Raw genomic sequence first — 54,719 nt, forward strand, 5'->3', positions numbered from 1 at the left:
GATCTGCTCGTCGGTGAAGCGCTTCTTCATGTCCGTCCTCTTCTTGGGAACGGACTCTACTTAAGTCAGGGTGGCCCTGAAAACCGGGGGCAGGTCAGGACGTTTGGCACAAAGGGCTGAATGTGTAATCGGATCACGGCAAGTCGGCGATCGCACCGCATATGCGTTGACAATAGTCGATCGTAGGATTTACCGGCTGCCTTGCGACTGGTTGGAAGGGGCCTGGCTTCCGGCAAAGATAGATGGATCCATTACTCAGGCTATTGGGGTCCTTTTTGCCAGGCGACCCTTTTTCCATATGGAACATGACCGGCCGCTTTGGGTCGGAAGCGGCCCTAGGCAGAAGGGCTGCAGAAGTTTGCAAGGCGTTCCATGACCTTTCCCTAGGCCGAGACCATCATGGCCGACTCCCCGAATCTCCGTCTTACCCTCCAAGCAGCGTGGCCCGGTAGCTCACCGGGTCAAGTGCGCAATGCATGGAAATCGAGCCATTGAGCGTAAACATCCGTGGCTTGCGTCGAAACGAGAACAACCGATACAGGTGATATTGGCCTGACTGCTGCTCCGAGAACCCAACCTCGTTTGGCGTGATGAAGAAAGGCGTTTCGGCTACATAGGCGGTCGTCTTGACCTCAATAAAGCGCTCGCGCCCGTCTCCATCAAACGAAAGAATGTCGTAGCCCAAGCCGTCGCCCTTCACCTTTGAGCTATGTTCAATACGGTCGGCAAGCTTCTTTGCCCCGATCTCATGCAGCCGCCGGGCCTCGTACTCCATCACAAGCGCTTCGCCAGCGAGTCCCAGCGATCGATTTCGGGCCTCTCGCTCAAGATAGTCACGGCGGATTGGCGTGCGACGCAGCCATTCCGCTTGGTCTTCCTTGATGCGCGCGCTGCCTTTTGGTGCCTCAACCAGAAACTCGTCAAAGCTCTCAAGGACAGGTGTCTCTGCCGGCGTCTCCACGCTCTGGATGGCAACCGAATCCAGCACGCGGTCATGTTCAAGCGCGTGGCCTACCGCCGCCACCAGCGATCGTTGGAAGTTCTGTAGCGGCTTGTACCCAGCCAGCGGCTGAGCACCGTAAAGGAGCAGTACCGCACTGATGTTGCGATGTTTGTATTCGATGGACTGGACGGTCCGGGCGGGCAACAGCTGAAGTAGCCTACGGTTGTGCTCGCTCTTGTTCGGGTTTTGCCCCATCTCCTGCATGCGCAGCATCTGGAAATAGGTGGCAACGGTCGCCTCTACTTCGGCGTCCGTCCAGGCTTGACCGGTTACTCCCTCGTCGACGGGCATTGCAGACCTCCCCTAAGGCTGCGCCCAGGATATCGCTGCTACCTTGGCAGTAGTCTTGCCACAGCCGCTTGTTCGAAAAAGTCTCACCGCAGAGCGCGCTTTGTTCGTCGTTCTGCCAAAGCGGCTCAATCACCACGTTTAAACACTCGTCGCCGATCGAAATCGACTGACGCTTTACCCAGCTCGGCTCTCCGTTGAGCCAAGAACACTCACGCATGAGCCAAAACGACTCACCGTTGAGCCAAATCGGCTCACGCATGAGCCACAACTCTTCACTCACCAGCAAAAAAGCCTGACAGACGAGCCGCCCCGGCTCATCCATCAGGCTCCGTGCCTCAATGCCGCCAAAATTCAGCGGCATCAGTCACTTACATCAACCTTGCGCGGCCGGCACCGGCTCCGCCCGGCGTGGGGCCTTGGCAAAGCGGGCCGACAGCGCCTCACGCGCACCCTTCAGCGCCTCATTCTTCCCCGACACCTTTAGCAGCCCGTACCCCTCCAACGCCACGCTGAGGATGTCGCTGCCCAGCGCAGTCTCGGTGTCCTCGGCGCGCTCCACCAACTGCTGCAGCTGCAGCAGGCGGGGGCGCAGGGCGTCCAAGGCGCTGAGGTCAGCCTGCGCCTCGGCCAGACCCAGGTTCGGCGGCACGATCTGCGGGTTGGCGGTCAGCACGGCCAGCGTCTGCCGGCAGAAGGGCTCGGACTTGTCGCCCATCTTGTACAGCTCGCGCCGCTGTTCCGGGGTCAGTGCGACCATGCGCGCGAACAGGCCGCGCAGGGTGGCGAGGGCGCTGTCCATTTGCGCCAGCTCGTCGGGCGTGTAGGTGATCGATACAACGTTCTGCATTGGCTATTCCTTACATCCATTAGCAAGTCCGGGTGTGTCCGGACGGTCCATGCTCCGCCGCGTTCCGTGCGGTCGGTGGGTGTCGCCGTGCCGACGGGGTCGGCGAGGGAGCGGCGGGAGTTTGGCAGAGCGGCGCCTCCGGTGGGGAGTGGCGTAGCCGCATTGCAGCAGTGAGGTAGGATTTTTCCCAACCCGCCGGCGAGGTTGCCGGCGCCGACCCACCCGCCACGAGGCCGCCCCGTGAGCAAGCCCTACTTCCTGATCGACTTCGAGAACGTGCAGCCCAAGGCGCTGGACCGGCTCAAGCCGGGCGAGTCGCGAATCAAGGTGTTCCTGGGGCAGCACCAGAACAAGCTGATGCTGGAGCTTGTGCAGGCGCTGCAGCCGTTCGGCGCGGACGCGCAGTACATCCAGATCACAGGAAGCGGGCCGGACGCGGTGGACTTCCACATCGCGTATTACATCGGCCGGCTCGCCGCGGATGAGCCGGGCGCGACGTTCAACATCATCTCCAAGGACAGGGGCTTCGATCCGTTGGTGCGCCACCTCGCGGGACTGGGCATCACTTGCCGCCGCCTGCCCGAGATCCCGGGCGGGGCGACCGCTGCGACCCCTGCCAAGAAGGCCACCGCTGCAGCGAAGCCGCCCGCCAAGGCCGCGGCCAAGACCGCCGCCAAGGCGCCGGCGAAGAAGGCCGCCAAGAAACTAACGGTGACCGTGCTACCCGAAGCCAACGGTGCTCCGCCTTCCGCCGCCACCAGCGGCCAGCGCGTGCAGGAAGTGGTCGCGCGCCTGAAGAAATCAAGCAAGCCGGCCAAGCTGGCCACGCTGAAGTCGTCCATCAAGTCGTGGTTCAAGCCGCCGATGGACGACAAGGCAGTGGCCGCGATCGTGCAGAGCCTGCAGGACCGGAAGCTGATCACCGTAACCGGGGCCAAGGTGACCTACACGTTGGGCTGAGTGGTCGTGGGCGGCCATCCGGACCGCGACCGCACGTCGGCAGGGACCGGGTTCGCAGAACGGTCGCCCATGCACGCGCTAGCATCGCTGCATCGCTTTTGGTACTCCCCACGTGGTCGCTCGCAATCTCAGCCCCAAACCGCCACCCCGCTGGTCTCACGACCTGCGCGGCCTGGGCCGGCTGGCCATCGACGGCGTCACCGGCATGACCGACGTCGTGGAGGCCATGCACGCCACCATCGGCCAGCGGCCGGGGGTGTTTGGGCGGCCGGCGTCTGGGCGCACGCGCGGGCTGACGCGGCTGGTCTATGGCAGCGTGCGCGGCATCACGCGCATCGCGGGGCAGGGCGTGGACCTGACCCTGGCCGGGCTGGCGCCGGTGCTGGGCGCACGCGGCTTCTCGCCGCAGCGCGAGGCGGCGGTCGCGGCGCTCAACGGCGTGCTGGGCGACCATCTGGAAGCCAGCGGCAATCCGTTGGCCATCCGCATGCAACTGCGGCGCGACGGGGTGGCCTTGCCGCTCGACCGTCGGGCGTTGGCTGCACGCATCCCGCAGGCCGGTGGACGGCTGCTGGTGCAGGTGCACGGGCTGTGCATGAACGACCTGCAGTGGCAGTACGCGGGCCACGACCACGGGCAGGCGCTGGCGCGTGAGCGCGGCTACACGGCGGTGCATCTGCACTACAACACCGGCCGCCATGTCTCCACCAACGGGTGCGAGTTCGCGGGCCTGCTGGCGCGGCTGGTGGCGGAATGGCCGGTGCCGGTGGAGGAGATCACCCTGCTTTGCCACAGCATGGGCGGGCTGGTCGCGCGCAGTGCGCTGGATGTCGCGTTCGGCGAGGGCCTGGCGTGGGCTGGGTTGCCGATCCGCGTGGTGTTCCTGGCGACGCCCCACCATGGCGCGCCGCTGGAGCGTGCGGGCAGTTGGGCCGACCGGCTGATCGGCCTCAGCCCCTACAGTGCGCCCTTGGCGCGATTGGGGCAGGTGCGCAGCGCGGGCATCCAGGACCTGAGGCACGGCAACGTGCGCGACAGTGATTGGCAGGGCCGCGAGGGCGCCGCGCACAGTGACATGCGCACGCCGCTGCCGTTGCCCAAGCCGGTGCGCGCTTATGCCATCGCGGTGACGACGCAGGTGTCGGCGCAGGCAGAAGGGCGACGGCTGCGCGGCGACGGCCTGGTGCCGGTGGCGAGTGCCTTCGGCCAGCACGATGACCCCGCGTTCGACCTGCGCATCCCGGCGTCGCGGCGGTGGGTTGGGCACGGCACCCACCATCTGGGGTTGCTCGGGTGCGCGGCCGTTTACCAGCGACTGACGCGCTGGCTGTAGGCACTCCCGCACCGCGCTGAACCGCCCTCGGCGCACGAAGGCGGCGGACGTCTGATCGCTCAGTACTCCAGGGTGACGGCCATCACCCGCAGGTTGTCGTCGTAGGTGCCCTGGCGGCCGATCTGGAAGTGCCACCACGGTGCAGCGGGGTCCCAGCCTTCGCCAGGTTGCAGCACCACGGATTGCTCCCACAGCTGGTCGCCGTTGGGCGGGATGTCGAGCACATTGGACAGGGTGCCGCCGTAGGTCTCGAACGCGTTGCCATGGCGGAAGCCGATGGCGGTGACCCCGAAGGCGTTGGTGCCGTCGTTGCCGCTGGTGGCCTGGTAGACCACGGTCAGGCGGACCTTGTTGCCCTTGAAGTCCAGCGGGCGCCGGACCGTGAGGCTGAGACTGCCGCCCAGGCCCACCCAGTCGAGGCCCTGAATGTTCAGCGCGAACGCGCTCGCGGGTCCGTAGGGCAACGCATTGGCCGGGAACGTCACGCGATTCCTGTAGACGGTGCAGTCCGCGGCCGGCGTGCATTCCGCTGGTGCTGCGTGCACCGGGGCAATGGTGACGGCAGCGACGGCAAGGGCCAGGGCGGCCCACGCTACGTTCAGTTTCATCCTTGTCACTCCACGCGGCCTTGGGGGATGAGGCCGCCAGTCCATTCAACGCGGCCGCGGGAGTCACGAGGTCAGGCGTGGGAGTGTCAGGGTGTGGTGGCGGCCTTGCGTGCGCGCAGTTCGGTCAATGTGCGGCTGAACCACGTGCGGCTCTCCACCGTGGGCGCGCCGCTGCAGCGCACGCGGTAGGGCGTGCCGGTCATGCTGCTCTTGGTCGCAGCCAGCTCGATGAAGCGCTCGGCGGAGGTCACCGCGCCTTTCTTCTGCAGGTAATCGTACTTGCGTCGCAGGTGCGCGCTGGCGGCGGCCGCGTCGTGCCACGCGCCATTGCGCTGGAACTGGCAGCCGGAGTGCTCCAATGCGGTGAACAGCTGGTTGATTTCGCGCGTGACCTTGGCCGGCGGTGCCTGCGCGGCGGCCTCGGACAGCACGAACAACAGCAGGAAGGGGAGCAGTCGCTTCATGGGACGCGACGATAACACCGGTGTATGAATCCCGGCGCAATGTCTCAGTGCGGTGCGGCGGGTTGCATATCGCCCGCCACCATCGACCTGCGCAGATGCTGAAGGTAGCGATACCACTCACCCTGTATCTGCTCGACGGGGCCAATGAGAGCTTCGAAATCCGTCAGCGAACCGCCGCGGGCAATCAGCTTGCGATAACCGGCGGCATGGCGGCCACCATCGTGGTGGAACAGGAAGTGGGTCAGGCTCCAGAACTGGAGGTAATAGGTGTTAACGTGGCCGCCGATGTCCGGGCCAGTGCCGGCGATCACGTCCCGCAGCGGAATCAAGCGGCCGCTACGCAAGTCCTGCTGCAGGTCACCACTGAGCGCCAGTTGCGGCAGCCACCACAGTGGATACGCGTTTCGGTCGGCTAGACCGGGTCGCAGAGCGCCATGTTCGATGCGGCTGGCACCAAAGTAGGTGGCCAGCCCTTCATCCACCCAGAGCGCCTTGGGGAAACCCGACACTTCGCGGCTGAGCTGGTGCGTGGCCTCGTGCAGCATCCAGTGCACCGGGTTGGGTTTTCCTTCGGCGTAGTAGGCGTGGCAGCTCGGGGCCAGGTAATAGGCCTCCGCCCACGGCTTGCTGCGGTTGTGTGCCTTGAATTCCTGCTGGTCGCGGTACAGCACCAGGCTCAAGCGCGTGGGGCGTCTGACTTGTGCAGAGGCGGAGGGAAAGAAGGCGGCGTAGGCCTGAAATAGCAGTTCAGCAGCCTCCCCGGTGCGGGCGGTCTGCACCGCGGTTGCGGTGGACGTGATGCGGTAATGCGCGGTATCCAACGTTACAGCGTGAGGCAAAGGGTGGTCGGTGCCGTTCGCTTGTTTGCTCGCAGCGTGTGCGGCGGTCATGTGGGATGTGGAAGCGGTGCTTGACCGATACAGGTAGCCGCCGATGCAAGCCCCCGCGACGGCTGCGGCCACCATCAGGGACTTGGCGTGCCTCACGCTTACTCCGCTACCACGGCGATGTGCGGCATGAACCCGCCGCACGCCGAGTCTTTCTTGAATTCGCGGATGCGACCGGCTTCCATCCGCGCCAGCGCGCTGATGACCACGCCCATGCCGGCGTCGCGCACCGCCTTTGAGTCGTCGCCGATCTGGATGAACAGGTGGCAGCCCACCGTGGCACCCGGCTTGGGCAGGGCGATGCCGCCGTTGACACGCACGCCGTTGGGCATGATCAGCGCCTTCGGTTCGCCCAGGTAATAAACGTGCTCGGGGCCCTCGAACACGGCCTGGTAGCGGCCCTTGGCCAGTCCGGCCGACACCTTGTTGGCCACCAGCACGTCTTCGACAAATTCGAAGTGGCTAGGTGTGGTCAGCGGCTGATACGACTTGGGGCCGCGGGTCATGCCGGTCGCCATCGTCAGCGCTGCCAACATCAGCAGCAGTACATGCAGGGGCTGGCGCTTGCCGTTCATGCGGTGGGGCGTGTCGCGCATGGCAGGATTCCGGTCAGGGCTGTGCGCGAACGAGCCGCCCGCGCAGCGCGGCATCGTCATGGCGCGAGGTCGGGAAGTCGAAGCTGCCTTCGCCGGCCTTGATGATGGCGTTGATGATCAGCCCGAGTGACTGGGTCTGCTGCGACGTGCCGCGGACGAAGAAGAACGCGGCGCCCTTGCGTTCGTCCTTGGGCAGGAAGATGCCGCAGTTGAACGTCATGGTGTAAGCATGTTCAGGTTGCTTTGGCGGCACCACGTTCATGTCCGCGCAGCCCTCGCCGCCGAGCAGGTAAGCAGCCTTGCTGTCTTCGAAGTGCTGCACGTATTCGCCCGCGCGCAGCGTGAAGGTGGCGGCCTTTTCCTTGAACACGTACGGCTCGGTCAAGGTGTAGCGTGCGCCGTCGGTGATGCGTGTCAGGTGTTGCGGGTACACATGCTTGGCCAGCGCAGTGGCGGACGCAATGAGCAGCAGGATAATGGCGATCGCGCGCATCGACGTCCTTTCAGCGAGCATTGGTTGGGCAGCGTGGCCCGGATGGGCTCGGCCGGAGGATAGCACCGGTCCTGGCCAACCTTGGTACGCCTGAGACCAGTCCGGATGGCGCGTGTGGGTGCAGCGACACCAACCCGGTAACCGCCAGCTTGCACCCACCCTGTCGGGTCAGTTCGCCAGCGCGCTTGCCAACGCTCGCAACAGCAACGCGCCATCGCCGTGCCACGCACTGCCGTGCATGCACGCCAGGGTGGTCGGTCGAGCCTGCGCCAATTTCTCCAGCAGTGCGCCGGTTTGCGGGCAGTGCGCGAAGTAATCCATTGGCTGGCGGAACGCCTCGCTGGGGCCCAGGATATCGGCCTCGGTCAACGCCAACTCACCGCGGCCGGGTTGGGTGAACAGGTCGCCGCACAGCAGCGTGCCGGTGGTCTCTTCCATCAGGAAGCCGCAATCCCAGCCGTGCGGCAGGTGCGGGGCGTCAAACCAGCGCACGCGGTGACCGCCGAGGCTGAGGGTTTCCCCGTCGGCCAGCGCGCGCGGTGCGCGATCGGCCAGGTCATTGATCGACACCATGGCCGCGACCGTACCGCACAGCGGCGCCGACTGGGGCGCGGCGGTCAGCCACGCGTTCAGCGCGCCGCACTCGTCTGCTTCCACGTGCGAGAACGCGACATGCCGCACGCGTGCGGGAGGGATCACGTTGGCGACGGCCTCGTGCACCAACGGGAACAGCTGGCGCAGGCCGGCATGGAACAGCAGCGGTTCGTCGTCGTCGATCAGGTACTGGTTGAACGAGAACGCGCCGAGGTCGCCTGGCAGCGCCACCGGCGTGTTGATGCGGTAGATGCCCGCTGCGATCTCGTGGATGTTGGTGCCTGACTGCGTGTTGGTTATGCCCATGGCGAAAGTCCTGCGGTCAGTGCAGCGGCGGAGGATCCAGTCGCGCGATCAGCGCACGGAAGCGCGACAGGGGGCGCAGGTTGGCGAGGTCGTCGTCGTGCTCGATCCACTCGGGGAAGCCTTCGCCGGTGTTGATCGCGCGTTCCAGCAGGTCCAGCGCGGTGTCCGTCTCGCCGAGCAGCGCGTAGAAGCACGCGGCGTTGTACAGCGTGCCGTAGTCGTCGGGGCGCATCGCCAGTGCGGTCTCGATGCTGCGACGGCCGGCCTCGGGTTGGCCCAGGTGCAGCTGCATGATCGCGGCGAAGTAGTAGGCGCGCACGTTTTCGGGCTGCAGTTCGATCTGGCGCTGCGTCACGTCGAGCACCCCACGCGCCAGCCGACGCGCGCGCTCGGGCTGGTCCGCGCCGAATGCGGCGCCGACCGCGATCGCCAGCGCCTGGAACTCGTCCGGACGCACGCGGTGCGCGGCTTCCAGCAGGTCGATGGCGCGTTCGCTGTGGCCCGTGGCGAAACAGTGTCGGCCGAAGTAGTAGTAGGCCTCGTACAACTTGGGGTCGAGGGCGATCGCGCGCTCGAAGGCAGCCACTGCGGCGTCATGTTCGCCGGCCAGCGACAGCACGTGGCCGTGGGCCACCTGGCATTCTGCCAGGTCCGGCGCCAGCGCCAACGCGCGGCGGCTGGCGGCAAGCGCTTCGTCCAGCACGTCCTCACGTTTGGCCAGGCGCCACAGCAGCAGTTCGGTCAAGGCATCGGCGAGGCCGGCGTGCGCCTGCGCGTAGTCCGGGTCCAGCGCGATGGCGCGCCGGAACATCTGCGGCGCGAGGTGCCAGGCCACGTTGGTGGTGTGGCTTTCCAGTTGGCGCCCGCGCAGGTAGTAGTCGTACGCGCGCATGTCGTGCGGCGCGTGCCGGGTGAAGTTGATCTCCGCCGGGGTGGTGAGCGAAACCCGCAACGCGGCCACCACGCTGCGCGCGATCTCCTCCTGGATGGCGAAGATGTCTTCAAGCCGGCGGTCGAAGTTCTCTGACCACAGGTGGTAGCCGTTGCCGGCGTCGATCAGTTGTGCGGTCACGCGCACGCGGTCGCCGGCCTTGCGCACGCTGCCTTCCATGATGGCGGCCACGTTGAGCTGGCGGCCGATCTCGCGCGCGTCGGTGTCGCTGTCGCGGTAGCGGAACGACGACGTCCGCGAGGCCACCTGCAGGCCGGGCACGCGCGCCAGCCCGCTGATGATCTCCTCGGCCAGGCCGTCGCAGAAGTAATCCTGGTCGCGGGCCTCGCTGAGGTCGGTGAAGGGCAGGATGGCGACGGAGGCCGGTGGCGCGCCGGCCTGCGCGCGCGCGGGCGGGCAGCAGGCGGCGTCGGCCATGGCCCCGGCGGTGGACGCGACGCCCACCGGGACTCCTGCCGCGGACGCTGGAAGCGCGTCGGCGGGCGTGCCTTCCACGGGCGCGATGAAGCGGTAGCCCAGCGCATGCACGGTCTGGATGTAGCGCGGGTGCTCGGCGTCATCGCCCAGCGCTCGGCGCAGTTGCGCGATGCTGCGGTTGAGCACGCCGGGGGTGACGTGGCGGTGGCCCCAGACGGCATCCAGCAACTCGTCGCGGCTGCGCAATGCGCCCGCGTGCGCGAGCAGTTCGCCCAGCACGTCGAAGGCCTTGGGCTCCAGCGCGACCGGTACCCCGCTGCGGCGCAACTCGTGGCCGATCGGATCGAGGCGGAAGTCGCCGAATGCGTAGGGCGTCTGCGAACCTGGCACGGTGCACTCCTCCAGCACTCTAGCCTCGCCCCGCAGGGGTTTTCGGCCCGTGAAGACGGCGTCAACGGCGCTCAGTGCGAATGGCCGCACCGCGCCCGCGATGGCTAGGCGCCCGAGACGCCCAGCGTGCCGCCACCTTCATCGGCCTCGGTCACCGTGCCCAACCGATGCGAGTCGCGCGCACGTTCGATGGCCTCATCGATGTGGTCGCGGTGCGGGTGGTGCTCCCAATGGGCGACTTTGTAGATGTCGGCGCGTGCGTGCTGGCGCACGACGTCGGCGTCCTGGATCCACTTCCAGTCGCCGGGCATGAAGTCGTTGTGCTCGGCAAAGTTGCGGGCGCTGGCAAAGCTGTGGGCGTAGATCAGGTTCATGCCGAGGTCCTTGCGCGAGGGGCGGGGTGGTGGGCGTCGCGTGATGGGTGACGGCGGCCACGCAGTCGGTGTGATGGACTACCGACAAGATAGTGGCATTCAACTGGCCGCTGAACGGAATTTTCACGGGACGGCCGGAGCCATCACCTGTTCAGCGTCATCGCCCTAGCGTGACTCCCACGCGCCACCACGGGGTGGCCACCACAAGGAGTTCCACGATGAAGCGCACCCTAGGTTCGATCCTGGCCCTGTCGATGCTGATGTCCGGGGTGGCCGCTGCCGGCGCCCATGATGACCGTCGCGGCGATGACCGTTACGACCGTTACGGCCGCTATGACCGTGATGACGATCGCCATGACCGCTATCGCTACGACCGCGACGATGACCGTGACCACCGCCATCACCGCCACGACCGCGGTCGCAAGGTGGGGCACTACAAGCACCGCCGCCACCCGCATTACGTGGCCTACCGCCGCGGTTACCACATGCACCCGGAGTACCGTGGCTACGTGGTGAATGACTACTACCGCTATGGCCTGTATGCGCCGCCGCGCCACCACGAATGGCGCCGCATGGACGACCGCTACGTGCTGGTGTCCGTCGCCACCGGCATCATCTCGGCGGTGATCCTCAACTCGCTGTAAGCCAGCGCGTCAATGCAAGGCAAAGCCCCGGCCCGGTGCCGGGGCTTTTTCATGGGGCGGCGGTTGCAGGGTGGGCGTGATCTGGCACACGCCCGGCAGCAGGGTGTATTCGCACAGGGCCTCGGTGCCGCGGCGGGCGTCGACGCCGAAGATCGACAACAGCAGGTAGAGCAACGCGAGCAGGGTGTTCATGGGGGCACTTCTCACATGTGCTTGAACAGCGCCATGTACGGCGCACTGACGGTCAACGTTTCGGGCCGCGCTTTGAGGCGCACGGTGCCGCGGCCGCTGTCGTCGCGGGTGATGCCGGCGATGGCCGTGAGGTTGACGATGGTGGAACGGTGGATCTGCTTGAAGCGGGTGGCGTCGAGCATGCCGAGCAGGTCCTTGATCGGCGTGCGCAGCAGCGCTTCGCCGTCGGCGGTGACCACGGTGGTGTACTTGTTGTCGGCGCGGAAGTAGGCCACGTCGTCCACCAGGATCAGCTGCGTCTCGCGGCCGTTGCTGGCGGTGAGCCAGGTCAGCGGCGGCGTGCTGGGCGCGCCTTGCGGCGGCGCGGCCCCCAGGCGGGCGAGCAGCGCGGCCAGCGCCGCGGCCTCGTTGTTGCCGGTGCGGGTCTGCAGGCGGCGCACGGTGTGAGCCAGGCGCTCGGCGGTGACGGGCTTGAGCAGGTAGTCGACCGCGCCGCGTTCGAAGGCGTCGATGGCGTACTGGTCGTACGCGGTGGCGAACACGATCTGCGTGCGCGGGCTGGTCTCGGCGGCCGCGGCGGCGACGTCCATGCCGGTCAGGCCGGGCATGCGGATGTCGAGGAAGGCGACGTCGGGGGTGTGCTCGGCGATGGCCTCCAGCGCGCTGGCGCCGTCTTCGCATTCGGCCACGATGCGCAACTGCGGCCAGGTCACGTGCAGCAGCTCGACCAGCGCGTTGCGCAGCAGCGTTTCGTCCTCGGCCACGATGGCGGTGGGGGCGTCATGCATGGCCGTGGGTTCCGTCGGGGCCGGGGTGGCCGGGGAGGGCCGTGGGCGTGGAAGCGGCGTCGTTGGCCGTCGGCGTGTGCAGCGGGGTGCTGCTGACCGCGGGCGGCTCGGCGGCGGGCGGGGTAATGACGGGCGGAGCCGCAGGGGAAGTCTGAGCAGGCGCGGGCGATGCCGTGTTGGCCTCGGCCCACCACGCGGGCGGCGCGGCAGCGGGGGACACGGGCGCGGTGTGGCTGGCGTGCACCGTGCCCGGGGCGGCCGGCACGCTGATCGTGGCCGCCACGCCGGCGGGGAAGTTGGCCACCACCGCCAGCGAGGCGTTGCCGCCGAACATCAGGCGCAGGCGTTCGCGCACGTTCTTGAGGCCGATGCCGGTGCCGCCGGTGGTGGTGTTGAAACCGTTGCCGTCATCGGCCACGGTGATGGCGACGGTGTCGTCGTTGGCGCGCGCGCGGATCCACACGGTGCCGCCGGCGGTGCGCGGCTCCAGGCCGTGCTTGATCGCGTTCTCCACCAGGGTCTGCAGCATCATCGCGGGCATCGGCGTGGCGCGCAGGGACTCGGGCACGTCCACCTGCACGGTGAGGCGGTGGCCCATGCGGATCTTGAGGATTTCCAGGTAGGCCACCGCGCGTTCCAGTTCGTCGCCCAGCGTGGACGGCGTGTCCTGGGTGCGCGGCAGCGAGCGGCGCAGGTACTGGATCAGGTGGCCGAGCATCTGCTCGGCGCGCTCGGGGTCGCTGCGGGTGAGCAGCTGCGCGCTGGCCAGCGTGTTGTAGAGGAAGTGCGGCTCCACCTGCGCATGCAGCAGGCTGAGCTTGGCCTGGGTGAGTTCTTTTTCCACCTGCGTCTGCGCGACGGCGTCCTTCTCGCCGCGACGGTATTCGGCCACGCGGCGGCTGACGGCGCGGGCGATGGCTTCGGCGTTCTCGTAGTTGGTGCCGTCATCGACCAGGAACCAGTCGGTCCACGCCGGCGTTTCCGGTTCGCAGATCAGGGTGACGCTGCCCGTCGCGGGGTTGGGCGTGACCGTGGCCAGGATCTGGTTGCGCGGGATGCCAAACCACAGCAGCGGGTTGTACTTGCCCAGCGGGTGGTGGCCGTAGGTCTGCGGACGGCCGACCTTGGCGGTGACCTGCAGGCTGTCGCGGGCGCTTTCGACGTGTTCGATGCGCGGCAATTCGCGGATCGCGGCTTCCAGCAGGTCGAAGGCCTCGCCGGCTTCCAGCGGGATCTCGATCTGGCGGCGCTGGCGGTTGTCGAGCACGCCATCGTTGATGTGGCCGGCGATCAGCTTGACGCGGCCCAGGTGCGACAGCGCACCGGCCACGACCAGCGCCATGGTCAGCATCGCGGCGATGGCGAACAGCCAGTCGAGGCGGCCGATGACCGGCAGCTGCTCCAGGATGCCCACCGCGATCATGGTGGCAATGAACCAAGCCAGGGCGATGCGCAGGACGAACAGGATGCTCTTGAACACGGGAGCGGCAGCCGGAGTGGGATTGCCGCGGAGCATAGCCCCGGTCGCTGGCGCGAGGGGGCGCCATGCGACGAATCCGGGGAGGGGCCGACGAAACGCGGCGCGCACGGCCCGGGCGGCGGGGCCGGGAGGTGCTGGGCGACCCTGGTGCGTCGGCCCCCGCTCAGGCCGCGATGTGCGTGCCGCCGTTGACGTGGATGACCTGCCCGGTGATGTAGCTGCCGTCGGCGCTCGCGAGGAACACGTAGGCCGGGGCCACTTCGGCCGGCTGGCCGGGGCGTTGCATCAGCGTGTCCGAGCCAAACTCGGCCACGCGCTTGGGGGTGAAGCTGGCGGGGATCAACGGCGTCCAGATCGGGCCCGGCGCGACGGCGTTCACCCGAATGCCCCGCTTGGCCAGCGCCTTGGCCAGCGAGAAGGTCAGGGCCTGGACCGCGCCCTTGCTGGCGGCGTAGTCGATCAGCACGTCGTGCCCGCGCGCAGCGACGACCGAGGCGGTGTTGAGGATGCTGCTGCCCTTCTTGAGGTGCGGCAAGGCGGCGTCCACGAGGTGGAAGAACGAGAACACGTTGGTCTCGAACGTCTTGCGCACGCGGGCCGGGGTGAGTGCTTCCGGTGGGTCGGCCATGTGCTGCTCGGCATGGTTGTTGACCAGCACGTCCAGCCGGCCGAGGGCCTTTACCGTGCGCGCCACCACCGAAGCGCAGTGCGCGGCGCGCCCAAGGTCGCCGCGGTACGCGACGCAACGCCGGCCCTCGGCTTCGACCAGACGCACGGTTTCCTCGGCGTCGGCGTGTTCGTCCAGGTAGGCGATGGCCACGTCTGCGCCTTCGCGGGCGAAGTGAACGGCCACCGCGCGCCCGATGCCACTGTCGCCGCCGGTGATCAGCGCGACCTTGCCCTCCAACTTGCTGCTGCCGGCGTAGTCGTCGCGGATGGTGACGGGCGCCGGGTGCATGGCGCGCTGGCGCCCGGGCTGACGGCGCTGGCGCTGCGGGGGATTCACGCGCTTTCGTTCGGTGGCCATGCGCCGAGGCTAGGCCAGGGCCCGTGACCGGGCGATGAGCGCGGCGATCAGTGCAGCGTTTGCGCGAACACCTCGCTGAAGTACGCGATGGCTGCACGGACCTTGGCCGGGACGTGGCGGGTGTACGGGTGCACGGCGAACACCGGCACCGGGGCCACGGCGTGGTGGCTGAGCACGCGCACCAGGGCGCCCGCTTCGACATCGGCCTGGGTCAGGTAGTCGGACAGCATCGCCAGCCCGCCACCGTTGCGTGCCGCGTGCCACTGCGCCAGCGTGCTGTTGATGGCGAGGCCGCGGCCGATGGGCACCGGCTCGCCGCGCCCGAACGTCCAGGTGCGCGTGTGCTCGTCGTAGCGCAGGCAGGCATGGCGCGCGAGGTCGGCCGGTGTCGTGGGGGTGCCGTGCACCTGCAGGTAGCCGGGAGAGGCGACGACGCTGGCGCGCACGTCGCCCACGTGGCGAGCCACCAGCCCCGAGTCCGGGAGTGGCCCGGCCCGCAGCGCCAAGTCCAACCGGTCGGCCACCAGGTCGCGCACGCCATCGTCGAGCGAAAGCGCCACCTGCAGCCGCGGGTGGCGGGCCAGCAGCGCGGGCAGGGTGGACGCCACTTGCGCAACGCCAAAGCTGAGCGGCGCGGTGATGCGCAACATCCCGGCCGGCTCGTCGTGCAACTGGCCCAGGTGCTGCTCGGCGGCATCGGCCTGTTGGACGATGGCCTGGCAGTACTCGTGGAAGGTGCGGCCCACCTCGGTGGGCTGGACGCGGCGGGTCGTACGCTGCAGCAGGCGCTCGCCGAGGTGGTTCTCCAGGCGCACCACGGCCTTGCTCACGGCCGCCTTCGACAGGCCCAGGTGCCGCGCGGCCGCGGTGAAGCCGCCGTCCTCGACCACCTGCGCGAATATCGCCATGTCGGCCAGTCGTTCGGTGAGTCGCATATGCCGTGATTGGTGCCTGTATGGAAACAATGTTGCCACGTTCAGGTGGATTATCAACGGCGCGGACGGTCCGCAGAATGCGCACACCTTCCAAGCGAGGACCGTCCCATGTCCCACTGCTGTCGTTTCATGGCCCTGTTGGCCGCCACCCTGGCCGGCACCTCGGTCGCGGCCCCGAATGTCCTGCATGCGACGCCGTCGGTCGCTTCCGCGCGGGCGCTGTCCCCCACATCGGCAGGTGCACCGGCGGCGTTGCCGCGCACGGTCGATGACGTCATCGCCGGCCTGTATGCCGGCGTCTCCGGTGCGGCGGATGCGCCCCGCGACTGGACTGCCTTCGCCCGCCTGTTTGTGCCGGACGCCCGGATCGGCGTCACCACCGCACAGGAAGGTAAAGGCGTGGAGGTGCAACTGATGGATGTGGCGGCGTTCGCAGCCCTCAATGAGCGCGTGTTCGCCGGGCGCGGCTTCTTCGAAACCGAACTGCACCGTGAGCAGAGCGGTTACGGCAACGTGCTGCACGTATGGAGTGTGTACGAGGCCCGGCGGGCCCTTGGCGATGCCCCGTATGCCCGCGGTGCGAACTCGCTGCAGCTGGTCCACACGCCCGAGGGCTGGCGCATTGCCGCGTTGACCTGGGACCGCGAGCGCGACGGACAGCCGCTGGCCGCACGTTTCACCCTGCCGGCAGGCGTGCAGGCGGTGGCCCCATGAAGGTGCTGCGCAGCGGCGGGTTCAAGGCCGATAGGGCCTGGGGGTCATGTGAGGTGGCGCGCGTGGACAAGGTGACCGCGTGCCTGCATTGGACGGACAGCACCTACCCCTGGCACGCCAATGACGGCGATGAACTGTTCGTGGTGCTCGACGGGGTGGTCGACATGCACGTGCGCCAAGGCGGCGTGGAGTCGGTGATTACGCTGAACAGCGGAGACATCTTCTTTGGCGAGGATGGCCTGGAGCACAGCGCCCGGCCCCGCGGCGAGGCGCGCGTGCTGGTGGTGGAGCGCGAGTTCAGCCCGTAAGGCGTCGCGTCAGTCTTCCGGGACCTGGCGGTCCGGCTCGGGGGCATGGCCGGGCATCAGGGGCTCCAGTGCTTCCTGTTCCTTTTCCGGGTCGGGCCCCAGTTTTTGCAGGTCGCGGTGCAGTTCCGGGTCGTTCTGGGGGCGGTTGCGGTGGCGGTTCTGTTGGATCTGGCCTGGCATGGTGCGGGTCCTCGAAAGCAGGCGGTCCGGACGCGGTCATACTGCCCGGGGTCGCCGTCCTGACGTGCGCCGTGAGCGCAACGCCGGATCTTGCCATCGTGCTCCGCGTCAGGGGTGTGCGGCGTGAAAAGCAGGACGCCCCCGGAGGGGCATCCCATGGTGATTGACTCAGTCGTCGGTGCTGTCGTCGCCGTCGACGGTCGTGTCGTTCTTGGCCTTGGCTGCGGTGGACTGCGTAGCGCCGAAGGTGCTGCGGGTTTCCACGTCGGCATCCTGCTGCAGCTTGGCGCGGACCGCGGTGTCCTGGCCGAAGGTGGCGTTGGCATTGGCCTTGGTGTCGACCTCGACGGTGGCGTTGGTCTTGGCCTTGGCGTCGATGGCGGTCTGGTTCTGGAGCGCCTGCACCGTCGTCTTCTGCTCGGCACCGAACTGGGTGCGGGTATCGCGGTCGGCGGTGCGCTGCATGGCAGCGCGGCTGGCGGTATCGACGCCGATGGACGCGCGGTCACTGATGCGGGCGCTGGCGGCGCCGCCAATCGCGCCGACGCCAGCCGGCGGGCCGCCCGCGCCACGGCCCTGCGCGAAGGCGAGTGGGGTGGCGAGGCTGGCCGCGATGGCGAAGGCGAGCAGGGTCTTGTTACGCATGGGTGTCTCCTTTCTGGGGGAATGCCGCAACGCGGCGTGTGCGTCGAACCTAGTCACGCCCGACTGCACATCGGCTGAATTTCACACGTAAAATCAATGCGTTAGGATCGCGTGAACGTGCGCCGTGCGGCCGCTGCACACGGTGATAACCGCAGGATGGGCTCAATCGCGCGCGCCCAACGTCTGGCCGCCTGCGTCGCGATCGACCAGGCGCCGATCGGCCAGTGATGCGCCGGTCCACGCGTCCACCGGCACCCGATCGCCCGGCCGGGTCACGCTGGCGTCGTAGGTGCTGTCATCGGCCACCACGACCAGGGTGTTGTCGCGCTCGGTCATCGCGAACAGCCGCTCGGCAAATTCATGCGGCAAGCGGATGCAGCCGTGCGAGGCGGGATAGCCGGGAATGTGCCCGGCGTGCAGGGCAATGCCATCCCAGGTCAGCCGCTGCATGAACGGCATGGGCGCGTCGTTGTAGAGATTGGAGCGGTGCTTGCGCTTCTTTTCCAGGATCGGAAAAACACCGGTCGGCGTTTCCTTCCCCGGCTTGCCGCTGCTGATGCTGGACTGCGCGACGCGGCGCCCGTTGCGATACACGTGCAGGCGCTGCTCGGGCAGGCTGACCACGATCACCGTGGGGCCGTCTTCGGGAATGTCGGCGCTCCACTGGTAAGCGCCGGTTGGCAGCTCGATGTCGGTGTCGGAAGCGCGCACGCCGAGACTGGCGGCCAATCCGAAGACGAGGAGTGCAGTGCCCAGCAACGCCATGCGGGTGCGGGATCGTTCGTGAAAAGAGGTCGTGGTGTCCATGGCCGCGACGCTAGCGCCGCGCGGATGATGCCCGAAATGAACTTCCTCGCTGCCACCTGAACCCAGCAGGGAAAAGCGCGCCGTTTGCGCCACTTTTCGTCACTTGGCGGTGATCTTTTTTTCGCTGGGATGAACGCCCTTATCGATGCCACGCGGGCGGTGGCACCGACCAGGACGCACCATCGGTCCGAAGACCGGCAAGGTCATCGGCAACGAAGAGGACTGAGCGACAGCCATGCAATGACGGCACCGGGCGTCTCGACCGGCGCCGCTGTCGACAGCGTCACTTCACCGGGATCATCAGGTGCTCGTAGGGCGTATCGGGCCACATCACGTAGGGCACCGACGTATCCGGGTCGGCATCGCGCGGGTAGAGCGCATAGAACGCGGGGTCGGCACCCACGATCATCACGTGCGGGCCGGTTTTGACCCAGTGGTTGCCAGCCGTGGGCTGGGTGGCGTACGGGTCGGTGTTGCTGGCGTCGGTGCCGCCCTCGAGCATGTACATGAAGCCGACTTTGCCTCGGACAGGGGGCGTGCGCCCGATCCACGCATGTGCCCACTCCAGTGCGTTGGCATCCATGCACATCGGGTCAGGGCCGGGCGTCGCCGGATTGTCGGGCATGCAGGTGAAGCCGTTGCTGCCGGCGCGCAGCGTGCGCATGCTGCCGTCTGCCTGCATGGCGACCAGGGCGGCGCCCGCGGCCACTTTGGCTGGAGCGGCGCTCATGGCACTGCGCATCAGGGCCGGGTCGTCTGGCTTGGCGTCGGACTTGCCGGCCCACGTGGGCAGGGCGGTCGCCAACAGCGCTGCGCTGGCGAGACTGGCGTGAAGGAGAACGGTGCAATTCATGGTCTTGTCCTGCGCGAAGCTGGACCCCTGTGGCGGGTGACCGGTATCCGTGGCAGCGGCAGTGCCGGTGGACACACGGCCACGCCTATTTTGCGACGGCACGGCAGCGCCTGCGCACGCGCGGCGGGTTAACCTCTCCCCTTCACTGAACAGGCGTGGCCACGGAGGGGAGAAGGTGCGGATGCGATGGACACTGGTGCTCGCGATGTTGCTCGGCTGGCCACTCCTGGCGGGTGCCGCCGACAGCGATCGGCGCATTGCCATCACGATCGACGATTTGCCCTGGCAGCGCATGGCGCAGACCTCGCCGGCGGCGCTGCCCGAACGCCATGCACGACTGATCGCGCAGTTGCGTCGCGCCAATGCGCCGGTGGTGGGCTTCGTGAATGAGGGCAAGCTTGAAGACGAGGGCGCACTCCAGCCCGAGCGCGTGGCCATGCTCCGCGATTGGCTGGACGCGGGCGCGGAACTGGGCAATCACACGCATGGCCATGTGGACCTGCATGCGGTGGGCCTGGAGGCCTACCGCGCCGACATCCTGCGCGGCGAGCGCGTGCTCAAACCGCTGTTGGCGCAACGGGGCACTGCGCCGCGCTGGTTCCGCCATCCCTACCTGCGTGCGGGGCGCACGCCTGAGGACAAGGCCGCCCTGGCCACGTTCCTCGCGGCGCATGGATATCGCATCGCGCCGGTGACCGTGGATAACGGTGAATGGGTGTGGGCCTTCGCGTACGCCAACGTCCTCGACGGCCAAGCCGACACCCCGGCGCGCGCGGCCACGCTGCGGCAGCTGGAGCGGGGGTACGTGCCGTACATGCTCAACAAGGTGGATTACTTCGAGCAGCAATCGCAGAAACTGCTTGGGTACGCCTTGCCCCAGGTGTGGCTGTTGCATGCCAACGAGCTGAATGCCGCCACGTTTGCGGAGTTGGTGGCGGCCGTGCGTCGACGGGGTTATAGCACCATCACGTTGGAAGAAGCGCTGCGCGATCCCGCTTACGCACGCGAAGACGGTTACACCGGGCGTTTTGGCCCGAGTTGGCTGCATCGCTGGGCGATGGCGGAAAGTCGGTCCAAGGACTTCTATGCCGGCGAGCCCGTTGTGCCGAGGTGGGTACTCGCGTTGGCAGGCGTGGCGTCAGAGTGAAGATGCACATCACCTTGCGTACGCACAGGTAAACCATCACACATCGATCGCGTTTGTTTCACCCGTTCTCGACCGGCGCCAGTCCAAGGTGTGTCCACGGCCAACGCGCCGTATTCCCCACACCTCGGAGCAAACGACATGTCTGATATCAAGAAGGATCACAGCATCGGTGAAGGTACTGGCGCGGGCGCTGGCGCCATTGCGGGTGCCGTCGCGGGCACTGCCATCGGTGGTCCGGTGGGCACCGCCGTCGGTGCCGTGGTGGGCGCGATTGCCGGCGCCAAGACTGGTGGTGCCATCGCCGAAGCGGTGAACCCGACCGAGTACACCGACCACTTCCAGAAGAACTACACCACCACTTCGTACTACAACGCCGACCGCAGCTGGAACGATTACGCCCCGGCCTACCAGTACGGCTACCAGAACTACGACAAGTACCGCGGCCAGCGCTTCGAAGATGTCGAAGACAAGCTGGCGCGTGAGTGGGACGAGTCGCGCGCCGAATCGCGCCTGGCCTGGACCGAAGCCAAGGGCGCCGTGCGTGACGGCTGGCACTACATCGAGCGCGCCATGCCGGGTGATGCCGACCGCGACGGCCGCTAAGCGTCCATCGTCGGGGCAGGACGCCCCAACCCTGAAGTGACGCTGGCCCGTTGAGGGCCAGCGTTGTTTCTGCCCGCCACAGGACGTGGCCACGGCCCCTTTCATCCGCCCAATCGAGAGTCCCCCATGGATCCGCAGCCCCAGGGCCTGGCCCGCACCGCGCAGATCGTCGGCTTCCTGTTCAAACACCGCGCCGCAGGCGTGTTCACCGGGTTGGAGTTGCCACCGGATGGCGTGCCCGCAGGTGCCGGCGATGGCGAACTGGGACCAGAGGTCTTCGTGACTGACCTGGAAGCGCTCGGCCCCACCTTCGTGAAGATCGGGCAGGCGCTCTCCACGCGCCCGGACATGGTGCCGCCGGATTACCTGATGGCCCTGCAACGGATGCAGGACGATGTGCAGCCACTGCCGTTCCCCGTGGTGCGCGATGCCGTGGAAGCCTCGCTGGGCGCACGGCTGGGCAAGGTGTTCGCCGAGTTTGAGGAGATGCCGTTGGGCGCCGCCTCCATCGGCCAGGTGCACGCCGCGACGCTGCGCGATGGGCGGCGCGTGGCCGTCAAGGTGCAGCGCCCGGGCATCTCCGCCGGCATCCAGGCCGACCTGCAGGCGCTGGCCGCACTGGCCGGCAAGGCCGACCGATTCACGGACCTCGGACGGCGCGTGCACTTTGCCGACTGGGTGTCGGAGTTCGGCAAAACGCTGCTGCGTGAGCTGGACTACTGCATCGAAGCGGAAAACCTGCAGCGATTCCACGACCACCTGGAGGCGTATCCCACGCTGTTCGTGCCGCGGCCGGTCTGGGACCTGACCCGCAACAACGTGCTCACCATGGAACTGGTGGATGGCATCAAGGTCACCAACGTCGGTGGCCTGCGACGCACGGAGGCCCCACTGGGCGAGCTGGCCGGCGCGCTGATGCGTGGCTACCTGGACCAGATGTTCGTCCATGGCGAGATCCACGCCGATCCCCATCCGGGCAACGTGCTGCTCACAAACGATGGGCGGCTGGCGCTGCTCGACCTGGGCATGGTCGCCCACGTGCCGCCGCGCCGCCGCGACCAGTTGCTCAAGCTGCTGTTCGCCGCGGTTGACGGGCGTGGCGAGGACGTGGCGCAGGACGTGATCGCCATGGGCACCCGCCTGGAAGACTTCGATGCGGAACGCTTCGTCCGCGAGATCGGTCAACGCGTGGCTCGTTATGCCACGGCCAGTGCACGCAGCAGCCAGTCGGAAGGACGCCTGGTGCTGGACGTGACGGTCCTTGCCACGTCGTGCGGATTGCGCGTGCCACCGGAGTTGAGCCTGTTGGGCAAGACGCTGCTGAACCTCGAGGCGGTCAGCCAGGCATTGGACCCGCACCTTGACGTGAAGCGCGTGGTCGAGGAACACCTGGACCACGTGATGCGCGAGCGCATGCGCAAGTCGCTGTCATTGGCGAGCCTGGCGTCGGAGGCCATGGAGGTGCACTCGCTGGTGCGCGGCGCGCCGCGCAAGGTGTCCGACATCCTCGGCCTGCTGGCCGAGAACCGGATGCAGGTGCGCCTGACCGGGCTCGAAGAATCGCGCCTGATGGAAAACCTGCAGAAAATCGCCAACCGCATCAGCGCTGGCATCATCACCGCGTCGCTGATCCTGGGCAGCGTGATGCTGATGCGGGTGGAAACCGACAGCCGCCTGTTTGGCTACCCGGCACTCGCCCTGGTGATGTTCCTGCTGGCGGCCGCGCTCGGCGTGGCGATCGTGGGCAGCGCACTGTTGCGCGACCGGCGTGCGCAGCCGCGCGAAGAGCGTGGCTTGCGTTGAAACCACGTGAAGAGGAGGTCACGCGGCCCCCGTTAAGCTGCCGATCTCCGATGCCAACGCATATCACCATGCCCCGCTGGAGCCGACGCCGCATGTGGACGATTCTCATCACCGTGGTGGTCACCGTACTGGCCGTCGTGCTGGCGATGAACTTCACGACGCCCGAAAAGAAGCTGGAGCGTCGCATCCTGCACCGCTACGGCGTGGCCGATCCGCAGTTCCGACGTGAAATGTCGGTACTGCTGGGCCCTTCGATCCTGCCGGGAAACCGCGTCGTCGACCTGGAGAACGGCGAGCAGATCTTCCCGGCGATGCTGGACGCGATCCGCTCCGCACGCCGCACCATCACCTTTGAAACCTACATCTATTGGTCGGGCGAGGTCGGCAAGCAGTTTGCTGACGCGTTGTCCGAGCGGGCGCGCGCCGGCGTCAAGGTGCACGTGGTGGTGGATTGGGTCGGCAGCATCAAGATGGAAGGCGACCTGCTCACGCAGATGGAGCGCTCCGGCGTCGAGGTGAAGCACTACCGTCCGCTCAAGTGGTACAACCTGGGCCGGCTCAACAACCGTACGCACCGCAAGCTGCTGGTGGTGGACGGCAAGGTGGGTTTCACCGGCGGCGTCGGCATCGCCGACCAGTGGAGTGGCCACGCGCAAGACCCCGATCATTGGCGCGACCTGCACTTCCGTCTGGAAGGGCCCGCAGTGGCGCAGTTCCAGGCCGCCTTCAACGACAACTGGATCAAGACCACCGGCGAGGTGCTCAACGGTGATGCCTATTTTCCGGCGCTGACGCAGGCCGGCGACATGGATGCGCACCTGTTCATCGCGTCGCCCGCGGGCGGCAGCGAAAGCATGCACCTGATGTACCTGATGGCCATTGCCGCGGCCGTGGAAAGCATCGACCTGCAGGCGGCGTACTTCGTGCCCGACGAGTTGATCATGAAGGCGCTCATCGCGGCCCGGCATCGCGGCGTGCGCATCCGCGTGCTGCTGCCGGGCAAGCATATCGACTCCGCCACCGTGCGCCTGGCCTCCAAGGCGCACTGGGGTGAGTTGCTGTTGGCCGGCGTGGAGATCCACGAGTACCAGCCGACGATGATGCACAACAAGCTGCTGATCGTGGACCGCAACATGGTCTCGGTGGGCTCCACCAACTTCGACGTGCGCTCGTTCCGGCTCAACGACGAGGCGAGCCTCAATGTGTACGACCCTGGGTTTGCCGAGCGCATGACCGAGGTGTTCGAGCAGGACCTCAAGCCGTCGGTGCGCTATACCTACGAGCGTTGGCAGCAGCGTCCGTGGAAGGAGAAGTTTGCCGAGCGGTTCATCCTGCCGCTCAAGTCGCAGCTGTAGGCGCGGTACCGCGCCGTTGCTGGGTGGGCCGCCGTGCACCCGGACTACGCGGCAGGGGCCGCGTCGCTCCTGTGAAGGGTGTCGGCCCATCGCGGTGCCGATTTCATCGCCGGATTGCGTGATGGATAGGAGGGCTGGCGCGCGCGTCGTCCAGGCCCACTGATCCCCCGCAAGGAGCCACGGCCATGCAGATCAACCCGTACATGATGTTCACCGGCCAATGCCGCGAGGCCTTTGAGTTCTACGCCAAGGCCCTGGGGGTGCCAGTGGCCTTCGCCATGACCTACGGCGAGTCGCCGATGGCCGAGGAATGCGATGCCAGTCAGAAGGACTGGATCATGCACGCGCAGATCGAAGGCAGCGGCGTGCTGCTGATGGGCGGCGACGGCCCGCAGGTGGACGTGGCGCCCGGTGCCGGCACCGTGATCAATATTTCCGTCGACACCCCCGATGATGCCGAGCGCGTGTTCGCCGCGCTGCTGGAGGGTGGCAATGCCACCATGCCCCTCCAGGAAACCTTCTGGGCGCACCGCTGGGGCATGCTGGTGGACCGCTACGGAAAGCCGTGGATGGTGAACTGCATGAAGCCGATGTGAGCCGCGGGGCTGGATGGCCCCGCGACGGCCGCGAACCTGCGGCCCTGCGGGAACGTGCGGCGGCGCGCAAGGCGCCCACGCACTGAGCCGGTTTCAGTCGGCCGAATCGCGGAAGTACGGCTCGACCTTGCCCTTGATCTTGATGGTCATCGGCTGGCCACGGCGGTCCAGTGCGCGACCCACGGCGCTGCGGATCCAGCCTTCGCTGACGCAGTACTCCTCGACGTTGGTGCGCTCCTGCCCGTTGAAACGGATGCCGATGCCGCGCTCCAGCAGGGCGGCGTCGTGGAACTTGCTGCGCGGGTCGTTGGACAGGCGGTCGGGAGGGGTATCGCTCATGGAAGGCTCCTTTGATGCACCGCGGGCGTCAGGCCCGGGGGCGCACAGCATACCCGCTCGGGTCATCGACCACGCAGCAATCGACAAGGGCAAAAACCGGGGCGGCGCGACGGGCCCAGTCCGCGCGCCGCCCCGGGGGTCTCCCTGACGAGGAGGCGGCCAGTGTCGGCCCACGGCGTCTCATCCGCCGAGATTGGATGGCGCCGGCGGCGGCATGCGTGTCGCCCCAAAACGCAGAAGGGCGGCCCTGGGGCCGCCCTTCGTGTGTGCCGTGCTGGCTGCTCAGTGGTGCAACAGGATGTCGGCAATGATGCCCGTCGCCACGGCTACCAGGATGTAACGCCCATCCGGATGGTGCACCCAGCGGTGGCCCGGCGGCGGCGCCGCGAGGTGGTGAGCGTGGTGATCCACGTAATACCGGCTGGCGAGGTAATCACGCTCGATGTGCCCGCCACGCTTGTATTCCTTGTGGTGGCCCTTGTGCTTGCCCGGCGGGTGGCCGTTGCCATGGCCGTGTCCGTGGCCCTTGGGGCCGCCGGCGAAGGCCGCGGTCGAGCCCGCGATCAGGAAGGCGATCGATGCTGCGATCAATAGGCGTTTCATGGGTCCCCTTGGGTGCGGTCCTGGCGATGGGAAGGTTGATGGTACGGCGTCCGGCGGTCCGATCCAGTACTTGGTGCGCACCGGATCCGAAATTCTTGACGGCGGTCGCCGTTCTGGCTTGAGGGACGCTCCCCGCCTCGGGATGGGAACTTGGGGAACGGCCTGAACCGCGGATGCCGCGTTTCCCAAACCCGGTCTGAACACCGATGCCGCTGATCGCGACATTTCACGTGTTGGCGGCACCGCGCTGTCCAGCATCCCTCACATGACAAACGAGGGACGAACGGGCATGCGCGGATCGGGCAAGGTATTGGGTCGGGTGGTGGCCACGGTGGTGGGCGTGGCGCTGTTGCCGCTGGGGTTGTACGTCATGGCGCAATCCAATCCCACCGCGCGTTCCGAAAAGTCTCAAGCTACGCCGCCCCCGGCTCCAACACCTGTGGTACCGGAGGTTGTTGGTACCGGTCAGGCGGCACCTCCATCGCAATCCCGCCCCGTGCCGCCGGCATCGGGCGATGGCATTGCGATCCCTACGCCGGCAGCACAGCCCACGCGCACGCCGACGCGCGAATCTGCCGATGCCAAGGCCCGCATTGCCCCCGACAGCCTGTTGCGCGCACAGGTATTGCTGGAGCGCGCGCACTTCGCGACCGGCGAAATCGACGGCGTCACCGGATCCAACACCCGTCGTGCGATCGCCGCATTCCAGCGCGCCCGGGGCCTGCCGGACGATGGCGCGCTAAACCCGGCGACTTGGACCGCATTGAACGCCGACAGCGCGTCGGCCACCGTGCTGTACGCGCTGTCGGCGGACGACGTGGAAGGTCCTTTCGCACCGGTGCCGTCCGACATGATGGAGAAGTCCAAGCGGGCCCGCCTGGGGTACGCCGGCGTTACCGAAGCCCTGGGCGAGCGCTTCCGCGTGGCGCCCGCGTTGCTGCAGCGGCTCAACCCCGGTGCCACCTTCGCCGCGGGCGAGACGATCGTGGTGCCCAATGTGCTCGACGTTCCCGCCTTGACGAAGGCGGCGTCCGTGGTGGTGGACCGCTCCGAATCCACCGTCGCGCTGCTGGATGCCGCGGGCAAGGTCTACGCGCAGTTCCCCGCCTCCACCGGTAGCGATCACGACCCGTTGCCGGTGGGCCAGTGGAAGATCAACGGCGTCGCCCCCGACCCGGTCTTCCACTACAACCCGAAGCTGTTCTGGGATGCCGACCCGTCGCACGCCAAGGCCAAGGTGCCGGCAGGGCCCAACAATCCGGTGGGCGTGGTCTGGATCGACCTGTCGAAGGAGCATTACGGCATCCACGGCACGCCCGAGCCCTCGCGCATCGGCAAGACCCAGTCGCACGGGTGCATTCGTCTGACCAACTGGAGTGCGCGTGAGGTGGCCGCCGCCGTCGCAGCAGGCACGCCCGCGCTGTTGCAGGAATGAGCCGCGCGAGGGCCCGGGCGGGAACACGTGCGACCGCGCGCCAGCGCCAGCGAGGTCTCGTGCGCGGTGTGCTGTTGTTCCTGGCGGGCCTGCTGGCGGGGGCGAACCTGCTGTATTTCATGGTGGTGCGGCACGCGGGCGCGCCCGACGTGCGGCCCCCGCCGCCTGCACCGGCCGGCACGGCTTCATCGGTGAAACCGCAAAGCGCCACCACCGCGCATCCGCCATCGAATTCCTCCGCGCGTGTGGCCACGCCATCGCCGCCGATCACGGCGGCCGATGCCCGGGCGGGGGTGGCAGCGACCCCTGTGCCCGTGATGCCCGCGGCCGGTCCGCGCTCGACCGCCATTCAAATTACTTCGGCCACCCCATTGCTGATCCCCGTGCGCGGCGTGTTGGCCCCCCAGCTGCAGGACACGTTTGGCGATGCACGCGCCCAAGGCCGAAGCCATGAGGCCATCGACATCATGGCCCCGGCCGGCACCCCGGTCCTGGCCGTGGCCGACGGCACGGTCGAGAAGCTGTTCACCAGCGTCGCCGGCGGCTTGACCGTGTACCAATTCGAACCCGGCGGGCGCTATGCCTACTACTACGCGCACCTGCAGGCCTACGCACCGGGCCTCGCGGAGAAGCAGGCGCTGCGCCGGGGGGATGTGATTGGCTATGTGGGCAGCACGGGCAACGCCGACCCGGCGGCCCCGCACCTGCACTTTGCGGTGTTCGAACTGGGGCCCGAGCGGCGCTGGTGGCAGGGCACCGCGATCAATCCGTATCCCCTGCTGCGCCGCCAGTAGTACATCTGGGACTTGGAATCGGTCCGGAAGAGCGCAACATCGGGGACATGAATCCCCCTCCTACCCCGCCTGCCGCCGACGACACCGCGACGGCAACAGCCGATGTCATGCCGGTCGCCAAGGCCGTCCATGCCCGTAGCGAAGCGCAGGTGCTGCGCGCGCTGTTGCCTTACCTGAAGCCCTTCACCGGACGCATTGCGCTGGCCTTGGCCTTGGTGGTGGCCGCCAAGCTGTCCAACCTGGCCGTGCCGCTGGTGCTCAAGCGCCTGGTCGACAGCCTTGGCGTGGAGCCCTCGCTGCTGGTATTGCCGGTGGCGCTGCTGGTGGCCTATGGCGCGTCGCGCGTGTCGGTCACGCTGTTCACCGAACTGCGCCAGGTGGTGTTCGCACGGGTCATGGCACGCGTCTCGCGCCGGGTGACGCTGCAGGTGTTTCGTCACCTGCATGCGCTGTCGTTGCGCTTCCACCTGTCGCGCCGCACCGGCGGCGTGGCCCGCGACGTGGAGCGCGGCGGCACCGGCATCACCGACCTGCTCGACTGGACGGTCTACACCATCCTGCCCACGCTGCTGGAAGTGGTGCTCGTGACCGTGCTGCTAACGGTGGCGTACGACGCCGGCTTCGCTGTGATCGTGTTGGTGACGCTGGCGGCGTACGCCGCGTTCACCTTTGCCGTCACCGACTGGCGCACGCGCTACTACCGCGCCTCGGTCGAGGCCGACACCCGCGCCAACGAGCGCGCCGTGGACTCGCTGCTCAACTACGAGACGGTCAAGTACTTCGGCAACGAGGAGCACGAGGCGCGGCGCTACGACGCCAACCTGGTCCACCTGGAGGAGGCCCAGGTGATGGCGCGCAAGACGCTGGCGGTGCTCAACCTGGGGCAGACGGCCATCGTCGCCGTCGGCGTGAGCGCGATGATGTGGCGCGCCGCGGCCGGCGTGGTGGCCGGCACCATGACCGTGGGCGACCTGGTCGCGGTCAACGCCTTCCTGCTGCAGTTGTCGGCCCCGCTCAACCTGCTGGGCATGATGTACCGCGAGATCAAGCAGGCCTTCACCAACCTGGAGCGCCTGTTCGGACTGCTGGACGAGCGCCAGGACGTGCAGGACCGCCCCGGCGCGGAGCCGCTGCGCACGCGCCAGCCGCGCGTCGCCTTCGAGCAGGTGGGCTTTGGCTACGACCCGCGCCGGCAGATCCTGCGCGAAGTCAGCTTCCAGATCCCACCCGGTGGCACGGTGGCGGTGGTGGGACATTCCGGCTCGGGCAAGTCGACGCTGGCGCGGCTGCTGTACCGCTTCTACGACGTCGACAGCGGCGGGATCACCATCACCGACGAGGTGGGACATTCCCGCGATATCCGCGACTACACCCAGGGCAGCGTGCGCGCGGCGATAGGCATCGTTCCGCAGGACACGGTGCTGTTCAACGACACCATCTACTACAACATCCTCTACGGCCGCCCCGACGCCACGCGCGAGGAGGTGGAGCAGGTGGCGCGTGCCGCGCACATCCACGACCTGATCGTGTCGTTGCCCGACGGGTACGAAACCGAAGTGGGCGAGCGCGGGCTCAAGCTGTCCGGTGGCGAAAAGCAGCGCGTGGCCATTGCCCGCGCGTTGCTGAAGAACCCCGCCGTGCTGATTTTCGACGAGGCGACCTCCGCGCTGGACTCCAAGTCGGAGAAGGCGATCCAGGCCGAACTGGACCGCATCGCGGTGGGTCGCACGACGCTGGTGATCGCGCACCGTCTGTCCACGGTGATGGACGCCGATGAGATTCTGGTGATGGACGCCGGCCGCATCATCGAGCGTGGCACGCACGTGCAGTTGCTTGCCCGCGGCGAGCACTATGCGCAGATGTGGCGCCTGCAACTGGAGCAGGACGCCGACGTACCAGCCGCGCCAAACCTTTCCGCCCTGCCTGCCTCCGTACCCGGGACCACGCCATGACCGACACACCCACCGTTCGCATCGATTTTGTCTCCGACGTGGCCTGCCCGTGGTGCGCGGTCGGGCTCAACGCGCTGGAGCAGGCGATTGCACGCGTGGAGGGCGCGGTCCGCGTGGAGCTGCATTTCCAGCCGTTCGAGCTCAACCCGCAGATGGCGCCCGAGGGCGAGGATGCCAACGAGCACCTCTCACACAAGTACGGCCTGGATGCCACCCAACTCGCACAAAACCGCGAGGTGCTGCGCCAACGCGGGGCCGAGGTCGGCTTCACGTTCGGCTCGCGCGAGCGCGTGGTGAACACGTTCGATGCCCACCGGCTGCTGCATTGGGCCGGGGAGCAGGACCCAGCGGTGGCGCGCGCGCTCAAGCATGCCTTGTTGCGCGCGTACTTCACCGACGGTCGTGACGTGTCCCAGCGTGCCGTACTGGTGGACGTGGCGGCCTCGGTCGGGCTGGACGCCGCCGGTGCCGAGGAGGTCCTGGCCTCGGAGGCTTTTTCGGAGCGCGTGCGGGCGCAGGAGTCCCACTACCAGTCACGCGGGATCCGCGCGGTGCCGTCGGTGATCCTCAACGATCAGCACCTGATCCAGGGCGGGCAGCCGGTCGAATTGTTTGAGCGCGCGCTGCGGCAGGTGGCCCAGGGGTGATGGCGCAGAAAAAGTGTGATGGACGTCACCTTATCGGGTGAGGGGTTCACCTCGGCGGCGGCCTGCCGTTGCATGTACAGAGGGATTTGGTCAGGGTGACTGAACCAGCGGGGAGGGCGGCAAGGACGCCACGCCTGGCCCGGTGGCCCAGCCCGGCGCGCGGTGCCGGCGGTACGAAGGGGGCGTGAGTTGTTGAACCGGTTTGAGCAGTGGGTAGCATGCCTGGCCCTGTGGGTCGGGCTGTGCGGAGGAGTGCTGGCCGCGGCTCCCGCCGCGACCGCCGTTCGGGGCGCGTTGCCCGAACGCCTGCCGGGTGCACCCATGTCCCGACAGTTCTCGACCGGCGATTTCGATGCCTCCCCCCGGCACATGGCGCTGGCCAGCGATGCCGAAGGCCGCCTGCTGGTGGGCAACCTGGACGGCCTGCTGCGCTTTGACGGGGAGAGTTGGCGACTCTTCGAACTGCCCGGCCAGCAACCGGCCCGCACCATCGCGCGGGGCGCCGATGGACGCATCTATGTAGGCAGTTACGACACGTTTGGCTGGATGGCGCCGGCCACCGGCGGCGGCCTGGTGTACCGCGAGCTGCTGACCGCGGCCGGCCTGCAAGGCAAGGAGCGCAACGTGGGCGTGGTGTGGGCCGTCCTGCCCACCTCCACCGGGGTCTACTTCCAGTCCGACCATGCCCTGCACTTCCTGCCCTATCGCGGCGAACGTGGCCGTACGTGGCCACTGCCGAAGAACAGCCGCGCGTTCTATGTCGACGGCGACACCCTGTACACCCGTATCGAGGGGCAGGGCTTTTCCCGCTTCGTGGATGGGCGATTCGTGCTGGAGCCCGGCGGCGAGCAATTCGCCAGCCGCCCGCTGTCGGACCTGTTCGCGCGGGAGGGCTGGCGCCTGCTGGTGGGCGAGGACGGCTTCTACCGTGCCGACGCGAAGGGCATCCGGCGGTTGGGCGCGCAAGGCCCGGCGGCGTTTGCCAACGAAGGCGCCTACGTGGCGGTCGAGCTGCGCGACGGGACGCTGGTGGTCGGAACGCACGGCGGCGAGCTGTTCCGCTATGAGCGCGACCTGACCCTGCGACAGCGCATCCGCGTGGGCAACTTCGGCGTGCTTGCGCTGGGGACGGACCGCGAGGATGGACTGTGGGTGGCCACCGAAGCCGGTCTGCATCGGTTGGCGATGCCGTCCCCGTGGTCGGCGATTGGCAGTGCCCAGGGCGTGCAGGGCCGGGTGTACGACTTCGAGTGGTTTGACGGCGCCTTGTGGCTGGCCACATCGCAGGGCATCGGTCGACTAAGCCGCGATGCCGTGGGCGGGTACCACTACGCACGCAAGGACTGGGTCGACTACGAAAGCTACGCGATGGTGGCCACGCCGTCGGATCTGCTTGTCGGCCATCGCGAGGGCATCGTGCTGCTGCGCAAGGGCAGCACGCGCCCCGTAGTGGTGGCGGGCACCGAGTCGGCGATCTATGCCCTGCAAGCGTCGCGCTACGACCCCGCGCTGGTGTATGCGGTCGGCGAGGAGTCGCTATACCTCCTGCGCGAGGCGAAATCGGGTTGGCAGCTCTGGCGCGAACTGCCCATGGAAGGCCTCAGCCCGTGGGGCATGGAAGAAGTGGCGCCGGGCGAACTGTGGTTTGGCGATGCCCGCGGCGCACCGCAGCGGTGGCGTCTGGACCTCGCCAACGGCCGCCTGCGCGACCGGACCGTCTTCGGGCGTGAGCACGGCATCGACGAGGATCCCGACGAGGGGAGCAATGTGTACGCGATGGACGCGCAGGTGCATGTCGTCGTCGGTGGGCGCGATTTCGCCTTGGACGGACGCGCCTTCGCACCGTTCACCGAGGCGCCGTTCGCGCTGGTGGGCCGGCCGAAGGAGTTGACCGTGCGCGAAACGCCCATGGGGGCCTACGCGTTCACGTCGCGGGAGCTCTGGCACCGCGTGCGCCCGGGCGACGCATGGACAAAGGTGTTGCTGTCCTCGGAGGTCGCGGGCGGCTACGGCACCGTCCGGGTCACCGCAGACGGCGTGCTGCGGATTTCCACCTGGAAGGGGCTGGTGCAGTACGACCCGACCGAACAGGTCTCGTTGCCGCGGCCGCTGCAGGTGACGTTGGACAGCTTGTCGGCGCGCCGCGTGACGACCCGGTCGGAGGCCGGCGCCACTGGCGGCGCAACCACCGCGCTCGTGCCCCTGCCGCTGCCCGGCCCGGGCCGCCTGTTGCAGGTGCCGGCGGGCCACGGCCTGGTCCTGCGGTTTTCCATGGTGAGCATGGAGTCGGGCGCCCAGTTCCGGTATCGACTGGCCGGCGTGGCGCCGGATTGGAGCCCATGGGGCGACGCGGTGCTGGCCGTCCGGCCGTTGCCGGCCGGGACCTACCGGCTGGAGGTGGAGGCGCGCAGCCGTAGCGGCCGCGATGCCCGCCCGCTGGTGCTGCAGTTCGAAGTCCTGCCACTGTGGTACGAGACGTGGTGGGCCCGGCTGCTGGCGGCGGTGCTCGCGGTCCTGCTGGTCACCGGACTGGTCGTCCTGCTCAGCCGGCTGCGCACGCGCCAGTACCTGGCCGCCAACCGGGAGCTGGAACAGCGCATCGCCGAGCGCACGCGCGCGCTGGAGAGCGCCAACCGGCAGCTGACCGAACTGGCCACCGAGGATCCCCTCACCGGGATCTGCAACCGCCGCGTGCTGGAAACGGGCCTGCGCCGCGAGTGGAACCGGTGCATGGACAACGGCCAGCCGCTGTCGGCGCTGATGATCGACGTGGACCACTTCAAACAGTTCAACGACGAGCGCGGCCACCTCGAGGGCGACCGGACCCTGCGCCAGGTGGCCCAACTGCTGCGCCGGCACCACGACGAGGAGCGCGAATTGCTGGCCCGTTACGGCGGTGAGGAATTTTCTCTCCTGCTGCCGGGCGTCGACCTGGCCCAGGCGCGGGCACGGGCCGAGACCCTGCGCGCCGTCGTGGCCAACTCCCCCCTCGGAGTGACCGTCAGCATTGGCGTGGCCGGGTTTGTCCCGGACCGCCAAACCGAGCGGGACCGGCTGCTGCGCCTGGCCGACGAGGCCCTGTACCGGGCCAAACGCGCCGGCCGCGACCGGGTCGAGGTCGACCCGGAGGGAGCCGCCAGGCGCGACAAAGTCTGAATGGGGCACCCCGCCGGGCGGAGGGAACGTTGCATTTCCGTCGCGGCCGTCCTACTGTGCGCTTGCTGTGTTCGCCAAGGGTCACCCGAAACGTGGCCCGATGCGGTTGATCCACCGATCCGCTACATCGTTGCACTCGCTTCTCCTTGCAACCAGCTCCAACACCGCGCAAGCGGCTTTCAACATATGTTCCAAGGAAAAGTAAAATGTCTGCACGTGAAACCGGCACCGTGAAGTGGTTCAACGACGCCAAGGGCTTCGGCTTCATCAGCCGCGAGAATGGCGAAGACGTGTTCGTGCACTTCCGCGCCATCCAGACCCAGGGCTTCAAGAGCCTGCAGGAAGGCCAGAAGGTCACCTTCGTCGTGACGCAGGGCCAGAAGGGCCTGCAGGCCGACCAGGTGCAGCCGGCTTAATTGCCGCGCACCGGACCGCCGCAAGGCGGTCCACGCCTAAAGGAAACCCCGCTTCGGCGGGGTTTTCTTTTTTCTGCGCAGCGTAAGGCCCGATCCGACTTCGCTTACGCCGGCTCGCTGTGCAGCTCCGCGACGAAATCGTAGGCATCGCCGCGATAGAACGAGCGGGTGAACTCCACCACGCGCCCGTCCTCCAGGAACGTGCGGCGCTCGATGAACAGCCCCGGGCTGCCTTCCGGCAACTGCAGCAGCCGCGCCTGCTCGGCATCGAATGCGATGGCGCGCAATCGCTGCAGCGCCCGCGCCGGCCGGATGCCCTGCGCCGCGAACGCCTCGTACAACGAGTTTTCGATCAGGGCCGGATCGGCCAGCACCGACTGCGGCACCACCGTGCGCTCCAGCGCCAGGGCCTGGTCGCCGGCGGTGCGCACGCGGTAGTAACGCAGCACCTGGGCGCCGGGCGACAGGTTGAGCGCCATGGCTTCCTCGGGCGTGACTTCGCCGACCCCGCGTTCGAGGAACCGCGAGCGCGGGTCCAGGCCGCGCGCACGCAGGTCGTCGGTGAAGCTGGTCAGTCGCGAGAACGACTTCACGATGCGCTCGGCCACGAAGTTGCCCGCGCCCTGCCGCTGCACCACCAGCCCGTCGTCGACGAGGCCGGCGATGGCCTTGCGCACCGTCACCCGCGACAGCCCCAGCAGCTTGCCGAGTTCGCGCTCGCCGGGCAGGGCCTGGCCGGCCGGCAGTTCGCCGTTGTCGATGGCATGCTGCAGCGACCGCCGCAGGTGCTGGTAGGCCGGCGCGCGGCGCGCCGCCTGTTGGCGGTGGAACTCGCTGGCGAGGTAATGCTCCATGCCCGAACGATACCAGTGGCTTACCAGTGGCGGCAATGTGATTTGTCGCAAGTCATTGATTGTGCGCGATTGGCGTCTCGTCCCTTGGTAGTGGTATCTAACTGGTATCTGTTCTGGTATGGTCATTCCATGCCCGTTCGAGCCCGTCCATGAGCGCCTCCCCGCAGGTATCGCGTTCCGCCTCCACCGCCGGCCACGCCGCCCCCCTCCCGCCGTTCGACCTGGTGATCTTCGGCGGCACCGGCGACCTCGCCCTGCGCAAGCTGCTGCCGGCGCTGTTCCACCGCTTTCTCGACGGGCAGATCGTGGCCGGCAGCCGGATCGTCGCCATCGCCCGCGATGCGCGCACCGATGACGACTACCGCACGCGCGTCCGCGAGGCCTTGGGCAAGGCGGTGGCCGAGGACCCGCGCGGCGCCGAGGTGCTGGACGACTTCCTGGCCCTGCTCAGTTACCGCCGCCTGGACCTGGGCGATGACGCCGGCTGGCCGGCCTTCGCCGCGGAACTGGGCGACGGCGAACGCGTGCGCGTGTTCTACCTCGCGGTGGGTCCGGATCTGTTCGCGGTGGTCGCCGACCGGCTGCATGCGCACGGCCTGATTGGCCCGCGCACCCGCGTGGTGGTCGAAAAGCCGCTCGGCCACGACGGCCAGAGCGCCAACGCCATCAACGACGCGCTGGGCCGCGTGTTCGACGAGACCCAGATCTACCGCATCGACCATTACCTCGGTAAGGAGACGGTGCAGAACCTCACGGCGCTGCGCTTTGGCAACGCGCTGTTCGAGCCGCTGTGGAAGGCCGAGCACATCGACCACGTGCAGATCAGCGCCGCCGAGACCGTGGGCGTGGAAGGCCGCGCGGCGTACTACGACCGCTCCGGCGCGCTGCGCGACATGGTGCAGAACCATCTGCTGCAGTTGTTGTGCCTGGTGGCGATGGAACCGCCGGCGTCGCTGTCGGCCGACGACATCCGTGACGCCAAGCTCAAGGTGCTGCGCGCGCTGCGTCCAATCACCAGCGAGAACGCCGCGCAGCTGACCGTGCGCGGCCAGTACCGCGCCGGTGCCGCCGAAGGCCGCGCCGTGCCCGGTTATGCCGAAGAGCTGGGCAGCAGTTCGGACACCGAAACCTTCGTCGCGCTCAAGGCCGAGGTGCGGAACTGGCGCTGGGCCGGCGTGCCGTTCTACCTGCGTACCGGCAAGCGCCTGCCCGAGCGCTCGTCGGAAATCGTGGTGACGTTCCGCAAGGTGCCGCATTCGATCTTCGAGGAAGGCGAGGGCGGCGCGCGCCTGGCGCCGAACAAGCTGGTGCTGCGCTTGCAGCCGGACGAAGGCGTGACGTTGTGGCTGATGAACAAGGTCCCCGGTCCCGGTGGCCTGCGCCTGCGCCACGTGCCGATGGACCTGAGCTTCGCCGAGGCCTTCGGCGGGCGCCAGGCCGATGCCTACGAGCGCCTGCTGGGCGACGTGGTGCGCGGCAACCAGATGCTGTTCATGCGCCGCGACGAGGTTGAGGCGGCGTGGCAGTGGATCGATCCGATCCGTGCCGCGTGGCAGGCCGCGCACGAGGCGCCCAAGCCGTACACCGCCGGCACTTGGGGGCCGAGTGCCGCGGTCGCGCTGATCGAGCGCGACGGTCGCACGTGGCATGAGGACGCGGGCTGAGCCTGACGCGCCCCAAGAGACCCACCGCATGTCCACCGCGACCGCTTCCCCCAGCACCACCGTCAACGGCACCGCCGCCGACAACGCGACCGTTACGAGCGCGATCGGCGCCGGTTCGAACGTCACCCACATCCGTACCCGCATGCCCCTGTCGAACACCACCGCCATGTCCGTCCTCGACATCCCGCACGTGCGTGCACGTGACTTCGCCGACGCCGTGGCCTTGGCCGAGGGCCTGGCCAACGCCGTCGCCGCCGACCTGCGTCGCGCTATCGCCGCACGGGGTGTGGCGACCATCGCACTGGCCGGCGGCAACACCCCGCGCCGCTTCCTGCAGGCGCTATCACGCCAGCCGCTGGACTGGGCGAAGGTGCGCGTGCTGCCAGTGGACGAGCGCTGGGTACCCCACACCGACCCGCGTTCCAACGAACGGCTGCTACGCGAGCACCTGATGCAGGGCGAAGCGGCGGCTGCCGAACTGTTGCCGCTGTATCGCCCGGTGGAAACGCCGGAAGTGGCACTGCAGTCGGTCGCGGGCGACATCGCCCACCGCGCGCTGCCGCTGGACGTGGTGGTGCTGGGCATGGGCGAGGATGGCCACGTCGCCTCGCTGTTCCCCGACCTCGTGCGCCGTGACGTGGGCCTGTCCGCCAGCGGTCGCGCGCCGGTGCTGGCGATCCGCACCGCCGCCGCGCCGGAGCCGCGCATCACCCTGACCTTGAGCGCCATCTTCACCGCGCCCGCGCTTTACCTGCACATCGAAGGCGTCAGCAAGCGCCGCGTGCTGGCCGACGCATTGGGCGAAGGCGTGAATCCCGGCACGGCGTTGCCGGTGCATGCATTCGTCACAGGCGCGCCCACCACGCCTGCGCTGTACTGGTGTCCGTGAGCCGAGATGCCGCTACCGCCGACCCGACGCGCCTGCACCACGCGGGTCGTCCCGGCCACTCGGCGCGTCCCCGCCACGCCGCCCGTTCGCACGCGGCCCATCCCCGCGCGGCCTAGTTCTGGAGCCACCCCGCATGTCCGCCCCGCTGAATCCCACCATCGCCGAAGTCACCCGTCGCATCGTCGAGCGAAGCCGTGAGCGTCGCAGCGCCTACCTCGCGCGCATCGACGCGGCCTCGGGTCCGCGTGCGCACCGCACGCGCCTGTCGTGCGGCAACCTCGCGCACGGCTTCGCCGCGTGCAGCCCCGGTGACAAGGCGTCGTTGCGCGACGGCGTGGCGCCCAACCTCGGCATCGTCACCGCATACAACGACATGCTCTCGGCGCACCAGCCGTTCGAGCAGTTCCCGTTCCTGATCCGCAACGCCGCACGCGAAGCCGGCGCGACCGCGCAGGTGGCCGGTGGCGTGCCGGCAATGTGCGACGGCGTGACCCAGGGCCAGGCGGGCATGGAGCTGTCGCTGTTCTCGCGCGACGTGATTGCGATGTCCACCGCGGTGGCGCTGTCGCATGACATGTTCGACGCGGCGCTGTACCTGGGCGTGTGCGACAAGATCGTACCGGGCCTGCTGATTGGCGCGCTGAGCTTCGGCCACCTGCCGGCGGTGTTCGTGCCAGCCGGACCGATGACCTCGGGCCTGCCCAATGACGAGAAGTCGCGTGTGCGCCAGCGCTACGCCGAGGGCAAGGCCACGCGCGAGGAGCTGCTGGAGGCCGAGGCGCAGAGCTACCACGCGCCGGGCACCTGCACGTTCTACGGCACCGCCAATTCCAACCAGATGCTGATGGAGTTGATGGGCCTGCACCTGCCAGGCGCAAGCTTCGTCAATCCCAATACCTCGCTGCGCAACGCGCTGACCACGGCGGCGACCAAGCGTGCGGCGCAGATCACCGCGTTGGGCGACGATTTCTGCCCCATTGGCCGGATCATCGACGAGCGTTCCATCGTCAACGGCGTGATCGGCCTGCATGCCACCGGCGGTTCCACCAACCACCTGCTGCACCTGATCGCGATGGCGGCGGCGGCGGGCATCGACCTGCGCCTGGAGGACTTCGACGAACTCTCGTCGGTGGTGCCGCTGCTGGCGCGCGTGTATCCCAATGGGGCGGCCGACGTGAACCACTTCCACGCCGCCGGCGGGCTCGCGTTCCTGATCGGCACGCTGCTCGACCACGGCCTGCTGCACGGCGACGTGGAGACCGTCGCCGGGCCGGGCCTGGAGCGGTATCGGGTGGAGGCGCGCCTGGATGACGAGCGCCAGCTGACCTACGTGCCGGCCACCGCCACCAGCGGCGACACCGATGTGTTGCGGCCGGCGGATGCGCCGTTCCGCGCCGATGGCGGCCTGCGCGTGCTGCGCGGCGCACTGGGCACCGCCTCGATCAAGGTCTCGGCAGTGCCCGAGGACCGCTGGGTGGTGGAAGCACCGTGCCGCGTGTTCAACGAACAGCACGAAGTGCGCGAGGCATTCGAGCGCGGCGAACTGGACCGCGACGTGGTCGTGGTGGTGCGCTTCCAGGGGCCGAAGGCCAACGGCATGCCCGAGCTGCACCAGCTCACGCCCGCGTTGAGCGTGCTGCAGAAGCGCGGCCATCACGTCGCGCTGGTCACCGACGGCCGCATGTCCGGTGCCTCCGGCCAAGTGCCCGCCGCGATCCACCTCACGCCCGAAGCTGCCTGCGCCGGGCCCATCGCGCGCCTTCGCGACGGCGACGTGGTGCGCGTGGATGCGCGCGCCGGCACGCTGTCGGTGCAGATTCCCGAAGCCGAATGGGCCGGGCGCGCCCCGGCCACGCTGGACCGTAGCGCCAGCCACGTCGGTCTGGGTCGCGAACTGTTCGAGGTGTTCCGTCGCGCCGTAGGCCCGGCCGATACGGGTGCCAGCGTGTTTGCCCACGGTTCCAACGGAGAAATGGCGTGATTTCACTCGAAGCGGTGCTGCAACTCGCGCCGGTGATGCCGGTGGTGGTGGTCGACGATGTGCGCCACGCGGTGCCGCTGGCACGCGCGCTGGTGGCCGGCGGCATTCCCGCCATCGAAGTGACCCTGCGCACCGCCGCAGCGCTGGAGGCCGTGCGTGCCATTGCCGCCGAAGTGCCGGATGCGGTGGTGGGCGTGGGCACGGTGCGACGGCCGGCGGACTTTGCCGCCGCACTGGCCGCGGGCGCACGTTTCGCCGTGTCGCCGGGCGCCAGCCCCGACCTGCTGGCCGCCGCGCGCGACATCGACCTCCCATGGCTGCCCGGCGCCGCCACCGCCAGTGAGGCGATGGCATTGGCCGAACGCGGCTACCTGCAGCAGAAATTCTTCCCCGCAGAAGCTGCGGGCGGCACGGCGGCGTTGCACTCGCTGCACGGCCCGCTGCCGGATATCCGCTTCTGCGCCACCGGCGGTATCACGCCGGCCAATGCACCCGGTTACCTTGCGGTGCCCAACGTCGCATGCGTGGGCGGCTCGTGGCTGACCCCGGCCAAGCTGCTGCAGGCCGGCGATTGGGCCGGGATCGAGGCGCTGGCGCGCGACGCGGCTGCACTGCGGGGCTGATCCGCGACCAAGGTCGGTGTCCGGACCCCGGGGCGGTTGCTAGTATCCGGGGCTTTCCCGTTCGGCGTTTTCACCATGAAGTTGCTCGCAGCCTCGCTGCTTTCCCTGGCGGTGTCCTCGGCCCTGGCTGGCACCGCGCCCACGTTTGACCCCCGGCAGCTGTCGGAAACGGTCAAGACCCTGTCCTCCGATGAATTCGAAGGCCGCGCGCCCGCCAGCGCCGGCGAGACGCGCACGGTCGAATACCTGTCCCTGCAGATGCGTGCGGCGGGTCTGAAGCCCGGTGGCGACCTCGGCCCGGACGGCCAGCGCACCTGGACCCAGGCGGTGCCGCTGCTGCGCGCGGAGATCGTCGGCACGCCGGCGTTGTCAGTGGCGGTCAACGGCCAGGCACAGGCCCTGGTGCAGGGCGAACAGATCGCGGTGCGTGCCGCGCTGGATGGTTCGAAGGCCGTTTCGATCGCCAATGCGCCGCTGGTGTTCGCCGGCTATGGCGTGAAGGCACCGGAGCGCAGCTGGGACGACTTCAAGGGCGTCGACCTGCGCGGCAAGATCGCGGTGGTGCTGATCAACGACCCGGATTTCGAAACCGGCCAGGGCGACTTCGGTGGCCCGGCGATGACCTATTACGGCCGCTGGACCTACAAGTACGAAGAGGCGGCGCGCCAGGGCGCGCTCGGCCTGCTGATCGTGCACGAGACTGCGCCGGCCTCGTACGGCTGGGCCACGGTCAAGAACTCCAACACCAACACCATGTTCGACGTGGTGCGCGAACAGCCGGGCGCGGTGCACCCGCGCATGGAAGGCTGGGTGCAGCGCGACTTCGCGGCCGACCTGTTCCGCCGCGCCGGCCTGGACTTCGACGCGCTGAAGCGGCAGGCGCAGGCGCGCGACTTCCAGCCGGTCGAGCTCAAGGGCGTGACCCTGTCGGCCGACTACGCAGTCGATTCAAAGGTGATCACCTCGCGCAACGTGGTGGGCCGCGTGGACGGCCGCAAGCGTGCGGACGAGACGGTGATCTACACCGGGCACTGGGACCACCTGGGCGTGGGATTGCCCGATGCCAAGGGCGATCGCATCTACAACGGCGCAGTGGACAACGGCACCGGCATGGCCGCGCTGCTGGCGCTGGCCCGTGCGTTTGCCCAGGCCAAGCAGCAGCCGGAGCGTTCGGTGGTGTTCCTCGCGGTCACCGCCGAGGAAAAGGGTCTGCTGGGCTCGGAATACTACGCCTCGCGTCCGCTGTACCCGCTGGAGAAGACAGTGGGCGTGATCAACATGGACGCGCTGAGCCCGCAGGGGCCGGCGCACGACTTCACCATTTCCGGCAGCGCCAAGCTGGAGCTGCTCGACGCGCTGGTGGCCACGGCAAAGCGCTGGGGCATGCGTTACACGCCTGACTCCAAGCCCGAGGCCGGCTACTTCTTCCGGTCCGATCACTTCCCGTTCGCCAAGCGTGGCGTGCCGGCGATTTCGTACGGCTCGGGCAACGACTGGGTCGAGGGCGGCGTGGCCGCGGCCAAGGCCGCGGGCGAGCGCTACACCGCCGATCGTTACCACCAGCCGGCGGACCAGTGGGAGGCCAGCTGGAGCTTCACCGGCATGACCCGCGAGTTGCAGGTGCTGTACACGCTGGGCAGCGAGCTGGCCAACGGCAAGCACTGGCCCAACTGGGATGCGGGCTCGGAGTTCCGTGGCGCGCGCGACGCCACTGCCGAACAGCGCAAGTAAGTCGCGCCCTGGGCGCTGATGCAGTGACGCCGCCCGGAGGCGGCGTCACTGCAGAGTACATCAACGGGCAGAGCCGCTATGGCCCGCTGCGATCGCGGCGGACAATGGCGTGGGTCGGCGCGTCAGCCGCCCTGCTTGGCCTTGGCGAAGGCCGCCGCCAGCGCGTTGTTGGCCGGCGGCGCGGACTGCATGCGCGGTGCGTTGCTCCGTTGGCCATCACGGCCGCCACCGCGCGGGCCCGCATCACGGCCACTGCGCGCATCGCGCTCGCCACCGCGCGTTTCCCGCGGCGCCGGCGCCGCATCGTCCAGTCGGCGGGTGAGGGCGATGCGCTTGCGCGGGATGTCGACCTCGATCACCTTGACCTTGACGATGTCGCCGGCCTTGACCACCTCGCGCGGGTCCTTGACGTACTTGTCCGACAACGCGGAGATGTGGATCAGGCCGTCCTGGTGCACGCCGATGTCGACGAACGCGCCGAACGCGGCGACGTTGCTGACCACGCCTTCCAGCACCATCCCGACCTGCAGGTCCTTGATGTCCTCGACACCGTCGGCGAAGCGCGCGGCCTTGAACTCGGGGCGCGGGTCGCGGCCGGGCTTCTCCAGTTCCTTCAGGATGTCGCGCACCGTGGGCACGCCGAACTTCTCATCCACGAACTGTTCGGGCTTGAGGCCACGCAGCAGCGAGGCGTCGCCGATAACCTGCTTCACCTCGCGCCCGCACTGCTTGAGGATGCGCTCGACCACCGGATAGGCCTCCGGGTGCACCGACGACGCGTCCAGCGGCTGCTCGCCATCGGCGATGCGCAGGAAGCCCGCGCACTGCTCGAACGTCTTGTCGCCCAGGCGCGGCACCTTCAGCAGTTCCTTGCGTGATTTGAACGCGCCGTTGGCATCGCGGTAGACCACGATGTTCTCGGCCACGGTGGAGGACAGGCCTGACACGCGCGTCAGCAGCGCGGCCGAGGCGGTGTTCACGTCCACGCCCACGGCGTTCACGCAGTCCTCGACGCGCGCGTCGAGCGCGCGGGCCAGGCGGAACTGGTCCACGTCGTGCTGGTACTGACCGACGCCAATGGCCTTCGGCTCGATCTTCACCAGTTCCGCCAGCGGATCCTGCAGGCGACGCGCGATGGAGACCGCGCCGCGGATGCTGACGTCGAGGTTGGGGAATTCCTTCGCCGCGAACTCCGACGCCGAGTACACCGAGGCGCCGGCCTCGCTGACCACGATCTTCTGCATCTTCAGTTCGGGCGCGAGCTTGATCAGGTCGCCGGCCAGCTTGTCGGTCTCGCGGCTGGCGGTGCCGTTGCCGATCGCAATCAGCTCCACGCGATGCTTGGCGCACAGCGCACGCAGCACGTGCAGCGACTGGTCCCACTGCCGCTTGGGTTCGTGCGGATAGATGGTGGCGGTGTCGACCAGCTTGCCGGTGTTGTCGACCACGGCGACCTTCACGCCGGTGCGCAGGCCCGGGTCCAGCCCCAGCACGGCCTTCGGGCCGGCCGGCGCGGCCAACAGCAGGTCCTTGAGGTTGTCGCCGAACACGGTGATCGCCTCGGCCTCGGCCTTCTCGCGCGCCTGGTTGAACAGGTCCAGCAGCAGGTGCAGGTGCAGCTTGGCCTTCCAGGTCAGGCGGCAGGTGTCGAGCAGCCACTTGTCCGCGGGGCGGCCCTGCGCCTTGACGCCGGCGTGGACGGCGACGCGGCCTTCGGCCTGCAGGTGGCCGGCTTCGGCATCGTTGCCCGGGTCCAGGTCGAGGTACAGCACTTCCTCGCGGCGCGCGCGGAACAGCGCCAGCAGGCGGTGCGAGGGGATCTTCGCCAGCGATTCGGCGTGGTCAAAGTAGTCGCGGTACTTCGCGCCTTCGTTCTCCTTGCCTTCGGCCACGCGCGCGCGGATCACGCCCACTTCGCTGAGCCAGGTGCGCAGCTCACCGACCAACGCGGCGTCCTCGCCCCAGCGCTCCATCAGGATGGCGCGGGCACCGTCCAGTGCGGCCTTGGCATCGGCCACGCCCTTGTCGACATCGATGAATTGCGCGGCCACCACCTGCGGGTCCTGCGACGGATCGGCCAGCAGGCCATCAGCCAGCGGCTCCAGTCCGGCCTCGCGCGCGATCTGCGCCTTGGTGCGGCGCTTGGGCTTGTACGGCAGGTACAGGTCCTCCAGGCGCGACTTGGTGTCGGCGCCCTCGATCTCGGCGCGCAACTCGTCGGTCAGCTTGCCCTGTTCGTCGATGGAGGCCAGCACCGCGGCGCGGCGGTCCTCCAGTTCGCGCAGGTACACCAGGCGCGTTTCCAGGTTGCGCAGTTGGGTGTCGTCCAGCCCGCCGGTGACTTCCTTGCGGTAGCGCGCGATGAAGGGCACGGTGGCGCCTTCGTCGAGCAGGGCGATGGCGGCCTGCGCCTGGGCGGGTTGCGCACCGATCTCGGTGGCGATGGTGCGCGCGATCTGCTGCGCCAGCTTCGGGGAAATCTCGGGCATTGCGTCGTGGTGCCGATACTGCGGAAAGAGGCCGATTGTGGCCGTATGCAGCGCGGGGCGGAACCCGTTGACAGGACACTGAAAAGGCCCGCCGAAATGGCGGGCCGCGTTCAGTTACTCGGCGCTGGCACCTTGGGCGTGCCAGCGCGGAGCCGCGGCCGGCAAGCGGATCATTGCGATCCTGCGACATGCCCGTGGGCCGCCACCGCCATGCCCAGGACGCTCAAGGCAGCTTGCGAGCGGTCAGATAGAAGCCGAGGTTGCCCAGACCGGTGACGGCAAGCAGCACGCCGACCACGCCCGGGGTGACTTCGGTCCAGCCGGCCGCCTCGATGACGAAGAAACCGATGGCCAGCGCGGTCAAGACGATGCCCCAGCGCAACGAGCCATGGCGGCGGTTGTGTTCCTCGCCTGCGAGCATCGCCTGCATCAGCTCCTCGGAGGCATTGTTGGCGATCAGCTTGGCGCGGGTGCGCGCATCGACCACCACCCGGATCGCATACACGATGCAGATGAACAGGGTGATCGGGATCAGGACTTCAAGGTTGTTCATGGCGGTGGCCTCGGATTGCGGACTGGAATGGGCGGGTTCGAGGGAGTAGATACAGCGAACGCGGCGGCGGTTGCAGGACGCCGTCCACCACCTTCCCGCCAGCTGACAGCTGACAGCGGCCAGCCAGTAGTGGGTAGCCGGTAGCCGGTAGCCCCCCCGGCGCAAAGTTCCCCCCGACGCGAACGCCCGGCGCCTTGCCGCAGCCGGCTTTCTCCGCACTCCCATCTCCCGATGCACAATCGTGCAACCGTTCTGGCCCTCGCAGTATCCAAGGGGAATGGACTCGATGCCGGACCTCGCTGACCGCCACGCCCACGACCTGCCTGCTCCGGAAGCGCCCGGGGCCGGGGAGGCGACGGCGTATGCGGCCGACCGCGAGTTGGTGGAAGCGGTGCTGGCCAACACGCCCGGCGCCTTCGAGCGCCTGGTCCGCGAGTACCAGGGCCTGTGCTGGCACATCATCCAGCGCATGGTCCGCCACCCCGAGGACACGCGCGAGCTGTGCCAGGAGACCTTCCTGCGCGTGCATCGCTACCTGCACCAGTACCGCCATGAGAGCGCGCTGAAGTCATGGATCGGCCAGGTCGCGTACTCGATGGCCAAACGCCATCTGGAGCGCAAGCGCATCCCGCTGGTCGATGCGGTGGAGGAGGATGACGGCAGTAGCCTGCTCGACCGAGTGGCCGACGGCTTCGACCTGGAGGCGGCCAGCGCCGACGAGCAGGTGGTCGGCCACCTGCATGCGGCGGTCGAAGCCCTGCCACCCCTGCAACGCACCATCCTCACCCTGTATCACCTGGACGAAGTGCCCATCGGCGATATCGCGGCCATCACCGGCCTGGCCGAAGGCACCATCAAGAGCCATCTGTTCCGCAGCCGCGCGAAGTTGCGCGAGCGTCTGCAGGACGACTTGGGAGTCAGCCGATGAACGCCGGACCGCGAGACACCCCCCCGACCGATGCCGCCCGCCGCGACGCCGAGTGGCAGGCGCAGGAGCAGGCTTTGCGCGAGGAGCGCGCCGGCATTCCCATGCAGGCCGGCGATGCGCGACGAGCCCAGTACCGGTTGATCAATCGTGCGCTGCGCCATCCGCCCCTGGACCCGGTGCCCCATGATTTCGCGCGCACGGTGGCGGCCCGCGCCATGCGTGCGGCCGACAGCGATGACCGGCTCGAACAGCTGTTGCTGCGCGTGCTGGTGGGCGTGATGGCGGTGGCGGGCGCGGTGATTGTGCTGGTGTATGGCGCGCCATGGTGGCCCGCCGTGGCTGCCGCATTGCCGCTTCCCGCGGGCGATCTGCTGCGCTGGGGCTTGGTGTTGGCCGCCTGCGCAGGCACCACGTGGATGCTGGGCCAGGTGCTGCGGTCCGAGGCGCCCGCGCACGCGTGATGGCGCGCGCTCGGGGTCAGCGGTACATCAGCGCAGCAGGGGCGACAACGCCTTCCACACGTGGTCGCGTAGCTTCGGCTGCGCCGCGGCCGTGGGGTGCAGGTTGTCGGCCTGGTAGGCGTTGCGGTCCAACGCGATCGGCTCCAGCAGGAACGGCAGCAGCGCCACCCCGTGGGTTTTCGCCAGCGTCGCGTAATTGGCGGTGAAGCCCTCGGTGTACGCCTTGCCCAGGTTGGGCGGCATGCGCATGCCCACCAGCAGCACGCGCGCCTTGGCACCCTTGGCGGCGCGGATCATGCGGTCGAGATTGCCGCGGGTCTGCTCCAGCGGCAGGCCGCGCAGGCCGTCGTTGGCGCCCAGTGCGATCACCACCACCGCCGGACGAGTGCGCTTGAGCTCGGCCGCGATGCGCGTGGCGCCGCCGGCACTGGTCTCGCCGCTGATGCTGGCGTTGACCACCTTCCACCCCGGCTTCTGCTGGGCGATGCGGTTGGCGGTGAGTGCCACCCAGCCCTGCGATGCGGCCATCCCATAGCCGGCCGAAAGGGAGTCGCCCATCACCAGGACGGTGCGCGTGGGCGCCGCGCTTGCCGCGCCCGCCGGTGCCGCCATGGTGGGCCACCCCCACGTCGACACCACCGCCAAGGCGATGGCCAGGATCCCCGTATTCGCCATGGCCATCGACGCCCGCCGCGACTTTGCCCAACCGATGGCACATTGAACCCACTGCCTCCATCCCGCATATCGGGACGTATGAGTGGGTGACGGCGCGGATGCCAGGGTCGTCGCACGCATGGGTTTCGCAATCTCCTCGTGGTGGCGCCGGCTGCGCCCGGGCGGGGCAGCAACAGGACGGATCATGGCCGACAGCATCGCACCCCACGCTGAAGCAATCCCCAACACCGTGGACGAACGGCACGCGCTGCGCGTGTCGGGCCTGGGAAAGCGGGTAACGCTGCCCTCGGGCGAACTCACCATCCTCGATGGGGTCGGCTTTACGATCGCGCAAGGCGAGACCGTGGCCATCGTGGGCGCGTCGGGGTCGGGTAAGAGCACCCTGCTGTCGCTGATGGCCGGCCTGGACGTGCCCAGCGACGGTTCGGTCGTGCTCGACGGCGAGGTGCTGTCGGCGCTCGACGAAGACGGTCGCGCGCGGGTGCGGGGCGAGAAAGTGGGCTTCGTGTTCCAGAGCTTCCAGCTGCTGCCGTCGCTGACCGCGCTGGAAAACGTGATGCTGCCGCTGGAACTGCGCGGCGACGCCGACGTGGACGGGCCGGCACGCGCCATCCTGGAGAAGGTGGGCCTCGGCCCACGCCTGCACCATTACCCCCGGCAGCTCTCCGGCGGCGAGCAGCAGCGCGTGGCGCTAGCGCGTGCCTTCGTCACTCGGCCGTCGTTGCTGTTCGCGGACGAGCCCACCGGCAACCTCGACACCGCGACCGGCCAGGCGGTGATCGAACTGCTGTTCGCGCTCAATGCCGAAGCAGGTACCACGCTGGTGCTGGTGACCCACGACGACCACCTTGCGTCGCGCTGCGGGCGCCAGCTGCGGCTGGATTCCGGGCGGCTCGTGGCGGGCTGACCGGCGATGAAGATCCTGGCCTTGGCATGGCGCCAGTTGCGCCGCGACGTCGCGGCCGGCGACGTACGCATCCTGTTTGCCGCATTGGTGCTGGCCGTGGTGGCGGTCACGTCGGTGGGCTTCGTCACTGACCGGGCCGAACGCGCACTGGCCATCGAGGCCAACCGCTTGCTCGGCGGTGATGCCGTCGTGCGCGCCGACGAACCGATCCAGGGCACGGTACGGCGCGCACTGTCCGCACCGGGCCTGCGCTACACCGAAACGCGTGAGCTCAACACCATGATCCGCGTGGCCGGTGCCGACGGCGAACGCCTGCAGCTGGGCGACCTGCGCGCGCTGGGCGACGGCTACCCGCTGCGCGGCAGCTTCCGCGTCACGACGGCCGCACGCTCGGCCGAACACGATGCCGCTGCCATCCCGGGGCGCGGGACCGCCTGGATGAGCCGCGCGGGTGCGGATCGGCTCGGCGCGCGGCTGGGCGATACCCTGCTCATCGGCGATTCCTCGCTGACATTGATGGCGCTGGTGAACCAGGAGCCCGACGCGGCGCTGGACTACTTCAACGTCGCGCCCAAGGTCTTCGTCAACTTGCAGGACCTTCCCGCCACCGGCCTGGTGCAGGAAGGCAGCCGCCTGCGCTACCGCGTCGTGGTTGCCGGTGAGGCGACCGCGGTCGACCGCTTCGTGCGTCAGGTGCGGCCCGCGCTGGGTCGTGGCCAGCGTCTGGAAACCGTGCAGGACGCCCGGCCGGAAATCCGTTCCGCGCTTGATCGTGCCGGTCGCTTCCTGGGCCTGGCCGCGCTGGTGTCCGTGGTCCTCGCGGCCGTCGCGGTTGCCATGGCCGCGCGCCGCCACAGCGAGCGCCACCTGTCCGGCAGCGCGGTGATGCGCTGCCTCGGTGCCAGCCAGCGCACGCTGGTGGGCGTGCATGTGGGCGAGCTGTTGCTCTTGGGGTTAGCCGCGTGCACGACTGGCGTGGCGCTGGCCTTCGGCCTGCAATGGTTGGTGGGCGAGTGGCTGGCGCAGGCGCTGTCGATGTCCATCCCCGCCGCGGGTTGGTTGCCGGCCCTGCAAGGCTACGGGGTCGGATTGGTCGTGCTGCTCGCGTTTGGTGCACCCCCGGTGCTGGCGCTGCGCCGCGTACCGGCCCTGCGCGTGCTGCGCCGAGACCTGGACGCAACGGAACCCAGTGCGTGGGTTGTAGGCCTTCTCGCTTTCGCCGCGCTCGCGGGCCTGCTGTGGTGGAAGGCGGGTTCGCCAACCTTGGCGCTGGCCATGCTCGGCGGCATCGCCGCCACGTTGGCCGTGCTCGCACTGCTGGCGTGGGGCATGGTGGTGGTCGTGCGACGCCTGCGCCACCGCCTGCGCGGCAGCCTGCGCTACGGACTGGCCAACGTCAGCCGACGGGCCGGCACCAGCGTGGCGCAGGTTTCGGCGCTGGGCCTGGGACTCATGGCGCTGCTCCTGCTCACCTTCGTCCGCACCGACCTGCTCGACCGCTGGCAGCTGTCGCTGCAGGCCGACGCGCCCAACCGCTTCATCATCAACGTGCAGGACGACCAGGTCGCCGCCGTGCGCACGTTCATTGCCGGCCAGGGGCTGGCGCCGCCCGTGCTGTATCCGATGATCCGGGGCCGGCTGGTCGCGCACAACGGCGCCGCGGTGTCCGGTGACGACTACGCCGGACGCGGCCAACGCGCGCAGCGTTTGGCCGAGCGCGAGTTCAACCTCTCGGTGGCCGATGCGCTGCGCGACGACAACACGGTTACCGCGGGCAACTTCTGGAAGGGGGTCAAGCCCGCCGCGCCCGAGGCCTCCGTGGAGGAAGCGTTCGCCGAGCGGCTGGGCTGGAAGCTAGGCGACCGCATCGCCTTCGACATTGCCGGCCAGCCGTTCGAGGCGACCATCACCAGCCTGCGCCGCGTGGAATGGGAGAGTTTCCGCCCCAATTTCTTCGTGATCGTCTCGCCCGGCGCGCTCGACGGATACCCGGCCAGCCATATCACCGCGGTGCACGTGCCCAAGGCCGCCAGCCGCTTCACCGCCGAGCTGGTGCGTGCCTTTCCCAACGTCAGTGTCATCGACATCGATGCGGTCCTGGACCAGGTGCGCAGCACCGCCGACCAGGTCTCGACCGTGGTGGAAGTGGTGTTCTATTTCTCGCTCGCCGCCGGCCTGCTGGTGCTGATGGCGGCGGTCAGTGCCAGCCAGGACGAGCGCCTGCTCGAAGGCGGGGTGATGCGCGTGCTGGGCGGCAGCCGTCGCCAGTTGCGGCTCGCCCAGGCGTCGGAGTTCGCGGCCATTGGCCTGCTGGCCGGCCTGGTCGCGGCCATTGCGGCTTCGGTGCTGTCGGGGGTGGTGGCCACTCGCGTCTTCGACCTGCCGTGGGAGGCGGACTGGCGGCTGGCGACGGTGGGCGGCGGCGTGGGGCTGCTCGCCGCGCTGGTCGCGGGCCTGTTCGCCACCCGGCGCGTGCTCGACGCCCCGCCTTCGGTCACGTTGCGCGAACTGGACAACTAGCGGCGTCACCCCTGCGGGCCACCAGGCACGGCCCGGGCGGAAGCGGCAGGTAGAATGCGCGAATGCATTCCGCCTGCCCGCGCCATGGCCGCTGACGCCGATCCCGCGCTCGAAACCCTGTTCCTGCCGTTTGCCGAAGGCCGCCTCACCTGGCCGGATGGCAAGGTGTTGTTCCTGCGTGCGCGCGACGGCTGGCCGCTGCACCGCCAGTCGACTGCAGGCCTGGTCTGCGAGCAGACCTTCAAGCCGGAGGCGGACGCCCTCCAGCGCTCCGGCCTGACGGTGTGCAACGACGGCGCGCTGGACGACGTGGCCGACCCCGCGGGGGAGAGCGCCAGCGCGGCCCGGTACCCGCTCGTGCTGTTGCTGCCGCCGCGCCAGCGCGACGAGTCCCGCGCATTGATGGCGCGTGCCGTGGCCGCGTGTGCCCCCGGCGGGCGCGTACTGGCCTGCGTTGCCAACAACGAAGGCGCCAAGTCCGCCGAGGACGACCTGCGACGCGTTGCCGGCACCGTGAGCACGATGACCAAGAACAAGTGCCGCGTGTTCTGGACCGCGCCGCTGCACGAATCCCCGGTGGAAGCGCCCACGGCTTCCCATCCCCCGGCGCTATCGACCCCCGAGCTGGTGGGTGAGTGGCGGCAGCTCGATCGCATCCGTCCCATCGCGGGGGGGCGTCTGCTGAGTCGCCCCGGCGTCTTCGCCTGGGATCGCATCGATGCCGCATCCGCCCTGCTCGCCGAGTGCTTGCCGGCAGATCTGGCGGGTCGCGTGGCCGATCTCGGTGCGGGCATCGGTTACCTCGGTGTCGAACTGCTGCAGCACTGCCCCGGCATCACTGCGCTGGACCTGTATGAAGCCGAGGCCCGCGCGCTCGACCTCGCCCGGCGCAACCTGCAGCCGCACGCGGATCGCGTCGTGCTCGGCTTCCATTGGCATGACGTCACCCGCGGCCTGCCCGCCGCGCATGACGTGATCGTCACCAATCCCCCCTTCCATGCACAGGGGCGGGCCGACCGGCCCGACATCGGCCGGCGTTTCATCGCCGCCGCCGCAGGCGCACTGCGACCGGGCGGGCGCCTGTGGCTGGTGGCCAACCGGCACCTGCCCTACGAGACCGTGCTCCATGAACACTTCGGCCAGGTACGCACCGTGGCCACGCGCGATGGCTTCAAGGTTGTTGAAGCCGTCCGCTCCCGCTGAGGAACCCGCATGAGACTCGTCAAGCTGATCGCCAACCTCGGCTATGGCAGCCGCAAGGACGTCGCCCTGATGTTCCGCGAAGGCCGTATCACCGATGCCGCGGGCGAGGTCCTGTACGCCGACGACAAGGTGGGCCACGACGCGATCCGCATCGACGGCAAGCCGCTGGACCCGCCGGCCGGCCTGGTGCTGATGCTCAACAAGCCGGTGGGCTACACCTGTTCCACCAAGGACCTGGGGCGCCTGGTCTATGACCTGCTGCCCACGCGCTACCGCCATCGCGCGCCGTTGCTGTCCACGGTCGGCCGCCTCGATCGCGACACCAGCGGCCTGCTGCTGATGACCGACGATGGCCAGCTGCTGCACCGCATCGTTTCGCCCAAGGCCCACCTCGCCAAGGTGTACGAAGCCACGCTGGCCCGCGACCTGCGCGGCGACGAGGGCGAGGTATTCGCCAGCGGCACGCTGATGCTGGAATCGGAAACCACGCCGCTCAAGCCGGCCGTGCTCGAGGTGCTCGGTCCGCGCGAGGCGCGGCTGACCCTGACCGAGGGCCGCTACCACCAGGTGCGGCGCATGTTCGCCGCGGTGGGCAACCACGTCGACGCCCTGCACCGCAGCCGCATTGGAGGCCTGTCGCTGGCCGACCTGCCTTCAGGCGAGTGGCGCACGCTGGATGCGGCAGACCTGCATTCGCTCTTCACCGGCGCTGGTTGAGGCGAACACGGTACCCGCCTTTGCATTGAGGCGAGCCCGGCTCCGTCTCGGAGTCAATCCGAGAACAACTTGCGCCACCCTGCGTGTCCCAGTTCGTCCAGGGTGCGCAGGTTGCGCTCCACGATCACGTCCGGGTCGGGGAATGCCGCCACGGCACGGTCGATGCTCGCCTCGCGCAGCAGGTGCAGCGTGGGGTAGGGCGAGCGGTTCGTGAAGTTGCCGATGTCATCGTCGGCCGTGCCCGCGAACCGGTAGTCCGGGTGGAAGCTCGCCACCTGCAGCACGCCCTCCAGGCCGAGCGCGGCCACCGCGGCATCCGCTTCGTCCAGGAAGTCGTTGAACTCCAGGAAATCCGTGAGCACCTGCGGATGCACGATCAGCGTCGTATCGACGACGTCGGGGTCCGTGTCGCGCAGCCGCGCCAGCTCTTCGTCCAACTGCGCCCGCAGCGCCTCGCGCGTGGTCGCGTCGCTCAGCACGAAGCGCACCTGCGCCTTTACGTGCACCGCCTTGGCGAACGGGCACAGGTTCAGCCCGATGACCGCCCGCTCCAGCCAGCGCCGGGTTGCAGCGATGGGGTCATCGCCGGCGGTCTGGTCATCGTGGTCGTTTCGCATGGGCGGCCTGCTGGGCAGGCACGCCGGGGCGTGCCTGTATTCGGGTCGATCAGTCGCGGAAGTTCTCGAACTGCAGCGGGCGCTCGAACTCCGTGCCGCGCAACAGTGCGATCGCGGCCTGCAGGTCGTCGCGCTTCTTGCCGGTAACGCGCAGCTTGTCGCCGTTGATCTGGCTTTCCACCTTCAGCTTGGCGTCCTTGATCGCGGCCTGCAGCTTTTTGGCCAAGTCGCGTTCGATGCCCTGCTTCACGGTGATCTTCTGGCGCGCGCCGGCCAGGTTGGTCTCGATGTCGCCAAATTCCAGGCAGCGCGCATCGATGCCGCGGGCAATCAGGCGCGCGCGCAGGATGTCGTCCATCTGCTTGAGCTGGAAATCGCTGGGCGCCGACTGGGTGATCAGCTTGTCTTCCAGCACGAACTTGGCATCCACGCCCTTGAAGTCGAACCGGTTGCCCAACTCGCGGTTGGCCTGGTCCACGGCGTTGGTCAATTCGTGGGCGTCCACTTCGGAAACGATGTCGAACGAAGGCATGGCAGTCGCAAAACGTGACGGGGTGGGCAGGGTAACCGAAGGCGAGCCCTGCCGTCGCGCCTGCTGTTCATCGGCCTGAAGTGTGGCCGCCATCACGGCCTGTCGCTGTTCAGTGCAACGATTGCTGAATGCGCGACGGTGTGTGGAATTTGCTTCACGCCTGCAGGCATAGGATCGGGCGCGCCGTAATCCCCCGACGGCTCCCTTTCCGATGTGCAGGAATACAAGGAACGCTGCAATGAATGCGAAACACACGCTGCTGTTGTCCGCCACGCTGCTGGCCGCCACGTCCACCTTCCAGCCTGCGTTCGCGCAGGACGCCGGCAGTGACCCGGAGGTCATCGCCAGCGCCACGATGCCGGCCAGCCGCATCGCCGATCGGTATGTGACCAGCGGATTGTTTGCTGATGACGCCAGCGCCGACGCCACCATCAATGCACTGCGCACCGGCGGTGATTTCACCGTCAGCGAGCAGGTGACCACCACCACGACTAACCCCGACGGCACCACGACCACCACCACGTCGACGGTCGAACGCAGCATCGTCAACCCGAATGGGCCGATGGGCTACGGCGAGGTCAACATCACCCTGGCCCTGGCTGAGCGCCTGCTCGCTTCCGGCGAGTACACCGACCTGCAGTCCGCGTTGACCGGCGTGACCTCCACCGTGACCAACGCCGACGGCACGACCACCGCGTCCACCTCCGGTGGCGTGCTGGCGATGCGTGCCGATGGCATGGGCTGGGGCAAGATCGCCAAGGAACTGGGCTTCAACCTGGGCTCGGTGATGAGCGCAGGCAACCGCAGTGACAAGGCGGTCGCCGGGGCGCAGCGTTCGAACCAGGCCAAGACCGAACGCGCCGAACGGGTGGCCAGGGTGGAGCGTCCGGTGCGCCCGGAGCGCGCGCAGCGCCCCGAACGCCCCGAGCGTCCGCAGAAGCCCGAGCGCGGCGGCCGCCCGTAACGCCTGGCACCCATCCCACTCGCGGGCGCCCGCCGTGGCGCCCGCTTTTCGTGAATTTCCAATGGAGTTGCAATGAAGCGTTCCGCTTTCCTGCTGGCACTCTGCCTGGCCGCCGGCGCGGTCCATGCCGAGGACGGGCTCAGCCTCGGCGTGGGTGCCGACTACAGCAGCGGTGACTATGGCACCGATACCACCACTACCATTTTCTCCGTGCCGGTCACCGCCAAGTACAGCCTCGGCAACTGGACCTGGAAGGCCAGCCTCCCGTGGATGCGCGTGGACGGCGACCCCAATGTGGTTCCCGGCTTGGGCTCGTTGATCAACACCAATCCCAACGGGCGCGGCCGCGGCGGCGGTATCCTCGATCCGGAACAGCCTGTGTCGGGCACCGCAAGCGGCATTGGCGACCTCCGCGTGAGTGCCAGCTATGCATTGGACACCGGCGGACCGCTGGGCGTTGACTTGAGTGCCAACGTG

Annotated in this window: 56 protein-coding genes (1 of these 56 running past the window's edge); 29 read left to right on the forward strand and 27 right to left on the reverse strand. The window is 68.4% G+C overall.

Features of this window, described 5'->3' with window-relative positions:
- Positions 1-424 precede the first annotated feature (424 nt).
- Both ACYVBS_RS11165 and ACYVBS_RS11170 read right to left on the reverse strand, forming a co-directional pair.
- The gene (locus ACYVBS_RS11165) at positions 425-1,294 is read right to left on the reverse strand and encodes a protein NO VEIN domain-containing protein (protein ID WP_460823690.1); all 870 of its coding nucleotides are present in this window, start codon (positions 1,292-1,294) and stop codon (positions 425-427) included.
- A gap of 373 nt (positions 1,295-1,667) precedes the next feature.
- Entirely contained in the window at positions 1,668-2,141 is a 474-nt protein-coding gene (locus tag ACYVBS_RS11170) for a hypothetical protein (protein WP_460823691.1), read from the reverse strand.
- Between the two features lie 240 nt (positions 2,142-2,381).
- Here ACYVBS_RS11170 and ACYVBS_RS11175 point away from each other — a divergent pair, with 240 nt between their 5' ends.
- Both ACYVBS_RS11175 and ACYVBS_RS11180 read left to right on the forward strand, forming a co-directional pair.
- Complete coding sequence (locus ACYVBS_RS11175; RefSeq protein WP_460823692.1) at positions 2,382-3,101, forward strand: PIN domain-containing protein; 720 nt, start codon at positions 2,382-2,384, stop codon at positions 3,099-3,101.
- A 112-nt stretch (positions 3,102-3,213) separates the two neighbouring features.
- Positions 3,214-4,434, forward strand: coding sequence for an esterase/lipase family protein (locus ACYVBS_RS11180; protein ID WP_460823693.1), 1,221 nt, complete (start codon positions 3,214-3,216; stop codon positions 4,432-4,434).
- A 59-nt stretch (positions 4,435-4,493) separates the two neighbouring features.
- Here the strand turns inward: ACYVBS_RS11180 and ACYVBS_RS11185 are convergent, their stop codons facing one another.
- The 8 genes from ACYVBS_RS11185 to ACYVBS_RS11220 all read right to left on the reverse strand — a co-directional run bounded on the left by ACYVBS_RS11185 (position 4,494) and on the right by ACYVBS_RS11220 (position 10,515).
- The gene (locus ACYVBS_RS11185) at positions 4,494-5,042 is read right to left on the reverse strand and encodes a hypothetical protein (RefSeq protein WP_460823694.1); all 549 of its coding nucleotides are present in this window, start codon (positions 5,040-5,042) and stop codon (positions 4,494-4,496) included.
- An 86-nt stretch (positions 5,043-5,128) separates the two neighbouring features.
- Positions 5,129-5,506, reverse strand: a complete 378-nt coding sequence (locus ACYVBS_RS11190) for a YfeK family protein (RefSeq protein ID WP_460823695.1) — start codon at positions 5,504-5,506, stop codon at positions 5,129-5,131.
- Positions 5,507-5,550: 44 nt separating this feature from the next.
- A complete protein-coding gene (locus tag ACYVBS_RS11195; protein ID WP_460823696.1) occupies positions 5,551-6,492 on the reverse strand; it encodes a DUF1570 domain-containing protein in 942 nt (313 codons plus the stop codon).
- A gap of 2 nt (positions 6,493-6,494) precedes the next feature.
- Positions 6,495-6,989, reverse strand: coding sequence for a hypothetical protein (locus ACYVBS_RS11200; protein ID WP_460823698.1), 495 nt, complete (start codon positions 6,987-6,989; stop codon positions 6,495-6,497).
- Positions 6,990-7,002: 13 nt separating this feature from the next.
- On the reverse strand, positions 7,003-7,482 hold the full coding sequence (locus ACYVBS_RS11205) for a hypothetical protein (protein WP_460823700.1): 480 nt from the start codon (positions 7,480-7,482) through the stop codon (positions 7,003-7,005).
- Between the two features lie 168 nt (positions 7,483-7,650).
- Positions 7,651-8,382: an oxygen-binding di-iron domain-containing protein gene (locus ACYVBS_RS11210; RefSeq protein WP_460823701.1), complete on the reverse strand. Its 732-nt coding sequence runs from the start codon at positions 8,380-8,382 to the stop codon at positions 7,651-7,653.
- Between the two features lie 16 nt (positions 8,383-8,398).
- A complete protein-coding gene (locus ACYVBS_RS11215) occupies positions 8,399-10,141 on the reverse strand; it encodes a TPR end-of-group domain-containing protein (protein ID WP_460823703.1) in 1,743 nt (580 codons plus the stop codon).
- A 104-nt stretch (positions 10,142-10,245) separates the two neighbouring features.
- Positions 10,246-10,515: a hypothetical protein gene (locus tag ACYVBS_RS11220; RefSeq protein ID WP_460823704.1), complete on the reverse strand. Its 270-nt coding sequence runs from the start codon at positions 10,513-10,515 to the stop codon at positions 10,246-10,248.
- A 218-nt stretch (positions 10,516-10,733) separates the two neighbouring features.
- On the opposite strand from ACYVBS_RS11220, the gene ACYVBS_RS11225 reads away from it, so the two are divergent.
- Positions 10,734-11,159, forward strand: a complete 426-nt coding sequence (locus ACYVBS_RS11225; RefSeq protein ID WP_460823706.1) for an RcnB family protein — start codon at positions 10,734-10,736, stop codon at positions 11,157-11,159.
- A 9-nt stretch (positions 11,160-11,168) separates the two neighbouring features.
- Here ACYVBS_RS11225 and ACYVBS_RS11230 read toward each other — a convergent pair whose 3' ends face one another.
- From ACYVBS_RS11230 to ACYVBS_RS11250, 5 genes are all read right to left on the reverse strand, one after another.
- Entirely contained in the window at positions 11,169-11,351 is a 183-nt protein-coding gene (locus ACYVBS_RS11230; protein ID WP_460823707.1) for a hypothetical protein, read from the reverse strand.
- A gap of 11 nt (positions 11,352-11,362) precedes the next feature.
- Positions 11,363-12,139 carry a LytR/AlgR family response regulator transcription factor gene (locus tag ACYVBS_RS11235; RefSeq protein WP_460823708.1) on the reverse strand — a complete coding sequence of 259 codons (777 nt, stop codon included), beginning with the start codon at positions 12,137-12,139 and terminating at the stop codon, positions 11,363-11,365.
- Complete coding sequence (locus ACYVBS_RS11240; protein WP_460823900.1) at positions 12,132-13,031, reverse strand: sensor histidine kinase; 900 nt, start codon at positions 13,029-13,031, stop codon at positions 12,132-12,134. Before ACYVBS_RS11240 ends, ACYVBS_RS11235 begins: the two co-directional genes overlap by 8 nt.
- Positions 13,032-13,782: 751 nt before the next feature.
- Entirely contained in the window at positions 13,783-14,646 is an 864-nt protein-coding gene (locus tag ACYVBS_RS11245) for an SDR family oxidoreductase (protein WP_460823709.1), read from the reverse strand.
- Positions 14,647-14,693: 47 nt separating this feature from the next.
- The gene (locus tag ACYVBS_RS11250) at positions 14,694-15,581 is read right to left on the reverse strand and encodes a LysR family transcriptional regulator (protein WP_460823710.1); all 888 of its coding nucleotides are present in this window, start codon (positions 15,579-15,581) and stop codon (positions 14,694-14,696) included.
- A gap of 108 nt (positions 15,582-15,689) precedes the next feature.
- On the opposite strand from ACYVBS_RS11250, the gene ACYVBS_RS11255 reads away from it, so the two are divergent.
- Positions 15,690-16,295 (forward strand): hypothetical protein, encoded by a 606-nt coding sequence (locus ACYVBS_RS11255; protein ID WP_460823712.1) that lies wholly within the window; start codon positions 15,690-15,692, stop codon positions 16,293-16,295.
- Positions 16,292-16,603 (forward strand): cupin domain-containing protein, encoded by a 312-nt coding sequence (locus ACYVBS_RS11260; RefSeq protein ID WP_460823713.1) that lies wholly within the window; start codon positions 16,292-16,294, stop codon positions 16,601-16,603. Before ACYVBS_RS11255 ends, ACYVBS_RS11260 begins: the two co-directional genes overlap by 4 nt.
- A gap of 9 nt (positions 16,604-16,612) precedes the next feature.
- On the opposite strand, the gene ACYVBS_RS11265 is transcribed toward ACYVBS_RS11260, so the two are convergent.
- The 4 genes from ACYVBS_RS11265 to ACYVBS_RS11280 form a co-directional block, all read right to left on the reverse strand.
- Complete coding sequence (locus tag ACYVBS_RS11265) at positions 16,613-16,783, reverse strand: hypothetical protein (RefSeq protein ID WP_460823715.1); 171 nt, start codon at positions 16,781-16,783, stop codon at positions 16,613-16,615.
- Between the two features lie 168 nt (positions 16,784-16,951).
- Complete coding sequence (locus ACYVBS_RS11270; protein WP_460823716.1) at positions 16,952-17,428, reverse strand: hypothetical protein; 477 nt, start codon at positions 17,426-17,428, stop codon at positions 16,952-16,954.
- A 162-nt stretch (positions 17,429-17,590) separates the two neighbouring features.
- Positions 17,591-18,193: a L,D-transpeptidase family protein gene (locus ACYVBS_RS11275; protein WP_460823717.1), complete on the reverse strand. Its 603-nt coding sequence runs from the start codon at positions 18,191-18,193 to the stop codon at positions 17,591-17,593.
- Positions 18,194-18,518: 325 nt separating this feature from the next.
- A complete protein-coding gene (locus tag ACYVBS_RS11280; protein WP_460823718.1) occupies positions 18,519-19,088 on the reverse strand; it encodes a hypothetical protein in 570 nt (189 codons plus the stop codon).
- A 181-nt stretch (positions 19,089-19,269) separates the two neighbouring features.
- Here ACYVBS_RS11280 and ACYVBS_RS11285 point away from each other — a divergent pair, with 181 nt between their 5' ends.
- The 5 genes from ACYVBS_RS11285 (at position 19,270) to ACYVBS_RS11305 (ending at position 24,592) form a co-directional block, all read left to right on the forward strand.
- Positions 19,270-20,235: a polysaccharide deacetylase family protein gene (locus ACYVBS_RS11285; protein WP_460823719.1), complete on the forward strand. Its 966-nt coding sequence runs from the start codon at positions 19,270-19,272 to the stop codon at positions 20,233-20,235.
- A gap of 138 nt (positions 20,236-20,373) precedes the next feature.
- Positions 20,374-20,838: a hypothetical protein gene (locus tag ACYVBS_RS11290; RefSeq protein WP_460823721.1), complete on the forward strand. Its 465-nt coding sequence runs from the start codon at positions 20,374-20,376 to the stop codon at positions 20,836-20,838.
- A gap of 126 nt (positions 20,839-20,964) precedes the next feature.
- Positions 20,965-22,641 (forward strand): ABC1 kinase family protein, encoded by a 1,677-nt coding sequence (locus tag ACYVBS_RS11295; RefSeq protein ID WP_460823722.1) that lies wholly within the window; start codon positions 20,965-20,967, stop codon positions 22,639-22,641.
- A 68-nt stretch (positions 22,642-22,709) separates the two neighbouring features.
- Positions 22,710-23,996 carry a phospholipase D-like domain-containing protein gene (locus ACYVBS_RS11300; protein WP_460823723.1) on the forward strand — a complete coding sequence of 429 codons (1,287 nt, stop codon included), beginning with the start codon at positions 22,710-22,712 and terminating at the stop codon, positions 23,994-23,996.
- 185 nt (positions 23,997-24,181) lie between these two features.
- Entirely contained in the window at positions 24,182-24,592 is a 411-nt protein-coding gene (locus ACYVBS_RS11305; RefSeq protein ID WP_460823724.1) for a VOC family protein, read from the forward strand.
- 93 nt (positions 24,593-24,685) lie between these two features.
- Here ACYVBS_RS11305 and ACYVBS_RS11310 read toward each other — a convergent pair whose 3' ends face one another.
- Positions 24,686-24,931: a DUF3297 family protein gene (locus ACYVBS_RS11310; RefSeq protein ID WP_460823726.1), complete on the reverse strand. Its 246-nt coding sequence runs from the start codon at positions 24,929-24,931 to the stop codon at positions 24,686-24,688.
- A gap of 282 nt (positions 24,932-25,213) precedes the next feature.
- On the reverse strand, positions 25,214-25,534 hold the full coding sequence (locus ACYVBS_RS11315; RefSeq protein WP_460823728.1) for an RcnB family protein: 321 nt from the start codon (positions 25,532-25,534) through the stop codon (positions 25,214-25,216).
- 289 nt (positions 25,535-25,823) lie between these two features.
- Between ACYVBS_RS11315 and ACYVBS_RS11320 the strand changes: the two genes are divergently transcribed.
- The 6 genes from ACYVBS_RS11320 (at position 25,824) to ACYVBS_RS11345 (ending at position 33,934) form a co-directional block, all read left to right on the forward strand.
- Positions 25,824-26,969 (forward strand): L,D-transpeptidase family protein, encoded by a 1,146-nt coding sequence (locus tag ACYVBS_RS11320; protein WP_460823730.1) that lies wholly within the window; start codon positions 25,824-25,826, stop codon positions 26,967-26,969.
- Between the two features lie 59 nt (positions 26,970-27,028).
- Positions 27,029-27,763 carry a M23 family metallopeptidase gene (locus ACYVBS_RS11325; protein WP_460823731.1) on the forward strand — a complete coding sequence of 245 codons (735 nt, stop codon included), beginning with the start codon at positions 27,029-27,031 and terminating at the stop codon, positions 27,761-27,763.
- Between the two features lie 47 nt (positions 27,764-27,810).
- A complete protein-coding gene (locus ACYVBS_RS11330; RefSeq protein WP_460823733.1) occupies positions 27,811-29,715 on the forward strand; it encodes an ABCB family ABC transporter ATP-binding protein/permease in 1,905 nt (634 codons plus the stop codon).
- Positions 29,712-30,362, forward strand: a complete 651-nt coding sequence (locus ACYVBS_RS11335) for a DsbA family oxidoreductase (RefSeq protein ID WP_460823734.1) — start codon at positions 29,712-29,714, stop codon at positions 30,360-30,362. Before ACYVBS_RS11330 ends, ACYVBS_RS11335 begins: the two co-directional genes overlap by 4 nt.
- 321 nt (positions 30,363-30,683) lie before the next feature.
- Positions 30,684-33,518: a diguanylate cyclase gene (locus tag ACYVBS_RS11340; RefSeq protein ID WP_460823735.1), complete on the forward strand. Its 2,835-nt coding sequence runs from the start codon at positions 30,684-30,686 to the stop codon at positions 33,516-33,518.
- A 206-nt stretch (positions 33,519-33,724) separates the two neighbouring features.
- Positions 33,725-33,934: a cold-shock protein gene (locus ACYVBS_RS11345; RefSeq protein ID WP_460823736.1), complete on the forward strand. Its 210-nt coding sequence runs from the start codon at positions 33,725-33,727 to the stop codon at positions 33,932-33,934.
- Positions 33,935-34,038: 104 nt separating this feature from the next.
- Here the strand turns inward: ACYVBS_RS11345 and ACYVBS_RS11350 are convergent, their stop codons facing one another.
- Positions 34,039-34,788, reverse strand: coding sequence for a GntR family transcriptional regulator (locus tag ACYVBS_RS11350; RefSeq protein ID WP_460823737.1), 750 nt, complete (start codon positions 34,786-34,788; stop codon positions 34,039-34,041).
- A 149-nt stretch (positions 34,789-34,937) separates the two neighbouring features.
- Between ACYVBS_RS11350 and zwf the strand changes: the two genes are divergently transcribed.
- The 5 genes from zwf to ACYVBS_RS11375 all read left to right on the forward strand — a co-directional run bounded on the left by zwf (position 34,938) and on the right by ACYVBS_RS11375 (position 41,676).
- On the forward strand, positions 34,938-36,452 hold the full coding sequence (gene zwf, locus ACYVBS_RS11355) for a glucose-6-phosphate dehydrogenase (RefSeq protein WP_460823739.1): 1,515 nt from the start codon (positions 34,938-34,940) through the stop codon (positions 36,450-36,452).
- Positions 36,453-36,480: 28 nt separating this feature from the next.
- Entirely contained in the window at positions 36,481-37,341 is an 861-nt protein-coding gene (gene pgl / locus ACYVBS_RS11360; RefSeq protein WP_460823740.1) for a 6-phosphogluconolactonase, read from the forward strand.
- Positions 37,342-37,474: 133 nt separating this feature from the next.
- On the forward strand, positions 37,475-39,322 hold the full coding sequence (gene edd, locus ACYVBS_RS11365; RefSeq protein ID WP_460823742.1) for a phosphogluconate dehydratase: 1,848 nt from the start codon (positions 37,475-37,477) through the stop codon (positions 39,320-39,322).
- Positions 39,319-39,945, forward strand: a complete 627-nt coding sequence (eda, locus tag ACYVBS_RS11370) for a bifunctional 4-hydroxy-2-oxoglutarate aldolase/2-dehydro-3-deoxy-phosphogluconate aldolase (protein ID WP_460823743.1) — start codon at positions 39,319-39,321, stop codon at positions 39,943-39,945. Before edd ends, eda begins: the two co-directional genes overlap by 4 nt.
- Positions 39,946-40,020: 75 nt before the next feature.
- Complete coding sequence (locus ACYVBS_RS11375) at positions 40,021-41,676, forward strand: M28 family metallopeptidase (RefSeq protein ID WP_460823744.1); 1,656 nt, start codon at positions 40,021-40,023, stop codon at positions 41,674-41,676.
- Positions 41,677-41,798: 122 nt separating this feature from the next.
- Here the strand turns inward: ACYVBS_RS11375 and ACYVBS_RS11380 are convergent, their stop codons facing one another.
- Together ACYVBS_RS11380 and ACYVBS_RS11385 are read right to left on the reverse strand one after the other, a co-directional pair.
- Positions 41,799-44,165 (reverse strand): Tex family protein, encoded by a 2,367-nt coding sequence (locus tag ACYVBS_RS11380; RefSeq protein ID WP_460823745.1) that lies wholly within the window; start codon positions 44,163-44,165, stop codon positions 41,799-41,801.
- A 223-nt stretch (positions 44,166-44,388) separates the two neighbouring features.
- Entirely contained in the window at positions 44,389-44,718 is a 330-nt protein-coding gene (locus ACYVBS_RS11385; RefSeq protein WP_460823746.1) for a DUF6249 domain-containing protein, read from the reverse strand.
- Between the two features lie 286 nt (positions 44,719-45,004).
- Here ACYVBS_RS11385 and ACYVBS_RS11390 point away from each other — a divergent pair, with 286 nt between their 5' ends.
- Positions 45,005-45,646, forward strand: a complete 642-nt coding sequence (locus ACYVBS_RS11390) for an RNA polymerase sigma factor (RefSeq protein ID WP_460823901.1) — start codon at positions 45,005-45,007, stop codon at positions 45,644-45,646.
- Positions 45,643-46,107, forward strand: a complete 465-nt coding sequence (locus ACYVBS_RS11395; protein ID WP_460823747.1) for a hypothetical protein — start codon at positions 45,643-45,645, stop codon at positions 46,105-46,107. The genes ACYVBS_RS11390 and ACYVBS_RS11395 overlap by 4 nt, the downstream gene beginning before the upstream one ends.
- 27 nt (positions 46,108-46,134) lie before the next feature.
- Here the strand turns inward: ACYVBS_RS11395 and ACYVBS_RS11400 are convergent, their stop codons facing one another.
- Entirely contained in the window at positions 46,135-46,782 is a 648-nt protein-coding gene (locus tag ACYVBS_RS11400; RefSeq protein WP_460823748.1) for an arylesterase, read from the reverse strand.
- 184 nt (positions 46,783-46,966) lie between these two features.
- Between ACYVBS_RS11400 and ACYVBS_RS11405 the strand changes: the two genes are divergently transcribed.
- The 4 genes from ACYVBS_RS11405 (at position 46,967) to ACYVBS_RS11420 (ending at position 52,129) form a co-directional block, all read left to right on the forward strand.
- Entirely contained in the window at positions 46,967-47,689 is a 723-nt protein-coding gene (locus ACYVBS_RS11405) for an ABC transporter ATP-binding protein (protein WP_460823749.1), read from the forward strand.
- A 6-nt stretch (positions 47,690-47,695) separates the two neighbouring features.
- Complete coding sequence (locus ACYVBS_RS11410) at positions 47,696-50,209, forward strand: ABC transporter permease (protein ID WP_460823751.1); 2,514 nt, start codon at positions 47,696-47,698, stop codon at positions 50,207-50,209.
- 84 nt (positions 50,210-50,293) lie between these two features.
- The gene (locus ACYVBS_RS11415; protein WP_460823902.1) at positions 50,294-51,412 is read left to right on the forward strand and encodes a class I SAM-dependent methyltransferase; all 1,119 of its coding nucleotides are present in this window, start codon (positions 50,294-50,296) and stop codon (positions 51,410-51,412) included.
- A 9-nt stretch (positions 51,413-51,421) separates the two neighbouring features.
- Positions 51,422-52,129: a pseudouridine synthase gene (locus tag ACYVBS_RS11420; protein ID WP_460823752.1), complete on the forward strand. Its 708-nt coding sequence runs from the start codon at positions 51,422-51,424 to the stop codon at positions 52,127-52,129.
- Between the two features lie 53 nt (positions 52,130-52,182).
- Here ACYVBS_RS11420 and ACYVBS_RS11425 read toward each other — a convergent pair whose 3' ends face one another.
- Positions 52,183-52,746, reverse strand: coding sequence for a DUF1415 domain-containing protein (locus tag ACYVBS_RS11425; protein WP_460823753.1), 564 nt, complete (start codon positions 52,744-52,746; stop codon positions 52,183-52,185).
- Between the two features lie 49 nt (positions 52,747-52,795).
- Entirely contained in the window at positions 52,796-53,278 is a 483-nt protein-coding gene (locus tag ACYVBS_RS11430) for a YajQ family cyclic di-GMP-binding protein (RefSeq protein ID WP_460823903.1), read from the reverse strand.
- 238 nt (positions 53,279-53,516) lie between these two features.
- Here ACYVBS_RS11430 and ACYVBS_RS11435 point away from each other — a divergent pair, with 238 nt between their 5' ends.
- A complete protein-coding gene (locus ACYVBS_RS11435) occupies positions 53,517-54,242 on the forward strand; it encodes a hypothetical protein (protein ID WP_460823754.1) in 726 nt (241 codons plus the stop codon).
- Positions 54,243-54,314: 72 nt separating this feature from the next.
- Positions 54,315-54,719: the 5' portion of a transporter gene (locus tag ACYVBS_RS11440; protein ID WP_460823755.1), read on the forward strand. 387 nt of this gene lie beyond the right edge of the window; the window shows 405 of its 792 coding nt (coding positions 1-405); it begins with the start codon at positions 54,315-54,317; its stop codon lies beyond the right edge, outside the window.

The organism is Lysobacter olei (assembly GCF_054777355.1).

What these genes read in the sequence shown, in the direction of transcription:
- ACYVBS_RS11310 (WP_460823726.1), bottom strand. Translation starts at nt 24,931, where the DNA reads ATGAGCGATACCCCTCCCGACCGCCTGTCCAACGACCCGCGCAGCAAG.
- ACYVBS_RS11245 (WP_460823709.1), bottom strand. Translation starts at nt 14,646, where the DNA reads ATGGCCACCGAACGAAAGCGCGTGAATCCCCCGCAGCGCCAGCGCCGT.
- ACYVBS_RS11200 (WP_460823698.1), bottom strand. Translation starts at nt 6,989, where the DNA reads ATGCGCGACACGCCCCACCGCATGAACGGCAAGCGCCAGCCCCTGCAT.
- ACYVBS_RS11410 (WP_460823751.1), top strand. Translation starts at nt 47,696, where the DNA reads ATGAAGATCCTGGCCTTGGCATGGCGCCAGTTGCGCCGCGACGTCGCG.
- ACYVBS_RS11375 (WP_460823744.1), top strand. Translation starts at nt 40,021, where the DNA reads ATGAAGTTGCTCGCAGCCTCGCTGCTTTCCCTGGCGGTGTCCTCGGCC.
- ACYVBS_RS11290 (WP_460823721.1), top strand. Translation starts at nt 20,374, where the DNA reads ATGTCTGATATCAAGAAGGATCACAGCATCGGTGAAGGTACTGGCGCG.
- ACYVBS_RS11190 (WP_460823695.1), bottom strand. Translation starts at nt 5,506, where the DNA reads ATGAAGCGACTGCTCCCCTTCCTGCTGTTGTTCGTGCTGTCCGAGGCC.
- pgl (WP_460823740.1), top strand. Translation starts at nt 36,481, where the DNA reads ATGTCCACCGCGACCGCTTCCCCCAGCACCACCGTCAACGGCACCGCC.
- ACYVBS_RS11285 (WP_460823719.1), top strand. Translation starts at nt 19,270, where the DNA reads ATGCGATGGACACTGGTGCTCGCGATGTTGCTCGGCTGGCCACTCCTG.
- ACYVBS_RS11380 (WP_460823745.1), bottom strand. Translation starts at nt 44,165, where the DNA reads ATGCCCGAGATTTCCCCGAAGCTGGCGCAGCAGATCGCGCGCACCATC.
- ACYVBS_RS11430 (WP_460823903.1), bottom strand. Translation starts at nt 53,278, where the DNA reads ATGCCTTCGTTCGACATCGTTTCCGAAGTGGACGCCCACGAATTGACC.
- ACYVBS_RS11260 (WP_460823713.1), top strand. Translation starts at nt 16,292, where the DNA reads ATGAAGGTGCTGCGCAGCGGCGGGTTCAAGGCCGATAGGGCCTGGGGG.
- ACYVBS_RS11350 (WP_460823737.1), bottom strand. Translation starts at nt 34,788, where the DNA reads ATGGAGCATTACCTCGCCAGCGAGTTCCACCGCCAACAGGCGGCGCGC.
- ACYVBS_RS11185 (WP_460823694.1), bottom strand. Translation starts at nt 5,042, where the DNA reads ATGAAACTGAACGTAGCGTGGGCCGCCCTGGCCCTTGCCGTCGCTGCC.
- ACYVBS_RS11230 (WP_460823707.1), bottom strand. Translation starts at nt 11,351, where the DNA reads ATGAACACCCTGCTCGCGTTGCTCTACCTGCTGTTGTCGATCTTCGGC.
- ACYVBS_RS11275 (WP_460823717.1), bottom strand. Translation starts at nt 18,193, where the DNA reads ATGGCGTTGCTGGGCACTGCACTCCTCGTCTTCGGATTGGCCGCCAGT.
- ACYVBS_RS11280 (WP_460823718.1), bottom strand. Translation starts at nt 19,088, where the DNA reads ATGAATTGCACCGTTCTCCTTCACGCCAGTCTCGCCAGCGCAGCGCTG.
- ACYVBS_RS11300 (WP_460823723.1), top strand. Translation starts at nt 22,710, where the DNA reads ATGCCCCGCTGGAGCCGACGCCGCATGTGGACGATTCTCATCACCGTG.
- ACYVBS_RS11225 (WP_460823706.1), top strand. Translation starts at nt 10,734, where the DNA reads ATGAAGCGCACCCTAGGTTCGATCCTGGCCCTGTCGATGCTGATGTCC.
- ACYVBS_RS11165 (WP_460823690.1), bottom strand. Translation starts at nt 1,294, where the DNA reads ATGCCCGTCGACGAGGGAGTAACCGGTCAAGCCTGGACGGACGCCGAA.
- ACYVBS_RS11235 (WP_460823708.1), bottom strand. Translation starts at nt 12,139, where the DNA reads ATGCATGACGCCCCCACCGCCATCGTGGCCGAGGACGAAACGCTGCTG.
- ACYVBS_RS11345 (WP_460823736.1), top strand. Translation starts at nt 33,725, where the DNA reads ATGTCTGCACGTGAAACCGGCACCGTGAAGTGGTTCAACGACGCCAAG.
- ACYVBS_RS11305 (WP_460823724.1), top strand. Translation starts at nt 24,182, where the DNA reads ATGCAGATCAACCCGTACATGATGTTCACCGGCCAATGCCGCGAGGCC.
- ACYVBS_RS11435 (WP_460823754.1), top strand. Translation starts at nt 53,517, where the DNA reads ATGAATGCGAAACACACGCTGCTGTTGTCCGCCACGCTGCTGGCCGCC.
- ACYVBS_RS11315 (WP_460823728.1), bottom strand. Translation starts at nt 25,534, where the DNA reads ATGAAACGCCTATTGATCGCAGCATCGATCGCCTTCCTGATCGCGGGC.
- ACYVBS_RS11210 (WP_460823701.1), bottom strand. Translation starts at nt 8,382, where the DNA reads ATGGGCATAACCAACACGCAGTCAGGCACCAACATCCACGAGATCGCA.
- ACYVBS_RS11330 (WP_460823733.1), top strand. Translation starts at nt 27,811, where the DNA reads ATGAATCCCCCTCCTACCCCGCCTGCCGCCGACGACACCGCGACGGCA.
- zwf (WP_460823739.1), top strand. Translation starts at nt 34,938, where the DNA reads ATGAGCGCCTCCCCGCAGGTATCGCGTTCCGCCTCCACCGCCGGCCAC.
- ACYVBS_RS11400 (WP_460823748.1), bottom strand. Translation starts at nt 46,782, where the DNA reads ATGGCGAATACGGGGATCCTGGCCATCGCCTTGGCGGTGGTGTCGACG.
- ACYVBS_RS11205 (WP_460823700.1), bottom strand. Translation starts at nt 7,482, where the DNA reads ATGCGCGCGATCGCCATTATCCTGCTGCTCATTGCGTCCGCCACTGCG.
- ACYVBS_RS11420 (WP_460823752.1), top strand. Translation starts at nt 51,422, where the DNA reads ATGAGACTCGTCAAGCTGATCGCCAACCTCGGCTATGGCAGCCGCAAG.
- ACYVBS_RS11335 (WP_460823734.1), top strand. Translation starts at nt 29,712, where the DNA reads ATGACCGACACACCCACCGTTCGCATCGATTTTGTCTCCGACGTGGCC.
- ACYVBS_RS11265 (WP_460823715.1), bottom strand. Translation starts at nt 16,783, where the DNA reads ATGCCAGGCCAGATCCAACAGAACCGCCACCGCAACCGCCCCCAGAAC.
- ACYVBS_RS11270 (WP_460823716.1), bottom strand. Translation starts at nt 17,428, where the DNA reads ATGCGTAACAAGACCCTGCTCGCCTTCGCCATCGCGGCCAGCCTCGCC.
- ACYVBS_RS11220 (WP_460823704.1), bottom strand. Translation starts at nt 10,515, where the DNA reads ATGAACCTGATCTACGCCCACAGCTTTGCCAGCGCCCGCAACTTTGCC.
- edd (WP_460823742.1), top strand. Translation starts at nt 37,475, where the DNA reads ATGTCCGCCCCGCTGAATCCCACCATCGCCGAAGTCACCCGTCGCATC.
- ACYVBS_RS11395 (WP_460823747.1), top strand. Translation starts at nt 45,643, where the DNA reads ATGAACGCCGGACCGCGAGACACCCCCCCGACCGATGCCGCCCGCCGC.
- ACYVBS_RS11415 (WP_460823902.1), top strand. Translation starts at nt 50,294, where the DNA reads ATGGCCGCTGACGCCGATCCCGCGCTCGAAACCCTGTTCCTGCCGTTT.
- ACYVBS_RS11255 (WP_460823712.1), top strand. Translation starts at nt 15,690, where the DNA reads ATGTCCCACTGCTGTCGTTTCATGGCCCTGTTGGCCGCCACCCTGGCC.
- ACYVBS_RS11390 (WP_460823901.1), top strand. Translation starts at nt 45,005, where the DNA reads ATGCCGGACCTCGCTGACCGCCACGCCCACGACCTGCCTGCTCCGGAA.
- ACYVBS_RS11320 (WP_460823730.1), top strand. Translation starts at nt 25,824, where the DNA reads ATGCGCGGATCGGGCAAGGTATTGGGTCGGGTGGTGGCCACGGTGGTG.
- ACYVBS_RS11405 (WP_460823749.1), top strand. Translation starts at nt 46,967, where the DNA reads ATGGCCGACAGCATCGCACCCCACGCTGAAGCAATCCCCAACACCGTG.
- ACYVBS_RS11295 (WP_460823722.1), top strand. Translation starts at nt 20,965, where the DNA reads ATGGATCCGCAGCCCCAGGGCCTGGCCCGCACCGCGCAGATCGTCGGC.
- ACYVBS_RS11250 (WP_460823710.1), bottom strand. Translation starts at nt 15,581, where the DNA reads ATGCGACTCACCGAACGACTGGCCGACATGGCGATATTCGCGCAGGTG.
- ACYVBS_RS11170 (WP_460823691.1), bottom strand. Translation starts at nt 2,141, where the DNA reads ATGCAGAACGTTGTATCGATCACCTACACGCCCGACGAGCTGGCGCAA.
- ACYVBS_RS11340 (WP_460823735.1), top strand. Translation starts at nt 30,684, where the DNA reads ATGTCCCGACAGTTCTCGACCGGCGATTTCGATGCCTCCCCCCGGCAC.
- ACYVBS_RS11385 (WP_460823746.1), bottom strand. Translation starts at nt 44,718, where the DNA reads ATGAACAACCTTGAAGTCCTGATCCCGATCACCCTGTTCATCTGCATC.
- ACYVBS_RS11425 (WP_460823753.1), bottom strand. Translation starts at nt 52,746, where the DNA reads ATGCGAAACGACCACGATGACCAGACCGCCGGCGATGACCCCATCGCT.